Origin of the sequence: Oleiagrimonas sp. MCCC 1A03011 (assembly GCF_003267965.1) — a bacterium.
Classification (GTDB): Bacteria; Pseudomonadota; Gammaproteobacteria; order Xanthomonadales; family Rhodanobacteraceae; genus Oleiagrimonas; species Oleiagrimonas citrea.
Map to the genome: position 1 here is coordinate 168,804 of NZ_MSPY01000004.1, position 57,671 is coordinate 226,474.

At 66.3% G+C, this 57,671-nt stretch carries 47 protein-coding genes (1 of these 47 only partly in view); 28 read left to right on the top strand and 19 right to left on the bottom strand.

From position 1 onward, the window contains the following. The 15 genes from uppS to BTJ49_RS10185 all read left to right on the top strand — a co-directional run. A protein-coding gene (uppS, locus tag BTJ49_RS10115; protein ID WP_113065270.1) for a polyprenyl diphosphate synthase crosses the window boundary here: on the top strand, window positions 1–547 show its 3' portion. It extends 203 nt beyond the left edge of the window; 547 of the gene's 750 nt are visible here — the last part of the coding sequence; its start codon lies beyond the left edge, outside the window; its stop codon occupies window positions 545–547. 15 nt (window positions 548–562) lie between these two features. Next, window positions 563–1,384, top strand: a complete 822-nt coding sequence (locus tag BTJ49_RS10120; RefSeq protein WP_113065271.1) for a phosphatidate cytidylyltransferase — start codon at window positions 563–565, stop codon at window positions 1,382–1,384. 37 nt (window positions 1,385–1,421) lie between these two features. Beyond that, complete coding sequence (gene dxr, locus BTJ49_RS10125) at window positions 1,422–2,597, top strand: 1-deoxy-D-xylulose-5-phosphate reductoisomerase (protein WP_113065272.1); 1,176 nt, start codon at window positions 1,422–1,424, stop codon at window positions 2,595–2,597. Window positions 2,598–2,666: 69 nt separating this feature from the next. Then, a complete protein-coding gene (rseP, locus tag BTJ49_RS10130; RefSeq protein ID WP_113065273.1) occupies window positions 2,667–4,013 on the top strand; it encodes an RIP metalloprotease RseP in 1,347 nt (448 codons plus the stop codon). A gap of 64 nt (window positions 4,014–4,077) precedes the next feature. Further along, the gene (gene bamA / locus BTJ49_RS10135) at window positions 4,078–6,390 is read left to right on the top strand and encodes an outer membrane protein assembly factor BamA (protein WP_113065274.1); all 2,313 of its coding nucleotides are present in this window, start codon (window positions 4,078–4,080) and stop codon (window positions 6,388–6,390) included. Window positions 6,391–6,586: 196 nt separating this feature from the next. Further along, entirely contained in the window at window positions 6,587–7,606 is a 1,020-nt protein-coding gene (gene lpxD / locus BTJ49_RS10140; RefSeq protein ID WP_113065275.1) for a UDP-3-O-(3-hydroxymyristoyl)glucosamine N-acyltransferase, read from the top strand. Beyond that, entirely contained in the window at window positions 7,596–8,057 is a 462-nt protein-coding gene (gene fabZ, locus BTJ49_RS10145; RefSeq protein ID WP_206098400.1) for a 3-hydroxyacyl-ACP dehydratase FabZ, read from the top strand. The genes lpxD and fabZ overlap by 11 nt, the downstream gene beginning before the upstream one ends. 10 nt (window positions 8,058–8,067) lie before the next feature. Next, a complete protein-coding gene (lpxA, locus tag BTJ49_RS10150) occupies window positions 8,068–8,841 on the top strand; it encodes an acyl-ACP--UDP-N-acetylglucosamine O-acyltransferase (protein WP_113065277.1) in 774 nt (257 codons plus the stop codon). A 97-nt stretch (window positions 8,842–8,938) separates the two neighbouring features. Beyond that, complete coding sequence (lpxB, locus tag BTJ49_RS10155) at window positions 8,939–10,144, top strand: lipid-A-disaccharide synthase (RefSeq protein ID WP_113065278.1); 1,206 nt, start codon at window positions 8,939–8,941, stop codon at window positions 10,142–10,144. Between the two features lies 1 nt (window position 10,145). Then, complete coding sequence (gene rnhB / locus BTJ49_RS10160) at window positions 10,146–10,769, top strand: ribonuclease HII (protein WP_113065279.1); 624 nt, start codon at window positions 10,146–10,148, stop codon at window positions 10,767–10,769. 121 nt (window positions 10,770–10,890) lie between these two features. Beyond that, a complete protein-coding gene (locus tag BTJ49_RS10165) occupies window positions 10,891–11,298 on the top strand; it encodes a hypothetical protein (protein ID WP_146742319.1) in 408 nt (135 codons plus the stop codon). A gap of 166 nt (window positions 11,299–11,464) precedes the next feature. Further along, entirely contained in the window at window positions 11,465–15,010 is a 3,546-nt protein-coding gene (gene dnaE, locus BTJ49_RS10170; protein ID WP_113065281.1) for a DNA polymerase III subunit alpha, read from the top strand. An 85-nt stretch (window positions 15,011–15,095) separates the two neighbouring features. Then, window positions 15,096–16,055 (top strand): acetyl-CoA carboxylase carboxyltransferase subunit alpha, encoded by a 960-nt coding sequence (locus tag BTJ49_RS10175; RefSeq protein WP_113065282.1) that lies wholly within the window; start codon window positions 15,096–15,098, stop codon window positions 16,053–16,055. Next, complete coding sequence (locus BTJ49_RS10180; RefSeq protein ID WP_113065283.1) at window positions 16,052–16,468, top strand: VOC family protein; 417 nt, start codon at window positions 16,052–16,054, stop codon at window positions 16,466–16,468. Before BTJ49_RS10175 ends, BTJ49_RS10180 begins: the two co-directional genes overlap by 4 nt. Window positions 16,469–16,539: 71 nt before the next feature. Continuing rightward, window positions 16,540–17,280 (top strand): NYN domain-containing protein, encoded by a 741-nt coding sequence (locus tag BTJ49_RS10185; RefSeq protein WP_113065284.1) that lies wholly within the window; start codon window positions 16,540–16,542, stop codon window positions 17,278–17,280. 1 nt (window position 17,281) lies between these two features. Here BTJ49_RS10185 and BTJ49_RS10190 read toward each other — a convergent pair whose 3' ends face one another. Then, window positions 17,282–18,877 carry a multicopper oxidase domain-containing protein gene (locus tag BTJ49_RS10190; RefSeq protein ID WP_113065285.1) on the bottom strand — a complete coding sequence of 532 codons (1,596 nt, stop codon included), beginning with the start codon at window positions 18,875–18,877 and terminating at the stop codon, window positions 17,282–17,284. An 84-nt stretch (window positions 18,878–18,961) separates the two neighbouring features. Then, window positions 18,962–20,629, bottom strand: a complete 1,668-nt coding sequence (locus tag BTJ49_RS10195; protein ID WP_113065286.1) for an alkaline phosphatase family protein — start codon at window positions 20,627–20,629, stop codon at window positions 18,962–18,964. A gap of 177 nt (window positions 20,630–20,806) precedes the next feature. On the opposite strand from BTJ49_RS10195, the gene tilS reads away from it, so the two are divergent. From tilS to ispA, 4 genes are all read left to right on the top strand, one after another. Continuing rightward, window positions 20,807–22,108 carry a tRNA lysidine(34) synthetase TilS gene (tilS, locus tag BTJ49_RS10200; protein ID WP_113065287.1) on the top strand — a complete coding sequence of 434 codons (1,302 nt, stop codon included), beginning with the start codon at window positions 20,807–20,809 and terminating at the stop codon, window positions 22,106–22,108. Window positions 22,109–22,202: 94 nt separating this feature from the next. Further along, window positions 22,203–22,631 carry a hypothetical protein gene (locus BTJ49_RS10205; RefSeq protein WP_113065288.1) on the top strand — a complete coding sequence of 143 codons (429 nt, stop codon included), beginning with the start codon at window positions 22,203–22,205 and terminating at the stop codon, window positions 22,629–22,631. 90 nt (window positions 22,632–22,721) lie between these two features. After that, the gene (locus BTJ49_RS10210; protein ID WP_113065289.1) at window positions 22,722–22,982 is read left to right on the top strand and encodes an exodeoxyribonuclease VII small subunit; all 261 of its coding nucleotides are present in this window, start codon (window positions 22,722–22,724) and stop codon (window positions 22,980–22,982) included. Beyond that, window positions 22,963–23,865 (top strand): (2E,6E)-farnesyl diphosphate synthase, encoded by a 903-nt coding sequence (gene ispA / locus BTJ49_RS10215; protein ID WP_113065290.1) that lies wholly within the window; start codon window positions 22,963–22,965, stop codon window positions 23,863–23,865. Before BTJ49_RS10210 ends, ispA begins: the two co-directional genes overlap by 20 nt. 28 nt (window positions 23,866–23,893) lie before the next feature. Here ispA and BTJ49_RS10220 read toward each other — a convergent pair whose 3' ends face one another. Together BTJ49_RS10220 and pmbA are read right to left on the bottom strand one after the other, a co-directional pair. Continuing rightward, window positions 23,894–24,301, bottom strand: a complete 408-nt coding sequence (locus BTJ49_RS10220; protein ID WP_255420381.1) for a DUF4870 domain-containing protein — start codon at window positions 24,299–24,301, stop codon at window positions 23,894–23,896. A gap of 106 nt (window positions 24,302–24,407) precedes the next feature. Then, window positions 24,408–25,757, bottom strand: a complete 1,350-nt coding sequence (pmbA, locus tag BTJ49_RS10225; protein ID WP_113065292.1) for a metalloprotease PmbA — start codon at window positions 25,755–25,757, stop codon at window positions 24,408–24,410. Between the two features lie 115 nt (window positions 25,758–25,872). On the opposite strand from pmbA, the gene yjgA reads away from it, so the two are divergent. Further along, the gene (gene yjgA / locus BTJ49_RS10230; RefSeq protein ID WP_240601808.1) at window positions 25,873–26,409 is read left to right on the top strand and encodes a ribosome biogenesis factor YjgA; all 537 of its coding nucleotides are present in this window, start codon (window positions 25,873–25,875) and stop codon (window positions 26,407–26,409) included. Window positions 26,410–26,570: 161 nt separating this feature from the next. Here yjgA and BTJ49_RS10235 read toward each other — a convergent pair whose 3' ends face one another. From BTJ49_RS10235 to BTJ49_RS10255, 5 genes are all read right to left on the bottom strand, one after another. After that, window positions 26,571–28,151 (bottom strand): S53 family peptidase, encoded by a 1,581-nt coding sequence (locus BTJ49_RS10235; protein WP_113065294.1) that lies wholly within the window; start codon window positions 28,149–28,151, stop codon window positions 26,571–26,573. 367 nt (window positions 28,152–28,518) lie between these two features. Continuing rightward, the gene (gene tldD / locus BTJ49_RS10240) at window positions 28,519–29,961 is read right to left on the bottom strand and encodes a metalloprotease TldD (RefSeq protein ID WP_113065295.1); all 1,443 of its coding nucleotides are present in this window, start codon (window positions 29,959–29,961) and stop codon (window positions 28,519–28,521) included. A 98-nt stretch (window positions 29,962–30,059) separates the two neighbouring features. After that, window positions 30,060–34,034, bottom strand: a complete 3,975-nt coding sequence (locus tag BTJ49_RS10245) for a YhdP family protein (protein WP_168184712.1) — start codon at window positions 34,032–34,034, stop codon at window positions 30,060–30,062. Window positions 34,035–34,079: 45 nt separating this feature from the next. Continuing rightward, window positions 34,080–35,576 carry a ribonuclease G gene (gene rng / locus BTJ49_RS10250; RefSeq protein ID WP_113065297.1) on the bottom strand — a complete coding sequence of 499 codons (1,497 nt, stop codon included), beginning with the start codon at window positions 35,574–35,576 and terminating at the stop codon, window positions 34,080–34,082. Window positions 35,577–35,744: 168 nt separating this feature from the next. After that, entirely contained in the window at window positions 35,745–36,323 is a 579-nt protein-coding gene (locus BTJ49_RS10255) for a Maf family protein (RefSeq protein ID WP_113065298.1), read from the bottom strand. Window positions 36,324–36,407: 84 nt separating this feature from the next. On the opposite strand from BTJ49_RS10255, the gene BTJ49_RS10260 reads away from it, so the two are divergent. Next, window positions 36,408–36,659 carry a hypothetical protein gene (locus tag BTJ49_RS10260; RefSeq protein ID WP_113065299.1) on the top strand — a complete coding sequence of 84 codons (252 nt, stop codon included), beginning with the start codon at window positions 36,408–36,410 and terminating at the stop codon, window positions 36,657–36,659. Window positions 36,660–36,682: 23 nt separating this feature from the next. On the opposite strand, the gene rlmH is transcribed toward BTJ49_RS10260, so the two are convergent. The 10 genes from rlmH to BTJ49_RS10310 all read right to left on the bottom strand — a co-directional run bounded on the left by rlmH (window position 36,683) and on the right by BTJ49_RS10310 (window position 46,468). Then, on the bottom strand, window positions 36,683–37,153 hold the full coding sequence (gene rlmH / locus BTJ49_RS10265) for a 23S rRNA (pseudouridine(1915)-N(3))-methyltransferase RlmH (protein ID WP_113065300.1): 471 nt from the start codon (window positions 37,151–37,153) through the stop codon (window positions 36,683–36,685). Between the two features lie 125 nt (window positions 37,154–37,278). Then, entirely contained in the window at window positions 37,279–37,650 is a 372-nt protein-coding gene (gene rsfS / locus BTJ49_RS10270; protein WP_240601811.1) for a ribosome silencing factor, read from the bottom strand. Between the two features lie 133 nt (window positions 37,651–37,783). After that, window positions 37,784–38,419 carry a nicotinate-nucleotide adenylyltransferase gene (gene nadD, locus BTJ49_RS10275; RefSeq protein ID WP_113065302.1) on the bottom strand — a complete coding sequence of 212 codons (636 nt, stop codon included), beginning with the start codon at window positions 38,417–38,419 and terminating at the stop codon, window positions 37,784–37,786. After that, a complete protein-coding gene (gene holA / locus BTJ49_RS10280; protein ID WP_113065303.1) occupies window positions 38,416–39,432 on the bottom strand; it encodes a DNA polymerase III subunit delta in 1,017 nt (338 codons plus the stop codon). The genes nadD and holA overlap by 4 nt, the downstream gene beginning before the upstream one ends. Window positions 39,433–39,443: 11 nt before the next feature. After that, the gene (gene lptE, locus BTJ49_RS10285) at window positions 39,444–40,010 is read right to left on the bottom strand and encodes an LPS assembly lipoprotein LptE (protein ID WP_113065304.1); all 567 of its coding nucleotides are present in this window, start codon (window positions 40,008–40,010) and stop codon (window positions 39,444–39,446) included. 2 nt (window positions 40,011–40,012) lie between these two features. Then, on the bottom strand, window positions 40,013–42,733 hold the full coding sequence (leuS, locus tag BTJ49_RS10290; RefSeq protein ID WP_113065305.1) for a leucine--tRNA ligase: 2,721 nt from the start codon (window positions 42,731–42,733) through the stop codon (window positions 40,013–40,015). A gap of 184 nt (window positions 42,734–42,917) precedes the next feature. Continuing rightward, window positions 42,918–43,523, bottom strand: coding sequence for a PqiC family protein (locus BTJ49_RS10295; protein WP_113065306.1), 606 nt, complete (start codon window positions 43,521–43,523; stop codon window positions 42,918–42,920). Continuing rightward, window positions 43,520–45,211, bottom strand: coding sequence for an MlaD family protein (locus BTJ49_RS10300; RefSeq protein WP_113065307.1), 1,692 nt, complete (start codon window positions 45,209–45,211; stop codon window positions 43,520–43,522). The genes BTJ49_RS10295 and BTJ49_RS10300 overlap by 4 nt, the downstream gene beginning before the upstream one ends. Further along, window positions 45,198–45,857: a paraquat-inducible protein A gene (locus BTJ49_RS10305; protein ID WP_113065308.1), complete on the bottom strand. Its 660-nt coding sequence runs from the start codon at window positions 45,855–45,857 to the stop codon at window positions 45,198–45,200. Before BTJ49_RS10305 ends, BTJ49_RS10300 begins: the two co-directional genes overlap by 14 nt. Next, on the bottom strand, window positions 45,854–46,468 hold the full coding sequence (locus BTJ49_RS10310; protein ID WP_113065390.1) for a paraquat-inducible protein A: 615 nt from the start codon (window positions 46,466–46,468) through the stop codon (window positions 45,854–45,856). Before BTJ49_RS10310 ends, BTJ49_RS10305 begins: the two co-directional genes overlap by 4 nt. Window positions 46,469–46,603: 135 nt before the next feature. Here BTJ49_RS10310 and trxA point away from each other — a divergent pair, with 135 nt between their 5' ends. The 7 genes from trxA (at window position 46,604) to rapA (ending at window position 57,651) form a co-directional block, all read left to right on the top strand. Continuing rightward, a complete protein-coding gene (trxA, locus tag BTJ49_RS10315) occupies window positions 46,604–47,476 on the top strand; it encodes a thioredoxin (protein WP_113065309.1) in 873 nt (290 codons plus the stop codon). Between the two features lie 148 nt (window positions 47,477–47,624). Beyond that, the gene (locus BTJ49_RS10320) at window positions 47,625–48,113 is read left to right on the top strand and encodes a DUF4442 domain-containing protein (RefSeq protein WP_113065310.1); all 489 of its coding nucleotides are present in this window, start codon (window positions 47,625–47,627) and stop codon (window positions 48,111–48,113) included. A 109-nt stretch (window positions 48,114–48,222) separates the two neighbouring features. Next, window positions 48,223–48,909, top strand: coding sequence for a DUF502 domain-containing protein (locus tag BTJ49_RS10325; RefSeq protein ID WP_113065391.1), 687 nt, complete (start codon window positions 48,223–48,225; stop codon window positions 48,907–48,909). 168 nt (window positions 48,910–49,077) lie between these two features. Further along, entirely contained in the window at window positions 49,078–51,207 is a 2,130-nt protein-coding gene (locus tag BTJ49_RS10330; RefSeq protein ID WP_113065311.1) for a M13-type metalloendopeptidase, read from the top strand. A gap of 418 nt (window positions 51,208–51,625) precedes the next feature. Then, window positions 51,626–53,899 (top strand): catecholate siderophore receptor Fiu, encoded by a 2,274-nt coding sequence (locus BTJ49_RS10335; protein WP_343125528.1) that lies wholly within the window; start codon window positions 51,626–51,628, stop codon window positions 53,897–53,899. Window positions 53,900–53,914: 15 nt separating this feature from the next. Next, window positions 53,915–54,592 (top strand): Fe2+-dependent dioxygenase, encoded by a 678-nt coding sequence (locus BTJ49_RS10340; protein ID WP_113065313.1) that lies wholly within the window; start codon window positions 53,915–53,917, stop codon window positions 54,590–54,592. A gap of 215 nt (window positions 54,593–54,807) precedes the next feature. After that, window positions 54,808–57,651, top strand: a complete 2,844-nt coding sequence (gene rapA, locus BTJ49_RS10345; RefSeq protein WP_113065392.1) for an RNA polymerase-associated protein RapA — start codon at window positions 54,808–54,810, stop codon at window positions 57,649–57,651. Window positions 57,652–57,671: the final 20 nt, after the last annotated feature.

The following is a 57,671-nucleotide window of genomic DNA, read 5'->3' on the forward strand; positions in this document are numbered from 1 at the left end:
ACCGGAGACCGAGGTCTCTGCGTTGATGACGCTGTTCCTGAAGGCCCTCGACAAGGAAGTCGATCAACTGCACGCGAATGGCGTGTGCCTGCGCTTCATCGGCGATCTGTCGCGCTTCGACGCGCCCCTGCGCAAACGCATGCACGCCGCGCGTGAGCGCACGGCAGGCAACACCGCACTGCACGTCAACGTGGCCGTGAACTACGGCGGTCACTGGGACATCGCGCAGGCCGCGAGATCGCTCGCCGAAGCCGCTGCGCGCGGCGATCTGGACCCGGCCGGGATCGATGCCGAGATGCTCGGCGCGCACGTCTGTCTGGCCGACCTTCCCGCACCGGACCTGTTCATCCGCACCGGCGGCGAACACCGCATCAGCAATTTCCTGCTGTGGCAACTGGCCTATACGGAGCTGGTGTTCACGGATACGCTGTGGCCGGACTTCGATGCCGACTGTCTGGACGCGGCGCTCGACGACTTTGCCGGTCGCCAGCGCCGCTTCGGCCGTACCGGATCGCAAGTCGCCGAATCCACCGCGCCCCAACCCTAGGGACGACCGAAACGCATGCTTCTACAGCGCATCCTGACCGCTCTCATCCTCATTCCGCTCGCCCTCGCGGTGATGCTGCTGCCGCCGACCTGGCTGTTCGGCGTCATCGTCGGCGCCGTGTTCCTGGCCGCGCAGTGGGAATGGACGCGGCTGTGCGGCGTGCGCAAGGTTTCCGTGCGCCTGGCCTGGCTGACGCTGACGCTGATCGCGCTGATCGCGCTGTGGATATTGCGCGCACAGACCTGGATCTGGACGCTCGGCGTGGCCGTCGGCGTGCTGTGGTGGCTGACCAGCCTGCTGTGGCTGCGTCACTACAGTTTTGCGGCCTCACCGACGCACGAGCATGTCGCGCTGAAACTCACGGTCGGTCTGCTGATTTTCATACCGTCCTGGCTGGCCCTGATCGGCATGCACGGCGAGGCGCGAGGCCCCTGGTGGGTGCTGCTGGCGATCCTGCTGGTATGGGCCGCCGACACCGGCGCCTATTTTTCCGGCCGCCTGTTCGGCAAGCGCAAGCTGGCGCCACGCATCAGTCCGGGCAAGACCTGGGCCGGCGTCTATGGCGCGCTGATCCTGGGCGGCGCGGTCAGCGTCATCGGCGGCTGGCTGCTGGACATACGCCATCCGATCGCGCTACTGGGCATGCTGGTGCTGGGCGTGGTCACCGTCGCCGCTTCCATTCTGGGCGACCTGATCGAGAGCCTGTTCAAGCGCCAGGCCGACATCAAGGACTCCGGAACCCTGTTTCCCGGCCACGGCGGTCTGCTGGACCGACTCGACAGCGTGTTCGCCGCCCTGCCCGTGTTCGTGATCGCCAAGCTGCTGCTGGGCCTGTGATGGTCTCGTTCCGGGCGCGAAACGCGGAGAACCGCATATGAGAACGCTGGCCGTATTCGGCGCCACCGGCTCGATCGGCGGCAGTACCCTAGACGTGGTCGCGCGCCACCCCGACCGCTTCCGCGTCGGCGTGCTCGCCGCGCACCGCAACAGCGAGAAACTCGCGCAGCTGTGCGCGCGCTTCCGACCGCAGTGCGCCATCCTCGCCGACCCGACCATGGAGAACGACCTGCGCAGACGTCTGGCCAGCGCCGGCGTCGAGTGCGAGGTCCAGTCGGGCATGGCCGCCATCAGCGAGGCCGCCGCCGACGCACGCTACGACACAGTGGTCGCCGCCATCGTTGGCGCGGCCGGCCTCGACTCCACCCTGGCCGCCGCGCGCGCCGGCAAGCGTCTGCTGCTCGCCAACAAGGAATCCGTGGTCATGGCCGGGGCGCTGCTGATGCAGGCGCTGCACGAGGGCGGCGGCGAACTGATCCCGGTCGATTCCGAGCACAACGCCATCTTCCAGTGCCTGCCGGGGGAGCGTCCGCCGCTGGCCGCGGCGGGCGTGCGCAAGCTGATCCTGACCGCCTCGGGTGGCCCGTTCCGTGGACGCACACGCCGCGATCTGCACGACATCACGCCAGACCAGGCCTGCGCGCACCCGAACTGGAGCATGGGCCGCAAGATCTCGGTCGATTCGGCGACGCTGATGAACAAGGGCCTCGAAGTCATCGAGGCGCATCATCTGTTCGGCGCCGCGCCCGACATCATCGACGTGGTAGTGCACCGGCAGAGCCTGGTGCACTCGCTGGTCGAGTACGCGGACGGCTCAGTGCTGGCGCAGCTCGGCAACCCGGACATGCGCACGGCGCTGGCGCATGCGCTGGCCTGGCCCGAGCGCATCGAGGCCGGCGTGCCGCCGCTGGACCTGGCTGCCGTCGCACAACTCGATTTCGAGCCACCCGACACCACCACCTTCCGCTGCCTCGACCTGGCCTTCCAGGCCCTGCGCGAGGGCGGCGACGCGACCACGCTCCTCAATGCCGCCAACGAAGTCGCGGTCGCGGCGTTTCTCGAAGGAACGCTGCCGTTTCTCGGCATTGCCGACGTCATCGAGCAGGTCCTTGCGGAACTGCCTGCCGAAGCCGTGGTCGATATTCAGACACTCAGGGCGCGTGATCTCAAGGCTCGCGATACGGCTCGCCGTTGCATCGGCGGACGCTGCTAAGCTACACGGATCATGCCGCACTGCGGCGTGTGCCCACTTTCTGCTGCTGATTCAAGACCCAACGACTGCATGAGCACATTTTTCGGTTCCGTCTGGTGGCTGATCGTCACCCTCGGCCTGCTGGTGACCTTCCACGAATTCGGTCACTTCTGGGTGGCGCGCCGCTGTGGCGTGAAGGTGCTGCGTTTCTCGGTCGGCTTCGGGCGCGCCATCTGGAGCCGCGTCGGTCGCGACGGCACCGAATACCGCATCGCGATGATTCCCCTGGGCGGCTACGTGAAAATGCTCGACGCACGCGAGGGTGAGGTCCCCGAGGACCAGAAGGACCAGGAATTCACCGGCAAGAGCGTCTGGAAGCGCATCGCCATCGTCGCCGCCGGCCCGGGTTTCAATCTGATCTTCGCGGTGGCCGCTTTCTGGCTGATGTTCGTGATCGGCAAACCCGACGCCGTTCCGGTACTCGCCGCGCCACCGTCGCACACGCTTGCCGCGGAAGCCGGCATCCGCAGCGGCGACCGCATCGTGGCCGTGGACGGCAACAAGGTCGTGACCTGGAGCGGCGCGCTCGATGCCATCAGCGAGGATGCGCTGCTGCGCCAGCCCGTGCGACTGGATGTGCGGCATCAGGGCGAGGTGCGAACCGTCACGCTGGCGCTGAACGAGTTGCCCGCGGATACCGCCATGCAGACGGCCTTCGACCGCATCGGCCTGTTGCCGGGCGGCATCCCGCCCGTCGTCGGCAAACTGGTGCAGGACGGCGCGGCGGCGAAAGCAGGCATCCAGAGTGGCGACCGAATTCTCAGCATCGACGACACGCCGGTCCACTACTTCACCGACATCGGCACCATTCTCGACGAGCACATGAAACACGCGTCCAGCGTCGAGATCGCCATCCGTCGGCAGGACCGCACACTGAAGCTGGCCCTGACGCCGAAGCATGTGATCGATGACGGCAAGGACGTGTGGCGCCTGGGGGTCTACAATGCTCCGGCCAAGCAGGAAACCGCCATCCTCCGTTACGGCCCGATCGCCGCGCTGGGCCACGCCTTCGCCACCACCTGGGACAAGACCGCGACCACGTTCCAGATGATCGGCCGCATCCTCACCGGGCAGGCCTCGGCACGCAACCTTTCCGGCGTGATCACCATCGCCCGCGTGGCCAACGCCTCGGCACAACTCGGGCTGACCTGGTTCCTGGGCTTCCTCGGACTGGTGTCGCTGAGCCTCGCCGTGATCAACCTGTTGCCGATCCCCGTCTTGGACGGCGGGCATCTGCTGTATTACCTTATCGAGCTGGTCAAGGGCAGCCCGGTCAGCGAACGCACCATGATCGCCGGCCAGTTCATCGGTCTCGCCCTGCTCGCCTGCCTGGTCGGGCTGGCTCTGTACAACGATATTCTCGGACTCTCGTCTTGAACCGAGGCCCTTATTCGCTGCGGCCTGCTGCCGCGTACTCGCGCATCACCCACTGGAATCGACGATGAAGCGTATCGCCGCCCTGATCCTGCTTGCCTCCATGACCGCCAAGGCCATGGCCATGCAGCCGTTCACGATCTCCGACATCCGCGTCGACGGCCTGCAGCGCATTGCTGCGGGCACGGTCTACAGCTACCTGCCGGTCGCCAAGGGCGACACCCTGACCGAAGCCAATGCCAAGCAGTCCATCAAGGCACTGTTCAACACCGGCTTCTTCAGCGACGTCGAGCTGGAACGCCAGGGCGACATCCTGGTCATCAAGGTCGTCGAACGGCCGTCCATCGCCAAGCTCAACATCCGCGGCAACAAGGCCATCAAGACCGACGACCTGAAGAAGGGCCTGAAGCAGATCGGCCTGACCGAGGGCGACACCTTCGACCCGCTGGCGCTGAGCCGCGTGCAGGATGAACTGATCACGCAGTACTACAACCGCGGCAAGTACAACGTCTCGGTGAAGACCCACGTCACGCACCTGGACCGCAACCGCGTCTCGCTGGACATCGTCGTGCGCGAGGGCAAGACCGCGCGCATCAAGGCCATCAACATCGTCGGCAACACGACCTTCAGCGACAAGCAGATCCGCGACAATTTCGAATCCGACACCAGCAACTGGTTGTCCTGGTACACCAAGGACGACCAGTACTCGAAGGAAAAACTCTCCGGCGATCTCAAGAAGCTCGATTCGTACTACATGAATCGCGGCTACGCGGACTTCAACATCAACTCCACGCAGGTGATGATCAGTCCGAACAAGCGCAAGATGTACATCACCGCCAACATCAAGCAGGGCGAGGTGTACAAGATTTCCGACGTGCACCTGCTGGGCAATCTGGTGCTGCCCGAGAAGACCATCCGCCAGTTGGTCTTCATGAAGAAGGGCGACACCTTCAATCGCTTCCTGGTCGAGCAAAGCAAGAAGGCGATCAAGAACGTGCTGTCCAACATCGGCTACGCCTTCGCCGAAGTGCAGGTCGTGCCCAAGCTGGACAAGAAGAACCGCACCGCGGACATGACCTTCTACATCAAGCCGGGCAAGCGCGTGTATGTGCGCCGCATCAATTTCCAGGGCAACACCAAGACCCAGGATTCGGTGCTGCGCCGCGAGATGCGCCAGCCGGAAGGCGCCTGGTACTCGCAGGCCGCGATCGACGCCTCCAAGCGCCGCTTGCAGACCCTGGGCTACTTCAAGGACGACGTGAAGGTCGACACCCAGCGCGTGCCGGGCACCGACGACGAAGTGGATCTGAACGTCAAGGTCGAGGAGAAATCCTCCGGCAGCCTGATGTTCGGCGTCGGCTACTCGCAGTACTCGGGCGTGATCCTCAGCGCCTCGGTGTCGCAGAACAACTTCCTCGGCAGCGGCGACAAGTTCTCCGTGGCCGTGCAGCACAGCAGCTACTACTCGCAGATCCAGCTGGGCTACGTGAACCCGTATCTGACCGACGACGGCGTCAGCATCGGCTACAACGCCACCTACAGCAAACTGGACTACGGCAATACCGACTTCGCCAACTACACCAACAGCACCCGCTCGTTCTCGACGACCGTCGGCGTGCCGGTCAGCGAAGTCGACCGCCTGCAGTTCGGTCTGGGCCTGACCAGCAACAAGATCAATCTGTTCCCGGGCTTCTCGCCGCAGGAACTGGTCGATTACCAGAACCTGATCGGAAACAAGACCGTCCACTCCTGGACCGGAACCATCGGTTACTCGCGCGACACGCGCAATTACTACTGGGCGCCGACCACCGGCGGCGTGGAGTCCCTGTCCATCAACGCGGCCCTGCCCGGTTCCACCGTGCAGTTCTGGAAGGCCTTCTACCACGGCAACCATTACTGGCCCGTCGGCGGCGGTTTCGTGTTGCTGCTCGATGGCGAAGTCGGCTATGGCAAGACCTACGGCAAGGACAAGAAGTACGGCTTCCCGTTCTGGGAGAACTACTACGCCGGCGGCGTGCGTGACGTCCGCGGCTTCCAGGACAACACACTGGGTCCGCGCGCCTACGTCCCGGCCTACGGCTATTCGCAGCCGGTCGGCGGCGCCTTCAAGGTCAAGGGCACCGCGCAGGTGTTCCTGCCGATTCCCGCCCTGAAGGACGTCAGTACCGCCCGTGTCGCCGCCTTCGTCGACGTCGGCAACGTGTACAAGGACTACAACTCCTTCAACGCCAAGGATCTGCGCGCCTCCTACGGCCTGTCGCTGCAGTGGCAGGCGCCGATCGGTCCGCTGGTGATCAGCTTTGCGGTGCCGTTCCGCGACCAGCCGCAGGATCGCCGCTACGAGGAACGCCTGCAGTTCACCTTCGGCAACCAGTTCTGAGCGTTGCCGGCATGATCCCGTATGGCCGTCCCGGCGTTCCCGGAGCGGCCTCACGGGCAATCCGGGCCGCCAGGTCGTAGAATCCGACCGGATCGGATCCGTCGCGTTCGCGGTTTTCGCGCCCAACGCGGTCGTTCCGGCCACGTCATCGACCACTGGCCCATTGCATAGCCGCTCGGCGGCAGGGGAGCACCGTGTGAGCCGTTACACACTGGCCGAACTGGCCGAACGTTTCGACGTGCAGGTACAGGGCGACGCCGAGACTCTCATCGAAGGCGTCGGCACGCTGGCCTCGTCCGGGCCGGGCCAGCTGACTTTCCTGGCCAACAGCCGCTATACCGCGCAGATGCGCGAAACCGGCGCTTCCGCGGTGGTTCTCGACGCGGATTCGGCGGACGAATGCCCGACCCCCGCCCTGATCGCACGCGACCCGTACCTCGCCTTCGCCAAGATCGCCGCCCTGTTCGAGAAACGTGCCGCGGCCGAACCCGGCATCCACCCGACCGCCGTGGTTTCGCCCAGCGCCGAAGTGGCCGAGACCGCCTGCATCGGACCGTACTGCGTCATCGAGGACAACGCTCGCGTCGAGGACGGCGCGGTACTCGGTCCCTACTGCATGGTCGGCCCGGACTGCGTGATCGGCGCGCAGTCGCGACTGGTCGCCCGCGTGACCCTGGTCATTCGCGTGCGCCTCGGCCGACGCGTGCTGGTGCATCCGGGCGTGGTGATCGGCGCGGACGGCTTCGGCATCGCCGTCGATGCCGGGCACTGGACCAAGGTGCCGCAGCTCGGCGGCGTGCGCATCGGCGACGACTGCGAAATCGGCGCCAACACCACCATCGACCGCGGCGCCCTGGAAGACACCGTGCTGGCCGAAGACGTGCGTCTGGACAACCAGATCCAGATCGCCCACAACGTGCAGATCGGCGCACACACCGCCATGGCCGGTTGCAGCGCGGTGGCCGGCAGCGCGAAAATCGGCAGCTGGTGCCTGGTCGGCGGCGACGCCGGCATCCTCGGGCATCTGGAAGTGACCGATCGGGTTACCATTACCTCCAAGAGTCTGGTGACGCATTCGATTCGCGAACCAGGCGAATATTCATCCGGCGTGCCGCTGCAGGAAAACCGCCTGTGGCGACGCAACGCCGCACGTTTCAAGAAACTGGACGAGTACGCGCGCCGCCTCACGGCGCTGGAAAGGAAAGATCATGACTGACGCCATCAAGTTGCCGGTGAACGTGGAGCAGATCCAGGAGCTCCTACCGCACCGCTATCCCTTCCTTCTGGTCGATCGCGTGATCGAACTGGAGCCCGGCGAGCGCGTTGTCGCGATCAAGAACGTCTCCATGAACGAGCCGTTCTTCCAGGGCCACTTTCCCAACCATCCGGTCATGCCCGGCGTGCTGGTGATCGAAGCGATGGCCCAGGCCGCAGGCACCCTGATCATGCTCAGCAACCAGAGCAACTCGGACACCAATCCCCTTTTCTACCTGGCCAAGGTCGACAAGGCACGCTTCTCCGCCAAGGTGGTGCCGGGCGACCAGCTGCGTCTGGAAGTGCGCCTGAAGCGTATGCTGCGAGGCATGGGCCTGTTCGAGGCTCGCGCGGTAGTGGACGGCAACGAAGTGGCCAGTTGCGAACTGATGTGCGCCGGTCGCGCCGAGTGAGGTCAATGCGATGATTCACGCCAGTGCCCAGATCGACCCCAAGGCCCGCCTCGCCGACAATGTCCAGGTCGGTGCGTTCAGCGTCATCGGCGCGGACGTGGAAATCGGCGCAGGCACGGTCATCGGACCGCACGTGGTCATCGAAGGCCCCACCCGCATCGGCGAAGGCAACCACATCCACTCGTTCGCCTCGATCGGCGGCGACGCCCAGGACAAGAAGTACCACGGCGAGCGCACCGAACTGATCATCGGCGACAACAACGTCTTCCGCGAATTCGTCACCATTAATCGCGGCACGGGCGACGGCGGCGGCGCGACCCGCATCGGCAACGACAACTGGTTCCTGGCCTACGTGCATATTGCCCACGACTGCCAGGTCGGCAACCACACCGTGTTCTCCAACAACGCCTCGCTGGCGGGACACGTGGAAGTCGGCGACTGGGTCATCATGGCCGGCTTCAGCGGCGTGCATCAGTTCTGCAAGATCGGTGATCATGCCTTCGTCGGCATGGGCTGCCTGGTCGGTGCCGACGTGCCGCCCTTCGTCATCATGGGCAAGCAGGAGCACGGCCGGCCGCGCGGCATCAACAGCGAAGGTCTGAAGCGCCGCGGCTTCGAGCCGGAACGCATCGCCACCATCCGGCGCGCCTACCGCACGCTGTACATGGCGGGCCTGCCGCTGGCCGAAGCGCGCGAGCGATTGAACGAACAGGCCGGCTCCAGCGAGGATGTGCAAGCCATGCTCGACTTCATTGACAGCAGCGAACGCTCGCTGAAACGCTGAACTTCCCGCCGCACTCGGCGGCGGCTCGATGAACCCTTTCCAACATGCGCTTTCGTCGCGCGCGACGAAAGCGCCGATGTCCCGTATTCTCTGGCGGATGAGCGAAGCACTCCCCGAATCCCGAACCGAGGCGGCCGCACCGACCATCGCATTGATCGCCGGCGAAGCCTCGGGTGACCAGCTCGGCGGCGCATTGATCCAGGCCCTGCGGCAACGCTATCCGAACGCACGCATCGTCGGCGTCGGCGGTCCGCGCATGCACGACGCAGGCTTCGAGGCCTGGCGCGATATCCACGAGCTCTCGGTGATGGGCTTCCTGGAAGTGCTCAAGCACCTGCCGCGATTGCTGAAGCTGCGCCGCGACCTGATCCGGCGCATCGCTGCGCTGCGTCCGGACGTGGTCGTCGGTATCGACGCCCCGGATTTCAATCTGGGCCTCGAACGCGCGCTGAAGCGCCGCGGGCTGCGCACCGTGCACTATGTCAGCCCCTCGGTCTGGGCCTGGCGCGAGAAACGCGCGGAAAAGCTCGGACAGAGCGCCGATCGCGTGCTGTGCCTGTTCCCGATGGAACCGGAGATCTACGCGCGTCACGGCGTCGACGCCCGCTTCGTCGGCCACCCACTGGCCGACCGTTTCCCGCTGGTCGCCGATCGTCACGGCGCACGCGAAACACTCGATCTGGCACAGAACATCCCGGTTCTGGCCGTGCTTCCTGGCAGCCGTGCTTCCGAAGTGGAGCGGCTCGGGCAGGTCTTTCTCGACGCCGCCGCGCGCGTGGCGCAGTCCATCCCCGGCCTGCGCATCGTCGTGCCGGCCGCCAACGCGCGCTGTCGCGAGGTGCTGCAGCGTCTGATCTCGCTGGCACCCAATGCTCCCCTGACCCTGCTGGACGGCCAGGCGCACGAAGCCATGCTCGCCGCCGACGTGGTGCTGCTGGCCTCGGGTACGGCGACGCTGGAAGCCATGCTGGCCAAGCGACCGATGGTGGTCGGCTATCGCGTCGCGCCGATGACCTACCGTTTCGTGCAGGCGCTGAAACTGATCAAGACCGACACCTTCGCGCTGCCCAATATCCTGGCCGGCCAGCGTCTGGTGCCGGAACTGATGCAGGATGACTGCACCGTCGACAAGGTCACCGAGGCCGTTCTCGCGTTGTTCCGCGACAGCCAGCGCCGCGGCAATATCGTCGCCGCCTTCGAAGCGCTGCACCGCGAACTCAATGGCCACCATGACGGCAGCGCCGCGGAACAGGCGGCCGAGGCCATCGCCGAACTGCTGCCCGACACGGCGCACGCGCGCTGACATGCCACGCCGCCGCCCCGTCAGCGCGCGCCTGGATCGCGATTTGCGCATCGCCGGCGTCGACGAGGCCGGTCGCGGGCCGCTGGCTGGTCCGGTCGTCGTCGCGGCCGTGATTCTCGACCCGGCACGAACGATTCGCGGTCTCGACGATTCCAAGCAGCTCAGCGAGACGCGTCGCGAAACGCTCTACGAGCGCATCGTGGAACGCGCGCTGGCCTGGCGCATCGTGTTCGTCGAATGCCCGCAGATCGACCGCATCAACATCTACCAGGCCACCATGCAGGGCATGCGCGAGGCGGCCTGCGGCCTCGATCCGACCGCCGAATACGTGCTCGTGGACGGCAACAAGGTGCCTCCGGGACTGTCCTGCGAGGCACAGGCCATCGTCGGTGGCGATGGCCTCGAACCGAGCATCGGCGCCGCGTCGATCCTGGCCAAGGTCGCCCGCGACCGGCACATGCAGGCGCTGGACGAGCGCTATCCCGGCTACGGCTTCGCCCGCCACAAGGGCTACGGCGTTCCCGAGCACCTCGATGCGCTGCAGCGGCTGGGCCCCTGTCCCGAACACCGCCGCAGCTTCGCACCCGTGCGAAAACTACTGGAACCCGGCCTGTTCGACGCGTGACTTGCGCCCTATTCCATGGCGCCGCGATCGGAGTACAGTGGACCTACGGACCGAGGTTTACGCCGCACGCGGCACCTACGGGACCAGGAAGCCGCGGCGGCTCCACACGAGGAGCCTGGCCATGAATGTTTCCGATTCTCGCCAACCCGCATCCGCTGCATCCCACCCTTTGAATCTGCGTGAGCTCGCGCCGCAGCTGCGCGACATGCTCGCCGACGAAGACTGGCTGCCCGCCTGCCAGGATCTGACCAAGCTGGACGAACTGCTGTACCGCATCGACACCGATCCGCAATGCGGCGACGAAGCGCCCAACCCCGACGTCGCGCTGCTGATCGCGGCGCACCAGGATTTCTGCCATTTCCGCCGCGCCATGGCGGCTCGCCTCAACATCCCCGACGACAAGCCGCTGCACATTACCCCCGACGAATGGCTGCAGCTGCGTCTGCGACACGGAACCACGCCCGAAAGTCTGCGCCCGTACGCCAAATACCGGTCGGAAGGCGACGATCGCTTCCACATCGTCGACTGAAGCTCGCCTGCACGCCCCGCATCGGATGCTTGTCCACCATTCCGCGCATCGCTAGGGTACGATCTGCGGCGCGCCGGCCCCGAACTGGATGCGCTTTCGTCGAACGGAAGCGGTCAACGCGCCGCCGAAGCACTACACTGTCAGGAAGCTCCCAGCGCGCGTCGCGATGCCCAGCCGTTTCGTCCATCTGCATACCCACAGCGAATTCTCGCTGGTCGACTCGACCATCCGCGTCAAGGCGCTGGTCGAGTCCTGCGCGCGCGCGGACATGCCCGCCGTCGCCCTGACCGACGACAGCAATCTGTTCGCCCTGGTGAAGTTCTACCGCGCGGCCTACAACGCGGGCGTCAAACCGGTAGCCGGCTGCGACCTGTGGGTCACCGAGCCGGACGATCCGCGTCCCTGGCGCCTCACGCTGCTATGCCAGCACGAGAAGGGCTACCGCAATCTGTGCCGGCTGGTCTCGCGCGCCTGGCTGGAAGGCCAGCACGGCGGTCGCGCCATGATCGAATCGGGCTGGCTGCAGCAATCCGGTGAGGGCCTGATCGCCGTCGCCGGACGCGAGAGCCTGTTCGCGCGCAGCGTCGCCAGCGGCGGGCCGGAAGCGGCGCGCGCGCCGTTGGACCGCATGCGCGCGCTGTTCGACGAACGCCTGTACCTGGAACTGACCCGCACGCACCGCGACGACGAACCGGCCTGGAACCAGTCCGCGCTGCATCTGGCTGGCGAGCTGGACCTTCCGGTCATCGCCAGCAACGACGTGCGCTTCCTGCGCCGTGAGGACTTCGAGGCCCACGAGGCACGCGTGTGCATCCGCCAGGGACGCGTGCTGGCCGACCCGCGCCGTCCGCGCGACTACAGCGAAGAGCAGTTCCTGAAGCCGCCCGAGGCCATGGAAGCGCTGTTCGAGGACGTGCCCGAGGCGCTGGACAACACGCTGGAGCTGGCCAAACGCTGCAACCTCGAACTGAATTTCGGCACCTACTACCTGCCCGCCTTCCCGGTGCCCGAGGAGCACGACCTCGACAGCTTCATCCGCGCCGAGGCGCGCACCGGCCTGGATCAGCGCCTGGAGACGCATCCGCTGGCACCCGGCCACACGCGCGAAGACTACGACGCGCGCCTGGAGCGCGAGCTCGACGTCATCATCTCGATGGGCTTCCCCGGCTACTTCCTGATCGTGGCCGACTTCATCCAGTGGGCCAAGGACCACGACATCCCGGTCGGGCCGGGCCGCGGCTCGGGTGCCGGTTCGCTGGTGGCCTGGGCGCTGAAGATCACCGATCTCGACCCGCTGCCCTACGACCTGCTGTTCGAGCGCTTCCTCAATCCCGAACGCGTGTCGATGCCCGACTTCGACATCGACTTCTGCATGGACCGCCGCGACGAGGTCATCGACTACGTCGCGCGCAAGTACGGCCGCGACAAGGTCAGCCAGATCATCACCTACGGCACCATGGCCGCGAAGGCCGTGGTGCGCGATTCCGGCCGCGTGCTGGGCATGGGCTATGGCCATGTCGATGGCATCGCCAAGCTGATCCCCAACACGCTGGGCATCAGCCTGAACGACGCCTTGGGGCGCTCGGAAAAATCCAAGGCCAACTCGGACCTGATGTCCACCGAGTTGGTGCAGCGCTACGAGAACGAGGACGAAGTCCGCGAACTCATCGACCTGGCACTGAAGCTGGAGGATCTGACCCGCAACGCCGGCAAGCACGCCGGCGGCGTGGTCATTGCGCCCACCCCGCTGACCGACTTCTCGCCGCTGTACGCCGAAGAAGGCGGTGGCGGCGTGGTCACCCAGTTCGACAAGAACGACGTCGAGGACGTCGGCCTGGTGAAGTTCGACTTTCTCGGCCTGCGCACGCTGACCATCATCGATTGGGCAGTGAAGGCGATCAACGTGCGTCGCAAAGCGGCCGGCGAGGAACCGCTGGACCTGACCCAGCTGCCGCTGGACGACGCCGAAACCTATGCCCTGTTCGCACGCGGCGATACCGTGGCCGTGTTCCAGTTCGAATCGCGCGGCATGCGCGAACTGCTCAAGCGTGCGCAGCCGGACACCTTCGAGGACATCATCGCGCTGGCTGCGCTGTTCCGTCCCGGTCCGCTGGGTTCGGGGATGGACCGCGACTGGACCGACCGCAAGCACGGACTGGCCGAGGTCACCTACCCGCATCCGCTGCTGGAGCCGGTGCTCAAGCCCACCTACGGCGTCATCGTCTACCAGGAACAGGTGATGCAGATCGCCCAGGTCCTGGCCGGCTATTCGCTGGGCGGCGCCGATCTGCTGCGCCGCGCGATGGGCAAGAAGAAGCCCGAGGAGATGGCCAAGCAGCGCGCCATCTTCGAAGAGGGTGCGGCCAAGAACAACATCGACGCGCAGGTCGCGACCTCGATCTTCGACCTGATGGAGAAATTCGCCGAGTACGGCTTCAACAAGTCGCATTCGGCCGCCTACGCGCTGGTCGCCTACCAGACCGCCTGGCTGAAGCGACACTACCCCGCCGAGTTCATGGCCGCGACGCTGTCGTCGGATATGGACAACACCGACAAGGTGGTCAACTTCCTCGACGAGTGCAAGGCCATCGGCCTCACCGTCCTGCCGCCCGACGTCAACGCCTCGGTGTACAAGTTCGAGGCCGTCGAGCCGCGCGTGGTGCGCTACGGCATCGGCGCGATCAAGGGCGTCGGCGAAGGCATCTGCCAGGCCATCGTGGCCGAACGCGAACAGGGCGGCCGCTACACCGACCTGGCCGACTTCTGCCGCCGCGTCGCGCCGGGCAAGCTCAACAAGCGCGTGCTGGAAGCGCTGACCCTGTCCGGCGCGCTGGACACCCTGGCGCCCACCCGCGCCAGTCTGATGCTGCAGCTGCCGGAGGCAATGAAAGCCGCCGAGCAGCACCTGCGCAACCTCGACGCCGGCCAGCACGACATCTTCGGCGGCGGAGGCGGCGCAGCAGCGACCGTGCAGGTCGAACTGCGCGAAGCGCCCGAATGGCCGCTGGAACAGTTGCTCAGCGGCGAGCGCGATACCCTGGGGCACTATCTCTCGGGCCACCCCACGGACCCGTGGAAGAGCGTGCTGGCGCAACTCGCCACCTGCCCGCTGGAGGAGATTCCCGAACGCTACCAGCCACCGCAGTCGTTCGGCGGCGGCGAGGACGGCGGCAACCGCTTTCGTCGCGGCAAGGGCACCCCGTGGGTCGTGGCCGGCATCGTCACCGCCGTACGCCGACGCGGCGAAACCGCTGCCTTCGTACGCCTGGAGGACGCCGGCGGCGCGGTCGAATTGAGCTTCTTCCGCGAAGCGCTGAACGAATACGCGCCGCTGCTGGTGCGCGACGCGCTGCTGGTGGTCGAGGGCGACCTGTCCATCGACGACTTCTCCGGTGGTTACCAGGTCCGCGCACGCCAGGTGTGGGGCCTGAACGACGCCTGCGAACGGCTGGCGCGCCTCCTGCGCGTGCGCGTGAACGGCATCGACGCCGGCTTCATCGACGACCTGAAGAACGCACTGGGCGAGTACCGGGGCGGCCCCACGCCGCTGGTGCTGACCGGCTATCGCAACGGCGTCGGCCAGGCCGACATCGAACTGGGCCAGGCCTGGCGCGTGCGCGCCCAACCCGACCTGCTGCGCACGCTGCGCGGCCTGCCGGGCGTGCTGGATGCCGAACTGCGCCTGTCGCGGCCCAATCCAGGCGGGAACTGAGTCGCACTTGCGTGCTGCGACCTCCTGTCGCAGACCGGTCCGGTCCAGCTATACTTCGAGCTTTACACAGTCGAACATGCGCCGAATGAACGCGAACTTCCTCGATTTCGAACAACCGATCGCCGAACTGGATGCGAAGATCGAAGAGCTTCGCCACGCCAGCCATGGACAGGCGTTCGACATCGACGAGGAAGTCGCGCGCCTGCGCGGCAAGCTCAAGACCAAGACTGCGGAGATCTTCAAGAATCTCACGCCGTGGCAGGTCTGCCAGATCTCGCGCCATCCGATGCGTCCCTACACGCTCGACTACATCGATGTGATGTGCGAGGAGTTCCACGAACTGGCCGGCGACCGCACCTACGCCGACGATGGCGCCATCGTCGGCGGCCTGGGCCGTATCAACGGCCGCTCGGTGATGATCATCGGCCATCAGAAGGCCCGCGACACCAAGGGCAAGATCCGCCGCAACTTCGGCATGCCGCGTCCGGAGGGCTACCGCAAGGCGTTGCGCCTGATGCAGCTGGCCGAGCGCTTCGACATTCCGCTGCTGACCCTGATCGACACCATGGGTGCCTACCCCGGCGTCGGTGCCGAGGAACGCGGCCAGAGCGAAGCCATCGCTCGCAACCTGCTGGAAATGGCCGAACTGAAGGTGCCGGTCGTGTGCACCGTGATCGGCGAGGGCGGCTCCGGCGGCGCGCTGGCCATCGGCGTCGGCGACCGCATCAACATGCTGCAGTACTCGACCTACTCGGTCATCACGCCGGAAGGCTGCGCCTCGATCCTGTGGAAAAGCGCGGAGAAGGCCAAGATCGCCGCCGAGGCGCTGCAGATGACCGCACAGCAGCTGATGGAGCTGGGCCTGATCGACAAGATCCTGCGCGAACCGCTGGGCGGCGCACACCGCAACCCGCACGGCACCGGCATCCGTCTGAAGACCATGCTGCTCAACCAGCTGGACGAACTCGAGGGCCTGTCGACCCAGGACCTGCTCGAGAAGCGCTACCAGCGCCTGCGCAGCTTCGGCGCCTACAGCGGCGCGTGAGCGACACCAGAGTGGCCGTTGCCTGCATCGGCCATATCAACCTGCGCGCATCGGAAACCATGATCGAACGCCTGCGTGCGTTCTACCGCGAGGTCGTCGGCCTGCGCGAAGGCCCTCGCCCGCACTTCCGTTCCGGCTCCCGCGGCTACTGGCTGTACGCCGGAGACCGCGATGTGATGCATCTGACCATCGACCCTCACGACGCCGACGTCGCCCCGCCGCGTGACACGGCCTTCAACCATATCGCCTTTGCCTGCCGCGGCCTGTCCGACACCCTGCTTCGCCTGCGCGAAGCCGGCATCGACTTCGTCGTCGATCAGGTCGACGCGTTGCAGCAAGTCCAGCTGTTTCTGACAGACCCCGCCGGTACCGCGGTCGAACTGACCTTCACCGCCGAACCGCTGCCCGTCTGAGCCGACCCGCGTCGCCCCACGCGCCGCGGCAACGCGTTACCATCGCCCCAACGCCGTCACGGAACCGACCCATGGCTCAATCCCGACTGGCCGTCCTCATCGACGCCGACAATGCCCAACCGGCCATCGCCGAAGGTCTGCTGGCCGAAATCGCCAAGTACGGCACCGCACACGTCAAGCGCATCTACGGCGACTGGACCGGCACCCACCTGAAGGGCTGGAAGGACACGCTGCTGACGCACTCGATCCAGCCGATCCAGCAGTTCGGCTACACGCGCGGCAAGAACGCTACCGACTCGGCGATGATCATCGACGCCATGGACCTGCTCTACACCGAGCGCTTCGACGGTTTCTGCATCGTCTCCAGCGACAGCGACTTCACGCGTCTGGCCTCGCGCATCCGCGAATCGGGCCTGACCGTGTACGGGTTCGGCGAACGCAAGACGCCGAACCCGTTCGTGGCCGCCTGCGACAAATTCATCTACACCGAAGTGCTGGTGCCGGGGACGGAAGACGACTCGGATGGCCCGGTCAAGCGCATGACAGGGAGCGAGCTGCGCAAGGACAACCGGCTGGTCAATCTGGTGCGCAACGCCATCGAGGCCGCCTCCGACGACAGCGGCTGGGCCGGCCTCGGTCCGGTCGGCCAGATCATCAGCAAGCAGTCGCCCGAATTCGACGCGCGCAACTACGGCTACCCCAAGCTCAGCGAGCTGGTCGCGGGGATCGGCCTGTTCGAGACCGAGACACGGACGGTCGGCAACGGCAAGGCGCTCTACGTGCGCCGCAAGCCCGCGCGCAAGCGCGGGTAGCTCAGGCCTTGCGGGGCCGCACCTCGAACGGTCGCATCATCTCGTTGGCCGCGTGTTCGAGGATGTGGCAGTGCCACACGTAGCGCCCGGCATAGCCGTCGAACGGCACGATGATGCGCGTGACCATGCCACCGTGCGCCTGCGCCACGTCCTTCCAGCCGAGCTCGTTCGGCGCTGGCGCCTGCGGTGCACCGGTGTAGCGTAACGTGCCGCGGCTGCGGTAGGCGAAGCTGTCGAAACGGCGGCGTTCCAGGATCTGGAAACGCACCATGTGCAGATGGATCGGATGCGAGTCGTCGGTCAGATTGATGAGGTTCCAGATCTCGACGTCGCCCAGCCGCGGCGTCTCGGTCACCTTTTCGTGCCAGTACTTGCCGTCGAGCAGCATCTTCATCGGCAGTCCGGACAGATGCTCGTACTCGTTGAGCGTGAGGTTGCGTTCGCGCACGGCCTGCGATGCGGCGAGACGGGGCACATCGCGCAAGACATCCGGTACGACACTGTCGTCACGACGACCGCTGTCAGCCACGCGGAACTGCACAATGCCGTGCGGATCGCCATCGTTGGTCAGACGCACATCCTTGCCCGCCAGCGGCGCGAAATCGACAATCAGATCGGCGCGCTCGGCCGGCGCCAGCACCAGTTGCTCCACATCCACGGGCGCGTGCAACAGCCCCTGATCGCTACCGATCTGGACCAACGGACGGCCGTCCGACAGACGCAGCCGGAAGAACCGGCCGTTGGCCGCATTGACCACGCGAAGACGATAGCGGCGCGGCTCGACCTGCATGTAGGGAAGCAGCTTGCCATTGACCAGCACAGCATTGCCGAACACCTCCGGCACCCATGGCGACTTCGGGTTTTCCGACACGGGATAATGCAGCTGTCCTTTCGCGGTGATCAGTCGATCGCACAGCACCAGCGGCAGTTCGTGCTCGCCGCGTGGAAGCCGCAGAGCGTCCTCGTGGGCGTCGCGAACCAGGCACATGCCCATCATGCCGGCATAGTGGTTCAGGCGCGCCACACCCATGGCGTGATCGTGGTACCACAGCGTCGCGGCTTCCTGGTTCAGCGGATAGCGGTAGGTCTGCGACTGACCCGGCACACGGGTGTCCGTCGGCCAGCCGTCGCTGTCCGGCGGCGTGCGGCCGCCATGCACATGCGTCACGGTGCGCACGTCGGGCTGCCCCTTGTTCGAGCCCATCAGGGTGTGGTCGACCGGCAGGAAGTGCTTCGCCGGCAGCGCGTTGACCCACTCCACCGTCATGCCCTGCCCGGCACGCACGTCCAGCGTCGGCCCCGGCATGCTGTCGCCGTAGACCCACAGCCGCGCCGGCGGCAGGTCGCGATGCAACTTCGCATGCACCTGACGTTGCACGATGCGGTAATGCGGCACCGCTGCGTCGTCGATGCGCGCGATCCGTTCCGGGCGCGGCACCGGCGGAATCGGCAGCGGATCGACGAACGCGTGCAGCGTACGCGGATCGATCAGCGTCGGAGCGGACGCGGTGGCTGCAACCGCCGCACGAGCCCGCAGCCATGGTGCGGCGCCGGCCAACAGACCCGCTTGCAGGAAATGACGACGAGTCAGTGGCATCCCGGACTCCGTGCGAACTTGAAACGGTGGCCCGCGCGGCATGCGCAGCGCGGGCCTCTCTTCATGCGTTCTGTCTGACTCCGGTCAGCCGTGCCGATCGTGCATCGGCGGACGGCCCGCATCGGGACCGACCGGCTGGCCCGTCTGCGGATCAAGGAACAGACGACGCATGTGCGGATGACGGAAATCGAACAGCCCCATCATCGAACCGGCGCGCGCATCGAACGAACCCTGACCGATACGCTGGCCATGCAGCCAGTTGTCTTCGATGAAGCGCGTGATCGAGGTCTGGTCGAGTACGGCATGGTCGACATAGTTTTCGCGCGCCCACGGCGAGATCACCAGCAGCGGCAAACGCGGACCGTGACCGCAGCGCCCCATCGCGTGCCGGGTCGACGGATCGACGCCCGGCAGGATGTCGCCGCTGCCGCACACGCCCTGCCCGTCGAGCGCGTCCTGGTCGCCACGCGAGGCGTTGACGATCGGCGAACGCTGGTGGTCGTACCAACCGTCGGAATCGTCGTACGCGATCACCACGGCCGTGTCGCGCCACTCCGGACGGGCCTGCAGGAAGTTCAGCACCTTCACCAAGAAGGTCTGCTCGTCCAGCGGATCGGAATAGCCCGCATGACCGTCCTGGTACGCCGGTGCCTTCAGGAACGTCACCGCCGGGAAATTGCCTGCGCGCACTGCGGCGAAGAAGTCATGCGTGTCGTACTGGTGATTCGCTGCATCACCGGCACGGCCGATCATGCGCACGGACGTCGGTCGCACGTGCTCCGGATTGGCCGTGGAGGCGTAGTACTGGAAGGGCTCGTGGTGCGGAATGTAGTCGACCTGGGTGACGTGGGTGACGTCCGAGGTGGTCGTGCGCTGGCAGCCGGCGCTGCCGTCGGCGTTGGTGCTGGTCAGGTCGAAGCCGCCCTCGAACCAGCCCCAGCTGACATCGCCCATGCTGAGCAGGTCACCGATGTTGCGGCTGCCCATGCGCACCTGGTTGCGGGTCGGCGAGGAACAGACGTCGCCGATCGGATCGGCGTCGGCGATCAGGGTCAGGCCTCCGTTGCCGTCGTCGGTCTCGTCACCGGTGCCGTTGAGGTGTTCCACGACGCCGTTGGTCTGCCCCGAGACCAGGTTGATCGCGCCGGGCGTCGACGGGCCGAATGTGGTGCCGTACGCGTTGTCGCTCATCGCAAAGCGCTGGGCGTAGTTCCAAAGGGCGGTGACGGTATTGCCGTCGAAGTAGCCCATCACCAATCCCTTGGTGTTGTCCGGCGCATCGGTGCCGGGCGGCGGACCGCTGCGACCGGTGGCGAACGGGAAGCGATCCATCTTGCCGCCGTTGAAGGCGACCTGTTCGGCCAGGTAGTTGTGATCCTGGTCGGCCGTCGCCGCCTGGCTGCGGTCCAGCCGATACGGATTGACCGCGCCGTCGCCATTGACCGGGTTGGACGCGTTCGGGTTGTGATGCAGTAGCGCGTCATCCAGACCATTGATGGCCGGCGTGTCCGGTCGCGCATGGAACGTCGGCTCGCCCGCTGGGTTCTCCGCGTGGGGGTAGGTGCCGAAATAGTGATCGAAGGACACGTTCTCCTGGAAGATCACCACCAGATGCTTGATCGGCGTGGCGGTGCGCAGGTGGCGCGCGTCGGGACGATGCCGGTGCACGGCACCGTGGGACAGGGCGACCGTCAGCGACGACAACGCCGCCAGTCCGGCCGATACGCATCCCACGAGCAACTTGCTTGCCATGAGAGATAAACCTCCTTGGTTGGGAACGGGATCGTGCGATCCCGGATCGAGGTTTCCCGGATACCCCCTCATGGAAGCTTCTCCTTTGAACATGACATGCCGATGATGTGGACGACGGATCGCCGCCGCGAACGGTAAACTGTGCATCGAATCACAGCCGCGCACGAACCGCCAGCGATGCCGTCCACTCTGCCGCAACTGCTCGACGCCGCCTGGTCGCGGACCGGAGACACGCCGCTGTGCGTGGGCTTCAGCGGCGGTCGCGATTCGGTCGCGCTGCTGCACGCCCTGGCGGCCGTTCGACGCGCCGGACGCGCACTACGCGCCGTACATGTGAACCATGCCCTGCACCCGGAGAGCGACCGCTGGGCCGCGTCCTGCGCGCAGCAGTGCGCCCGCCTGGACGTTCCGCTGGAAACGTTCATTGTACAAGTACAGGCACGCGGCGAGGGCATCGAGGCGGCCGCGCGCGAAGCGCGCTATGCAGCCCTTGCCGAAACGCTGCGCGAGGGCGAGTGTCTGGTGACGGCGCACCACCGCGAGGATCAGGCTGAGACCGTGCTGCTGAAACTGCTGCGCGGAGCGGGTCCCCACGGCTTGGGCGGCATGCGCGAACAACGCCCGCTGGGGCGTGGCCGACTCTGGCGCCCGCTGCTGTCGACTCCGCGTGAACAGCTCCACGCCTATGCCCGCGCCCAGGGACTGACCGGCATCAACGACCCTGCGAACGACGACACCCGCTACGCGCGCAGCTATCTGCGCCACGACATCCTGCCGCGCCTGCACGCGCACTGGCCCGAAGCAGGCCGCGCGCTCGCGCTCGCGGCTGCGCTGCAACGCGAACAGGCCGATTTCCTCGATCACCACGCGACCGAGGCGCTGGCCGAACTGCAACGCACCGAGGACGGCACGCTGGACGCCCACGGCTGGGTTGCGCTGCATCCGGCGCTGCGCAACTGCGTGCTGGAAAGCTGGCTGCATACCCGATCCCTGCCCGCGCCGACCGGCGCGCAGCGGCACGAGCTGGAACGCCAGATCCGCGAAGCCGCGCCCGACCGGGTGCCGCGCGTGGCCTGGCCGGGCGCGGAGGTGCGCGTCTGGCGCGGCCGCCTGCATGCCCTGCAACCACAGCCTGAAGCGCCCGAAGGCTGGTCCGCCCTGTGGCATGGCGATACGGTCCGCCTGCCCGACGCGAGCACGCTGCACTGGCGCGGTTCGCTGGCAGACACACCTTCCGCACCGACGATCCGCGTCTCCGTGAATCGTCGCGGCCTGCGCATCAAGCCCCTGGGCGACCGCCATACCCGCGCCCTGCGCGACCTGTTCCAGCGCGCGGGCGTACCGCCCTGGGAACGCACGCGCTGCCCGATCCTGCACGACGAGCACGGCACGCTGCTCGCCGTCGCCGATCTGTGGAGCACGGAAGCCGGCGCCGCCCTGTTCAGGAAACACGGCATGTGGCCGCACTGGCAGCGTTGAAACTGAACATCCGCGCATTCCGGGCGCGCCGATTCAGCCTGCATACGATGTCGCCCCCGTTTCATGAATCCCGGACTCCCGCTGGAGAACGAGCATGAAGACCACCTCGCGCCTGTTGGCACTGATCGCCATCCCGGCGCTGCTACTCGGCACCGCGAGCCTGGCCATGGCCGACCCGCCGCCGTGGGCGCCGGCGCACGGCTACCGCGCCAAGCATCACTATGTGTACTACCCGAACGGCGAGATCTACTACGCGCCCGAACGCCGCATGTGGTTCTGGCTGTCCGGGGACGACTGGCAGGCCGGTGTCACCCTGCCCTCGGCGCTGCGCGCCTACGTCCGCGTCGGCGGCGTGAACATCGACCTCGACGCCACGCGTCCATACGAGCGCCACACGTATGTCGTCAACCGCTACGGCGGACACCAGGTGCGCTGGCACCACCGCGACCGGTACGAACGCCGCCATCGCTACGACCGCGATGACCAGGATCGCGACGATCGCCACGGACACCACCGATATTGATCGACCGGGACCTGTCCAACCGCGCCGGATCCGCGACTGCGGGGCCGGCGCAATTGATTCGGGGACGGAGCTGCGCTAGCGTTTGCGCCCATGGCAAAGCCCCCCGCAAGCGAAACCCCGCCCGACCAGATCGAACGCTTCGAGCATTCGCTCAACGAACTCGAACAACTAGTCGGCCGCATGGAAGACGGCGAACTCTCGCTGGACGAGTCGCTGCAGTCCTTCGAACGCGGCGTCGCGCTCTACCGTGACTGCGAAAGCGCCCTGAAGCAGGCTCAGCTGCGCGTCAGCAAACTGCTCGATCCCGAAGACCCCGACAGCGCCGAACCTCTTGAACCCGAATCCCCCTGAACACGCGGTCGAGCTGCAAACGCTCACCGCGCGCGCCAACCGGGCGCTGGAGCGACTGTTTCCCGCCCCCGAGACTGACGACGTACTGCAGGACGCCATGCGCTATGCCGTGCTCGGCGGCGGCAAGCGCCTGCGTCCACTGCTGACCTACGCGGCCGGCCAGGCGGTCGGCGACGATGGTCCGGCGCTGGACGCGCCCGCCTGCGCCGTCGAACTGATCCACGCCTATTCGCTGGTGCACGACGATCTTCCAGCGATGGACGACGACGATCTGCGCCGCGGCCAGCCCACCTGCCACATCGCCTATGGTGAAGCCATGGCGATCCTCGCGGGCGATGCGCTACAGGCGCTGGCATTCGAACTGCTGGCGCGCGACACACGGGAAATCGTCAGCGATGCCAAACGCGTGGAGATGCTGCGCGTGCTCGGCTCCGCCTGCGGTGCACAGGGCATGGCCGGCGGCCAGGCCGTCGACCTGACGGCGACTGGAAAACGTCTGGACCTAGCCGCGCTGGAACGTATGCATGCGCTGAAGACCGGCGCGCTGATACGCGCCTCGGTACGCCTCGGTGCACTGGCCGGCGGCTGCGACGATGCGGAGACGCTGCAAGCCCTGGACCGCTATGCGCACGCCGTCGGACTCGCCTTCCAGGTCCGCGACGACCTGCTGGATGTGGAGGCGGACACCGAGGCGCTGGGCAAGACCGCCGGCAAGGATGCTGCGCAGGAGAAATCCACCTTTCCCGCCCTGCTCGGCATGCAGGCCTCGCGGGAACGCCTGCGCGAACTGACCGCGCAGGCGGAAGAAGCCATCGCCTTCCTCGGCGAACCCGCCGCCCTGCTGGCGACGCTGGCGCGCTACGCCGCCGAGCGCGGGAACTGACCGCTCCCGCGCCGACAACCGCTCCATCTTACTTGACCAGGCGGAGCGTCCACGGATAGCGGTAGTACACGCCCTCGTTGGCCTTGATCGTGGCAATGATCACGAAGACCAGCGCGACAAGCGGGATGATCCAGACCAACAGGAAGCCGATCAGCACCAGCATCAGCAGGAAGCTGGCCAGCATAGCCAGCGCCACGGTGATCTGGAAGTTCAGTGCTTCTTTCCCCTGATCGTCGACGAACGGCATGGTGTCCTTCTTGATCAGCCAGATCACCAGTGGCCCGATGATGTTGCCGAACGGAATCACCAGCCCGACGAAGGCGGAAAGGTGCGCGAACATCGCCCATTGACGCTGTTCGGGACTGACCGCTGCCGTGTTGTCGCCGGAAGCGGGTTCCGCCGCAGGCGGCGGAGCCGGAGGCGGCGTCGGGGGCATCTGATCGGATGGGGTGTTCATGGCAGTCCTCTCCTCCTGAAGGGTATGCGCTCACTCTCCCCAGCGCTCGACCGGGTGTCAAGAGATGAAAGTCACACCGGTTGCGTCACTCGCCGGCGACCGTCATCCGGTCGACCAGGATCGATCCGGTCAGGATCGGCGCACGCGAATCCACATCTGCACCGACGGCGCGAATGCCTGCAAACATGTCGCGCAGATTCGCCGCAATGGTGATTTCCTGCACCGGATAGGCAATCTCGCCGTTCTCGACCCAGAAACCGGCCGCACCGCGCGAATAGTCTCCGGTGAGAAGCGAAACGCCCTGCCCCATGACCTCGGTCAGCAACAAGCCGGTCCCCAGACGGGCGAGCATGGCCTGGAAATCGTCTTCACCATGGCCTACGACAAGGTTGGTGGGACCGCCCGCGTTGCCGGTGCTGGACAGACCAAGCTTGCGCGCTGCATACGAGCCGAGCAGATAGCGTTGCAACACGCCTTCGCGAATCACGGCGGACGCCGTGGTCGCTACGCCCTCGGCGTCGAAATTCGACGATCCCTGACCGCGCAGCAGGTGCGGCTGTTCCTCGATGGAGAACCAGGACGGCAAGATCGCGCGGCCCACATGATCGAGAAGAAAGCTGGCGCGACGGTACAGCGGACCGCCGCTGGCTGCACTGATCAGGTGCCCGATCAGCCCGCGCGCGACATTCGGTGCGAACAGCACCGGGCATTGCCGGGTCGACAGAGTGCGCGCCCCGCAGCGTGCCAGCGTGCGCCGGGCCGCTTCGCGCCCCAGTGCCTCGACGTCCATCCACTGCTCGATGCTGCGCGCGCTGTCGTACCAGTAGTCGCGCTGCATGTCGCCGCCTGAACCGGCGATCAGCGAGCACGACATGGTGTGGCGCGTGGCCGATTCGCGTCCGACGAATCCGTGCGAGTTGGCGTATACGCCGAGACTGGAGCCCGTCGTCACCGAAGCCCCTTCGGAATTGGTGATGCCCGATACGGCACGACCGGCGTCCTCGATGCGCACGCCGATCGCGATGAGTTCGTCGACGGTCGGCTGCCAGGGATGCCACAGATCCAGGTCCGGGAATTCCGTCGCCATGCGATCGGCGTCGGCGAGACCGGCACAGGCATCCTCCTCGGTGTAGCGCGCGATGGCGCAGGCCTGGTCGATGGTCGCCTGGATCGACTCGGCGCGCAAATCGGCCGTGCTTGCCGATCCCTTCCGCTTGCCGAAATACACCGTCAGACCGAAACCTCGGTCCTGGGTGCGTTCGACCGTTTCGGCCTCACCCAGACGAACGTTGACGTTCAGTCCGGTATCGACGCTGGCCGAGACCTCGGCCTGGCTTGCGCCGGCCGCCTTGGCCCGGGTGATAACGTCCTCGGCCAGCGTGGACAGTCGATCGAGTTCAGCGGCAGCGTGGGACTGCAGGACGACGTCGTTCATGGGCACTCCTCGGGGTCCAAGTCGGGCATTGTCTCACGAAGCACCATCGCATCGCCTCGTGCACCGATGCGCACGATGCGGGACAATGGCACCCGACTCTCATCGAACTTTTTCCGTGAACACTGGCGAACACGATTCACTCGATTCCCAAGACGACCTCGGCCCCAGCCGCAGCCAACGGCGGCGGGATGCGCTGGCGGTGCTGGCGCTGGCCGAGCAACTGGTCGCCCTGACGCCCAACCGCCTCGGCCAGATCGAACTGCCCGACGACGTGCGCGCCGAGATCGCCCATGTGCGCGGCATCCGCGCGCATGGTGCACGCAAGCGGCAGATGGCCTACCTGGCCAAGCTGATGCGCCGCCATGACGAGGATGCCTTCGCAGCGGCACAGGCCGCGCTGGGCGAGAACCACGAGCGTCGCCGCCAGGAGCATGCCGCTCTGCAGCGTCTGGAAACCCTGCGCGAACGCCTGCTCGACCAGGGTGACGACGCCCTCGGCGAACTGATCGCGCAGTATCCTCAAATTGACCGTCAGCACTTGCGCTCTCTGATTCGCCAGGCCCGTATCGAACGTGACGCGAACAAGCCGCCGCGCGCCTACCGCGACCTCTTCCGCGCGTTGCGCGAGTGGACCGGCGAAGACCATTCCTGAACCACTGAAACAGCGTGCGAAAAAACTCCAGGCCCCACCTGGCGTTCCGACTCAGGCAGATCTCCGCACTCCATCGCTGCCGGTATCGCCTCTTAGCCAACCTGCAAAAAAGAAGGCGCGCGTCTCGCGACGCGCGCCTTCCATCTTAGCTGCGAACCGTATTACAGGCTCGAATTCAGCGCACTGACGTTGATGCTGCCGAAGCCGCTGGCAAAATCCCAGCCAGCCGTGGCCGTCTCGCCGCCGTTACTGCCCGACGTCACGTCGTGATAAACGCTGGTCGACACCGTGTACAGGTGCGGACCGGCGAAGCCCAGGCCCGGATGCGAGGCCAGCATGCGCGCCCACGTCGCCGCGAACAGCGGAGCGGCCAGGCTGGTGCCGCCGTACTGCGCGTTGCTGCCGTTGACGATGATGATCGAACCGGAGTTCGGATCGGCGTCGAAGGCCACGTCGGCCACGTCACGCATGCTGTCGCCCTGCGTCTGCCAGCTCGGCTTCGGCTCGACCGTGCTCGGGCTGCCGCCGGCGTCGGCCCACAGGGTCTCGTCGGCCCAGTTGCCCGAGGAGGTGGTGCCCAGCGTGGTGCCGCTGACCGCGATCACGTTCGGCGAACTGGCCGGGTAGCTCGGCGTGGTGCCCTTCGGGCCACCGCCAGAGCATTCGTTGGAACCGCTGTCGCCGGTGGAGATCGAGAACGTCTGGCCCTGGGCGACGCCCATCGCCAGAATCTGATCGTCGGCGGCCATCGAGCCGTCCTGATAAGCCGAGGTCTCGCACTCGCCCAGGGAAACGTTCACGACCTGAGCCTGATCGTCGCTGACGGCCTTGTTGAAGGCCGCGGTCAGATCGCTGTTGCTGAGCGAGGTGGCTGCGTAGAAGATCAGCTTGTTGACGCCACCCGACATCGCAAGGATGTCCTGGCTGTCCAGATCCCACTCCGCCGTACCGCTGGTGTCGGTGCCCTGCGCGCCCGGATACACGACCTGCACGCTCGGCGTGGCCAGACCGTTGGTGGTGACGAACTGGTTCAGATCCTGCAGGGTGGCGCTCATGTCGCCGTCGGAAATGATGCCGACATTGATCGAGGTCGCCGCCGGCGTGCTGCCGACGTTGTAGATGGTCGGGAACTCGGTCGGGTTGTGACCGGTCACCGTACCGGTGGTGCTACCGCCGCCACCCGGCTTGCCCTTGAACATCACGTGCGGACGCGCCGCCGTCTGCAGACCGATGACCGACAGCACGGAACCGGCGATGGACGACGGCACCTGCGCAGCACTGGTGTTGGCGATGGCGTTGCGACCATGCGGCGTGGTCACCGAAACCAGCGAAGTGTTGAACGCGGACTGCGCGCGCGCGGCATCGCCGTCGGCCGAGACCAGCATGCGGTTCGCCGAGACGCTGATGTTGGTGAAGCCCTGGCCCTTCAGATAATCGACCACCGACTGCACCTGCGCGCTGGTCGGGGCAAATTCATTGATGACATCCTGTGCGCTCATCGGCGCATGCGCGGTGGCGGCCAACTTCTGCAGCTCGGCCTGATTGCGCGCCTTCAGTGCGATGGTGACATGCACCGGGGTATCCAGCGCAGCGGCGCCGTGGACCTTGCTTCCCGTCGCCAATACATGGGCGTGCGTGTTCGTGGCGGCCCAATGTGCCGAACCGGCCCAGGCCGGCACCACCGCGGTGAGTGCCAGCGCAGCCCCCATGGCCAGATTCAACGAAGCTTTCTTCATACGCATGAAACATTCCTCCAGAATACTTTGCAGCAATACGAACGAATGACCCTTGCCAGATCACGGCAAGAGTTCGAATAGGCAGTCCCCGGGTCCTTTTGAAATAGTGCTCCTGGCATGGCAAAAACGCCGCATTGCGGCATCGGCCATGAACCGGAACCTCACCCTGAGTCCGAACCTAGCATGTACTCAGGACGAGGATAGGCACGTTTTCGGCAGAAAATCAGAAAGCGTGATGGGGGCATCCCCCGCCCTAAAAAATCCACGTGCATGGTGGTAAATCGCAGACGCGACCGCCCCTCCGGGAACAATCACACCGGATAAAATAATTATTACTTATCAGAACCTTATTGCTTGATTGTGCAACAAGTATTCAGGAAGCAGTGCCACCCACAGTCATCGCGTCCACGCGCAGCGTCGGCTGTCCAACACCGACCGGCACGCCCTGACCTTCCTTGCCGCACACGCCGATGCCCTCGTCGAGCGCGAGGTCGTTGCCGATCATGGACACCCGGTTCAACACCTCCGGCCCGGATCCGACCAACGTTGCTCCCTTGACCGGACGCGTGACCTTGCCGTCCTCGATCAGGTAGGCCTCGGCCGCGGAGAACACGAACTTGCCGCTGGTGATATCCACCTGCCCGCCGCCGAAATTGACCGCGTACAGCCCACGCTTCACCGAACGGATGATTTCTTCGGGATCGTGCGCGCCTGCGCGCATGTAGGTATTGGTCATGCGCGGCATCGGCAGATGGGCGAACGATTCGCGTCGTCCGTTCCCGGTCGGTTCCATCCCCATCAGACGCGCATTGAGCTTGTCCTGCATGTACCCGACCAGGATGCCGTCCTCGATCAGGGTGGTGCAGTTCGTCGGCGTCCCTTCGTCGTCGATACTGAGCGAGCCGCGACGACCCGCCAGCGTGCCATCGTCGACAACGGTCACACCGGGGGCCGCCACGCGCTCGCCGATGCGTCCGGAGAACGCGGAACTTCCTTTGCGATTGAAGTCGCCCTCCAGGCCGTGCCCGACGGCTTCATGCAGCAGGACTCCCGGCCAGCCCGGCCCCAACACCACCGGCATGCTGCCCGCGGGTGCATCGACCGCCTCCAGATTGACCAGCGCCTGACGCACAGCTTCAGAGGCCCAGCGCTGTGCGTTGCCGTTTTCCAGCAACTGCCTGTAGTCGTAGCGACCGCCGCCACCGGCCATGCCCTGCTCGCGGCGGCCATCCTGCTCGGCGATCACCTGCACGTTGAGGCGCACCAGCGGACGCACGTCCGCGGCCAGGGTGCCATCGGACGCCGCCACCAGCACGGTATCGAGCGTGCCGGCCAGGGATACCACCACCTGACGCACCCGCGTATCGATGCTGCGCGCATAGGCGTCGACCTCGCGCAGCACGCGGATCTTCTCCTCGTTGGGCAGACTGTCGACGGGATCCACGGCGGGGTACAGGGCCTTGGCCGTCTGCACGGCCAGCCGACGCCCCTGCCCGGAACCGCTGGACGCGATCGCGCGCGCAGCACCGGCGGCTTCCAGCAATTGCGGCATGACAATGTCATCGACGTAGGCGAAACCCGTCTTCTCGCCACTGATCGCACGCACGCCCACACCCTGCTCGATACTGTGGTTGCCGTCCCGGACAATGCCGTCCTCGAGCACCCACGATTCACTGCGGGCATGCTGGAAATACAGGTCCGCGGCATCCACCGACGGCGCCATCAGGCGTGCGAAGACTCGATCCAGATCGTTGACACTCAAGCCTCCGGGCGTCAGCAAACGATGTTCGGCGAGAGACAGCGAAGCCTGCGTCATGACGGATTCCGTGCGTAAAGGTACAGATCAGATGGGGGCGATGTTCGCCGCGCGAAAGACCATTGTAGTCCGCAAGACGGCGCTGGCCACCCTGCGGCTTAGCGCCGACCAGCGCTGGTTGCCGATGCAGGGACGGATGGAGAGGAGCCCGATGCTGCAGGCCGGGATGATGCACTCGCGCCATCCGAAACGGCCGGAGCAGCTGTGCCGGGCTCCGAAACAGCCGACGCAGAGGACGACCTGGCCGGAACCGCTCGTGCTGCGGTCTTCTCGAGCAAGGTGATCTTCGGCTTGTCCCAGCTCCCGGTGAGACTGTAGCGCGCACTGGCGGCCTTGTTCAGCCCTCGTCCCAGCAGCCCCTGCACGGCCAACCCCGCGGCTGCGCCGACGGGACCGCCGGCCAGCGCACCGACCACCGGCAGGCTGTTGCCAATATGCGGCACCACCAGAATGCGCTGGTCATAGGTCTTGTCGCGCAGGTTCGTCGCGCCGGTGATGCGGATGTCGGCGGCAGGTCCCTTCAGTTGCAGGTCGTCGGTTCGCGCGAAACCATCGGCCAGCCGGAAACGTCCCTTGATCGAATCGAAACCGAACCCCTTGCCGAAGACATCGCCGAAATCCAGCGAGAGGCGACGCGGCAACTCGGTCAGCGCCATCAGTCCGAACAAACGGCCGACCCCGGGCTGCACCTCCGGGATGCGCCCTTTGCTGACTTCCACATCGAGCGTGCCATCCATGCGCTGCAACGCCAGCGAGGATGGTTCACCCGGCCATGTCGCCTGCAGATGGGCGCGTGTGCGACCGCCCTCGAACAATCCGCCGAACCCCAGCGCGTTGAGCAGACTGCCCAGATTCTCGGCACCGAAATCGATGGTCATGTTCGTGTGGCTGTTCGTGGCGCTACCCACCCAGTCGCCGCTGCCCATGATCTGCACGTCGCTGTTATGCGTGCGCAACTGGTCGATGTGCATGCCCTTGGCCGTCGGCCAGCTCTCAAAGCGCGCGTCGCCCAGGTGCGCCTTGCCCAACCGCAGATCGCCGACCGAAACGTGCAGCGGCGGCACCTCGGCCGGCGCGATGCCGGTATCGGCGTAGTTCACACTCGGCGGGGCCACGCTGGCCGCCGAAGCCGGCGCGGCCGCCTGCGTCGAAGCCGCAGCGTTCGTCGCCGATTCGTCGGGCCAGTACAGGCGATCCAGCCGCGCCAGCACACCGCGCTTGGCCAGATCGCTCGTCGGCAATGTCAGGCTGCCCTTGGCCTGCGGACCGTCCACCTGCATCAGGATCTGCCCGGTCTGCGGCGTCAGGCGCAGACGCAGGTCGTCGAAAGTCGCGCCGAACACGCGCGCATGCGTGGCGGTGACATCCACACTGTCCAGCGAAGGACCGCCCTGCCCGTCCTGGCCGCGCGCAGCGAGCGCACGCTGCAGCCAGCCGGACACGTCCAGATCATCGCCATGCCCGCGCACCCGTATGCCGCTGCTCGGCAAGGTCGTCGGCTGCGTGGCGCCGAGCGCGACCGAGAGCGCGAGCGGGCCGCCGTCGTCGGTGGGCAACTTGGCCCAGGCCTGCGCCTTGTCGCCGAGCGACACGCGCAGATCGCCCCCGCTGAGCGGCAGGCGCAGATTCAAATCCAACGGCAGCGTCGCCTGCGCCGGCTTGTTCAACGGCGCCGGCAAGTCCAACGCCACGCCCTGCAGCGAGGACTCGACATGCAGCGTCTGGCGCATGTCCTGGGCATCCGTCCGGGCAATGTCGAAACCGATATCGAAGTCGGCGTCGCCCTTGGCCACGTCTGCCAGTTCCTGCAGGGACGGCCGCCCCTGCACCAGTGTGGCGATGTCGTAATGACCGTGCATAGTCACGCTGACCGGCCGCGACGGATCGCCCGTCGCACCACTGCCGAGCGCGAGATCCAGCCGCGAAGGCACACCGTTGAATTGTGCCTGCAGCCCACGCCCGCGAAGTCCGTGACCATCGAAACGCAACGCTCCGGTCAGCTTGCCCAGGCGCAGGCCCCAATCGGGGTTGTTCACATCCACACCGCGGATGCGCGCGGTGCCGGCGAGCGTGAAGTCCTTGGCGGTATCGAACGGCAGCACCAGGCTGAAATCGAAATCGCCGCGACCACCCAGCTTCAGCTGCTTGAGCGCCGAGGCCTGCTCGGACGCGATCGGACTGTTGCGGGCAAAGTCCAGCATGCTGGCTCCGCTACCCGACCCCTCGACGCTGAGCACCAGCTCGGCATCGCTGAACTGCGGAATCGAGGCCACGGCGACCCCGACCTTGTTGCCACGCGACTGGCCCGCATCCGCGCGCACCAGCATGCCGTCGTCGACGAAGCTGGCGATGGCGTGTACGCCCTCCGCACGCGGCCACTTGTCGTTGTAGCGCAGAACCAGATCGCGAATGTCGCCGCGCGCCTCGAAGCGCCCTTCGTGATGATGGAAGGGCCAGTCCTTCAGGTCGCCGCGAAGAACCGCCTCGGCATGCGTCAGCTGCCCGGAAACCAGCGAGCTATCCAGCCACTTCACGGTGCCCGCCGGCATCGCGTTGACCGGCCAGAACTGCTTGGCGGCCGGGATGGCGGTCTTGCCCAGCGCCACATACAGATCCACGAACGGTTTGCCGCCCGCATGCGGGATCTGCACCTCGCCGCGCGCCTGCCCCCCGAACCCCGGCCCAGCGAACGTGAACTTGCCCGTCCCCACGTGCCAGGCGCGTTCGCTGCGCCAGATCGCCACATCGCCCTGCAACCGCTGGAAATCGATCGGTTTGCGGAAGGTTCCCGGCATGCGCAGCGTGGCATGCTGCGCCGGAAGCTCGAGCAGCAGCGCCTCCGCGTCACCGAACAGCCGTCCGCGCAAGGGGCCGATGCCCGGCTTGCCGCTCCCCGGAGCCAGCGTCAATGCCGAGAAACCCGCATCGACGGCCTGGATCCCGCCACCGGCCGTCCAGCGCAGCGTCGCCGCGTCGACCATGCCGGCCGGGTGCGCGGCAAGCAACCACTTCGCCAGCGAGGGCGGCAAGGATGGCACTTGCGCGACCAGCGGCAGCAGGGTCGCCAACTCGAGCTTCTGCGCTCGCGCACGTACCGTGCGCGCCGAGCCGGTTCCGTCCACCAGAATGCGTGCTGCCGCACCATCCGCCCCGGCATAGCGGATGCGCATGCCGTCGGCGTCGCGGTCGAAGCCGAACAATCCCTGCACGTGCGCCAGCCGCGTGCGCCCCGCCGGACCGTGCATGTCCAGACCGCGCAGATTCACCCGCGCGGTCTGCGACACGACACGCGCATGCTTCCACTGCAACCAAAACTGCAAGCTGCCGCGACCGGCGCTCACACCGTAACCGCCGACCTCCACGCCGGACATCAGCGAGCCCAGATCGACCTTGTCACCGCCGACATAGACCGTGCCGCTGTCCGCATCGAGATCCATGCGCCCGACCACGCCCAGCCCGGACCCGACGCCGAGGCGCCGCACCCGTCCGGCGAAACGCAGCGACTGCCCGTTGTTGCTGACCCGCAGTGCGTCCGACCGCAGATGCCAGTCGCGCTGCGTACGCGCATCGTGGATTTTCATCTGCAGGCGATCCAGCGACAGACTGCCCGGCAGCTGCCCGAGATCGAGCTTCTGCTGCGCACCGGCGCCTTCGGCGGAGCCGAAACCCGCTACGCTCCAGACGCCATCCGCGCCGCGGTTCAGATCCAACCGCACATCGACCAGCCGCAGGTTGACCAGACGGCGACCGGGAATCAGCAAGGCGCCGAAATCCAGTTTCACATCGGCGACGGGCAGGCGCAGCGGCACGCCATGGCGACCGCCGATACGCACATCGTGCAGCACCAGAAGAGGGCCGGAGGCCTGCCAGTGCCCCTCCATCGAGGCGAACCGCACCGGCTGGTGCAGCCGTTCGCTCAGCATCGTGGCCACCCGGTCCGGGTACCTCGCCGCCAGCGGCAGCAGCACCTGCACCAACCCGATCAGCACAGCCAGTGCGATCAGCCCGATACAGATCAGACCTCCGATCACGAAACGCAGCCGGCGCAAGCGTTGCCGCCAGGTCTTGTTCACCGTGCACCTACCTGCCGTTTCGGGCACGGATGCACTGGCGAGCGCTCAGAGCAGAACCACATCGAACCGTTCCTGCGCGTAGTGATCCTCGGCCTGGAAAGTGATCGTCTTGCCGATGAACTCTTCCAGCTCGGCGACGCCGACCGACTCTTCTTCCAGAATGCGGTCGACCACGACCGGACTGGCCAGCACCATCAGTTTCTCGGCATCGAACTGGCGCACGGCGCGGGTGATCTCGCGGAAGATCTCGTAGGTCACCGTCTCCGGCGTCTTCAGCGTGCCACGGCCGCCGCAGGCAGGGCACGGCTCGCACAGCTGGTATTCCAGACTCTTGGTGGTGCGCTTGCGCGTCATCTCCACCAGCCCCAGCGCCGACATCGGATACACCGTGGTCTTGGCATGGTCGCGCGCCAGCGCCTTCTCCAGCGTGCGCAGTACCTGTCGCTTGTGCTCCTCGTCGACCATGTCGATGAAGTCGATGATGATGATGCCGCCAAGATTGCGCAGCCGCAGCTGGCGCGCCGCAGCCTGCGCGGCTTCCAGGTTGGTGCGGTAGACCGTCTCTTCCAGATTGCGCGAACCGAGGTAGGCACCGGTGTTGACGTCAATGGTGGTCATCGCCTCGGTCTGGTCGACCACCAGGTGACCGCCGGACTTCAGCGGCACCTCGCGACGCAGAGCGCGCTGGATCTCGTCCTCGGCACCGTACAGGTCGAAGATCGGCCGTTCGCCGTCGTAGTGTTCGATGCGCTCGTCCAGTTCGGGCATGAACTTGTGCACGAACTTGCAGACCTTGTCGTAGGTCTCGCGCGAATCCACGCGCACCTTCTCGATGCCCTCGTGCAGCAGGTCGCGCAACGCGCGCAGCGGCAGCGAGAGCTCCTCGTAGACGCGCTCACCAACCTTGCTGCTGGCGATGTTCTCCTGCACCACACGCCAGACCTTGCCCAGGTAGGTCACGTCAAAGGCCAACGCTGTCGCGGACTGGCCCTCGGCATTGGTGCGCACGATGTAGCCCAGCGGATCTTCGCCGATCAGGCTGCCGAGAGTCTCCTTCAGGCGCTGCCGTTCGTCCTCGTCCTCGATGCGCACCGACACGCCCAGGGTCTTGGCATAGGGCAGCAACACCAGATAGCGCGAGGGAATCGAAAGGTGCGCGGAAAGACGCGCACCCTTGCTGCTGATGGGATCGCGGATGACCTGCACCACGATCTCCTGGCCCTCGTGAACCAGACCGGAAATGGGCGGCGTGCCGCCGTTGCCGTTGCTCTGCGCAGGCGCGCCGTCACCGTTGCCATTTCCGGCAGAAACCGCCGGACGCACAATGTCCGAAGCGTGCAGGAATGCCGCCCGCTCCAGCCCGATGTCGACAAACGCCGCCTGCATGCCGGGCATGACGCGCTGCACGCGCCCCTTGTAGACATTGCCGACATACCCGCGGCGCGACGCGCGCTCCAGGTACACCTCCTGCATCATGCCGTTTTCGACCACCGCCACCCGGGTCTCCCGGGGCGTGACGTTGATCAGAATCTCTTCACTCACCGACTCAACTCCCTCCGTGATGCATCGTTATAGCCGGTGCATATGGAACCTGTCGACGCATGCGCGCCTTCGCCGGCCGAGAGCGCGAAACAACGCACGTCCCGCCTCCGATGATGCCTGCGATACCTATTCAGACCCCTTTCGCGGAATACGGTTCCGATGCTGCGCTCATGCACGTCCGGACGCCCACAGGCCCGCCGCACTCAACATCACCGCTGTTTCGTGCAGCGGTAGACCCATCACCGCCGAATAGCTTCCGGAGAGATATTCAACATAGGCCGCAGCACGCCCCTGAATGGCGTAACCACCTGCTTTACCGAAAGATTCACCAGTCTCGACGTAGGCATCGATCTCCTTTTCGGACATGCTCGCCAGTCGCACATGAGAGATACAGGTCGCCGATTCCTCGCGCTCGGCATGCACCAGCCAGACACTGGAAATCACGCGATGCGTGACGCCGGCCAGGCGCTTCAGCATGCCGCACGCCTGCGCAGGCGTCTCGGGCTTCCCGAACACCTCATCGCCGAGCACGACCTCGGTATCCGAACCCAGCACCCAGGCATCGTCCTCATCGAGTGCATCCCGCCCCGCGCAGGCTTTGTCGCGCGCCACACGGCGCACGTAGTCCTCGGGTGACTCATGATCGGCGCGCACTTCGGGCACATCGACCCGGACAACGCGGAACGTCGCGCCGATCTGTTCGAGCAGCTGCCGTCGACGCGGTGATTGGGAAGCCAGATAAAGCATCCGGTCAGCATACTGAGCGCGGCGCATGCACACCAGAAAGAACTGCTAATCTTCAGGCTGGGGAGTGAAAAGAGGTCATTGGGGATGCGCATTCCGGAAAAAACCGTCCTGGGAGTCAGCGGTGCACTGCTGATCCTGTCCACCGCCCAGAACCTTGTCGGCCTGCTCGACGGCGCCACCACGGCGAAGATCCACGCGCTGGCCGCGGCACAGACACACGATTCCGGCGCGTTCGTGTTCGGCTATGAGAGCGGCCTCGGACTGATTGTCCTGGTCAAGCTTCTGTGCGGCGCGGCATTGCTCGCCCTGTTGCTGCGACGCACTCGCGAGCACTGACGCCCACCCGACCGCCATATCGATCAGGCGCGATGATACGGGTGCCCTGCAGCGATCATCGCCGCCCGATAGAGCTGTTCAACCAGCACCAGCCGCACCAGCATGTGCGGCAACGTCAACGCTCCCAGCGACCAACGCTGGTCGGCACGCTCCAGCACCGCCGGGGCATGGCCGTCGGGGCCGCCGATCAGGAACGCCAGATCGCGTCCGCTCATGCGCCAGTCCGCCAGGCGCTCGGCCAGCTGCTCGCTGGACCAGACCTTTCCGCGCCCGTCGAGAGCCACCACATGCGTGTCGCGCGGCAACGCCGCCAGCACCGCCTTGGCCTCGTCCTCCATGGCCCGCTGCACGTCGCGCCCCTTGCCACGCGCGCCAGGCCGGATCTCGACCAGCTCCAGGGGCAGCTCGCGCGAGAGCCGCTTGGCGTATTCGGCAAATCCCTCGCTCACCCATGAGGGCATGCGCTCGCCGACGGAAATGATGCGTGTATGCATGGGCGCGTCCCGGAATGCGGGTCAAGACGGCAGAGCGGATGCCAGGCATCCGCTCCGGGACCGCGGCAGCGCGCGCCGCAGCCGTTCGCGCACGTGCGGCGCACCGCGCCGCCGTGCATCTTCGCTCAGTCGGCCTGGCGCTGCGCCTCGGGCGCTTCGGGCGCTTCGTCGTCATCCTCGAGGCCGTCACCGACCGTCCACAGGCGTTCCAGCCCGTAGAATTCGCGGATGCGCGGCAGCATGACGTGGATGATGATGTCGCCTAGATCGACCAGCACCCATTCGGCTTCGTCCTGTCCTTCCACGCCGAGCGGCAGCACGCCCGCCTGCTTGGCGAACTTGACCACTTCATCGGCGATGGACTTGACGTGCCGGCTGGACGTGCCGGAAGCGATGATCAGCAGGTCGGCGATGGAGGTCTTGCCGCGAACGTCGATCTCGACGACATCCTTGGCCTTGAGATCCTCCAGCGCGGCAACGACGCGGTTGCGCAGCAGCTGATCGGAGGGGTGGGCGGAAACGGTGGCTTGAGCGGATGGTTGGCTTGCAGACAAGTGGTTTACACCTCGGTCAGACGCGCCGGCCGGCGCGTTCGCCCGCAGTATACCGCCAGCCGCGGACAACCGTGTTTCAGTCGCGATAGACGTTCAGGAGCGCCGGATCGCGCAGCAGCGCTTCCGGCAGCAGATAGCGCGGCACGCGACCGGAGGCCAATTGCGCTCGAATGGCGCTGGCGGAGATGTCCAGCGCGGTCACGGGTACATCAATCACGAAGCCCTGTGGGGCGTCGCGCAGACGTTCGCGGTCCTGGATGCGTCGCGGCTCCACGGCTTCACGCAGCGCCGCGCTGTGCTCGGAACGCAGGCCCGGACGCGTCAGGACACCGATATGCGCCAGCTCGAACAGCTGCTTCCAGCGGTCCCAGCGGTCCAGTCCGGCGAAGGCATCGGCCCCCACCAGCAACACCAGCGACCGCTGCGCGCCCAGCTCGGCGCGCAGATCACGCAGGGTGTCGACACTGTAGGACGGCCCCTCGCGCTGCAATTCGCGCGTATCGATGCACAGCCGATCCTGGCCTTCCAGCGCGGCGCGCAGCAAAGCCTCGCGCTGTGCGGCGCTGGCGCGGGTCGGGGGACGATGCGGAGGTACCCGCGCCGGCATCATGCGCACGTCGGCATCCAGGTACTCGGCCGCTTCCCACGCCGCACGCAGGTGACCCAGATGCACCGGATCGAAGGTGCCGCCGAAGATCGCGACCGGCTTCATGCGCTCGCCAGCGCTCGCGCACCGCGCGGATCGGCGATGCGCGCGACCAGCCGCTGCATCTCGCGCCACGGGTCGCCACCCTCGCGCCCCTTGCTCATGCGGTCGATCCGGGCCGCCTGGGCCAGGCAAGCCTGCCAGTGCTCGCGTGGAGCACGCCGAAGCGCCTGTCGGAATAGCTGTTCGCGCGCCTGCCACAGACGCTCGGCGCGAGCCTGCGCGGCAAAATCCGGGGCTGTAGCCAACCGCAATGCGATCTGCAGCTGGCTGACCAGCCAGCCCAGCATCGGAATCAGCTCCTCGCCCTCGGCCTGCAGTCCGCGCATCACGCGCAGCGCTCGGGCCGCATCGCCGCCGAAGGCGGCATCGCTGAGCCGGAAGATATCGTAGCGCGCGCTGTCGGCAACCAGACTCTCCATGGTCGCGGCATCCATGCGCCCACCGCTGTGCAGCAGCGCCAGTTTGTCGACCTCCTGCGCCGCGGCAAGCAGATTGCCCTCGACGCGCTCGGCCAACAGGGACAGTGCCGCCGTTTCGGCCTGAATGCCGTACCGAGCCAGGCGCGCGCCGATCCAGGCCGGCATCTCGTGCGGCCGCGGCGGCCAGAACACGACCTGCACGCCAGCCTTGTCCAGCGCCTTGCTCCACGCACCCTCGTGCTTCTTCGACCAGGTCACGCAGGTCACCAGCAGCACCGTGTCCGGCGGAGGGTTTTCGCAATAGGCGGTCAGCGCCTTGCTGCCGTCGCGTCCGGGCTTGCCGGTGGGCAGACGCAGGTCGAGCATGCGTCGACTGGCAAACAGCGACATGCCGGCTCCGGCGCGTGCCAGATCGTCCCAGTCGAACCCGGACTCGACGCTCAGCACTTCCCGTTCCGTGTAGCCGAGTTCACGCGCCCGGGCGCGCAGCGCATCAGCCGCTTCCAGCACCAACATCTCTTCGCCCACCAGCAGGTAGACCGGCTGCAGGGTGTCGGCCTTGAGCTGTTGCGGCCAGCGGGCGGCGGGTACGGGCATGCGGTGCGGAATCAGTTCACGGCGGACGCCGCGCCGGCCGGCATGGCCGACGCCGACGCGGCAGGGACGGCAGCGGTCGCGCGCTCAGCCGCGGCGCGCAGATGGAACTGCACGGCCTGCACGGCGTCGCTGACCAGACTGCTGCGTATCTCCTCGGTCTGCGCCTCGGTCCCGATCGGCTGTCTCGCATCGTAGGTGAACTCGCGCGAGAGCCGGATCGTCTGCAGCGGCACCAGCACCCTGCCCTGGCTGTCAGTTACATTGAAACGCACCTCGTAGCGCACGGCGTACTCGCCCACGCGCGCTCGGCCCGTGAACGTCAGCGCATTGCGGCGAAAACGCGCGACCGGCACCCGGAATTCGGCCACGCCGGGGCCGGACTCGTCGACCAGCGTCGCCCCCGCGCTCTCCAGTGTGCGCGCCAGTTCGCGCTGCAGGTCACCGCTGCCGTTCACGGTCAAGTGGATCTTGCCCATGCCCGGCGGCAGCTGCGCGCCGCGGCGCAGATGGAAACCGCACGCACTCAGCAGGAGCAATACTCCGGCACACAGGGAAACACGCAACCAGCGCTTGTCCATCTTCAGCCCACCACGATGTTGACGATCTTGCCGGGCACGACGATCACCTTGCGCACGGTCTTGCCCTCAGTGAAGGCTTGCACACCCGGCAGGTCCTGCGCCAGTCGCTCGATGTCTTCGCGCGACGCATCCACCGCCACGTCGATCGTGCCGCGCAGCTTGCCGTTGACCTGCACCGCCATCGTCACGGCATCACGCTTGAGCGCGTCCTCGTCGACCTGCGGCCAGGGCTGATCCTCGATCAGCGATTCCGGCTGCCCCAGCAACTGCCACAGCGCGTGGCTGGTATGCGGCGTAATCGGATTGAGCAGCAGCACCATCGCCTGTAGCGCCTCGCCGCGCACGGCGCGTCCCTGCTCGCTGTCGTCGTCGAACTTGTTGACGTGGTTGAGCAGTTCCATCAGCGCGGCGATGGCCGTGTTGAAGCTCTGGCGGCGACCGTAGTCGTCGCCGACCTTGCGGATGGTCTCGTGCGTCAGGCGGCGGAGTTCCTTCTGCGCGCGATCCAGCGATGCCGGATCAACGGCCACCGTGGCGCCCTGCCCGGCATGCGCCGCGACCTCGCGCCAGAACCGGCGCAGGAAGCGTGCCATGCCCTCGACGCCGGCCTCGTTCCATTCCAGCGACTGCTCTGGCGGCGCGGCGAACATCGAGAACAGGCGCACGGTGTCGGCGCCGTACTTGTCGATCATCACCTGCGGATCGACGCCGTTGTTCTTCGACTTCGACATCTTCTCGATGCCGCCGATGGTCACCGGCTCGCCGTCGCTTTTCAGCACCGCGCCACTGACGTGGCCCTTCTCGTCGCGCTGCACCTCGACCTCGGCCGGGTTGAACCACAGCTTCGAACCGTCGTCCTGCTCGCGATAGAACGTCTCGGCGACAACCATGCCCTGGCACAGCAACCGCTTGGCCGGCTCGTCCGAATGCACCAGCCCGGTGTCGCGCATCAGCTTGTGATAGAAGCGGAAGTACAGCAGATGCAGAATGGCGTGCTCGATGCCGCCGATGTACTGATCCACCGGCAGCCAGTAATCGGCGCGCTCGTCGACCTGGGTGGCAGCGCCTGGACTGGTGTAGCGCGCGTAGTACCAGCTCGATTCCATGAAGGTGTCGAACGTGTCGGTCTCGCGCTCGGCCGGACCACCGCACTTCGGGCACGTCGTCTTGCGCCAGTCCGGATCGGACTTGATCGGCGACTTCACGCCGGTGAAGGCGACATCTTCCGGCAACCGCACCGGCAACTGGTCTTCGGGCACCGGGACCACGTCGCAAGTTGGGCAGTACACGATAGGAATCGGGCAGCCCCAGTAGCGCTGGCGACTGACGCCCCAATCGCGCAGACGCCAGTTGACCTTGCGCGCACCGCGGCCGTCGGCTTCCAGTTTCGCCGCGATGGCGTCGAAGGCGCCCTGGAAATTCAGTCCATCGAAATCGCCGGAGTTGACCAGCGTGCCGTGCTCGGTGAACGCCTCGACCTCGAGCACGCGATGCTCGAACGCTTCCACCACGCGCACGGCAGTGCTGGCGTCGTAGGCATCGGTGTGGGTGCCGCGCAGGGCATTGCGCAACGGATCGGCGCCGACGCCGGCGGCCAGATCGTGCTGGAGTTCCTTCAGGGCGTCGACCACGCCGCCGTCGACCACCACCATCTTGATCGGCAGCCCGTACTGCTGCGCGAACTCGTGATCGCGTTCGTCATGACCGGGCACCGCCATCACCGCGCCGGTGCCGTAGCCCATCAGCACGAAGTTGGCGACCCAGATCGGCAGCTTCTCGCCGGTCAGCGGATGCACGACCTCCAGGCCGGTATCCATGCCGCGCTTTTCCTGCGTCTCCAGCTCGGCCTCGGAGGTGCCGCCCTGGCGGCAGATCTCGATGAATTCGGCCAACTTGGCGTTGTCCTTTGCCGCCTGCATCGCCAGCGGATGCTCGGCGGCGACGGCGACGTAGGTCGCGCCCATCAAGGTGTCGGGGCGCGTGGTGAAAACAGTCAGGGAGTCGTCGCCGCCGGCCACGTCGAAACGGATCTCCAGCCCCTCGGAGCGGCCAATCCAGTTGCGCTGCATGGTCTTGACCGCATCCGGCCAGCCTTCCAGCGTGTCCAGGCCGTCCAGCAACTCCTGCGCGTAGTCGGTGATCTTCAGGAACCACTGCGGAATCTCGCGCTTCTCGACCAGCGCGCCGGTGCGCCAGCCGCGGCCGTCGATGACCTGCTCGTTGGCCAGCACGGTCTGATCGACCGGGTCCCAGTTCACCACCGAATTCTTGCGGTAGGCCAGACCCTTCTCGAACAGGCGCACGAACATGCGCTGCTCGTGCACGTAGTAGTCCGGATCGCAGGTGGCGAACTCGCGCGACCAGTCGTAGGCAAAGCCCATGCGTGCGAACTGCCCCTTCATGTGGGCAATGTTGGAACGGGTCCATTTCGCCGGCGCGGTCTTGTGCTTGATCGCGGCGTTCTCGGCCGGCAGTCCGAACGCGTCCCAGCCCATCGGCTGCAGCACGTTGCGGCCCTGCATGCGCTGGAAGCGACTGATGACGTCGCCGATGGTGTAGTTGCGCACATGCCCCATGTGCAGCGCACCGGACGGATACGGCAGCATCGAGAGGCAGTAGAACTTCTCTTTCGAGGCGTCCTCGCTCACCTCGAAGGCGTGCGTGCGGTTCCAGAAGTCCTGAGCGGCGGTTTCCACCGCCTGCGGTTCGTAGGTGTCGGACATACCGTTGATCTTCGAAAAAGGCGGCGCGCAGCGGACTGCGACAGGACCGTGCAGCGTACCGCAGCGCCCTGGGAGCGCCAAGCCTGTCGGTGCGTGCAGCGCCTCGCCATGCGCTTTTCGGCACGCCCTCGGAACCCGGAATCAGGTGCGCGGTTCGCGTCCCGGGATCACGGCGGCAAGCGCGTTACTGCGGACAATCCGGCACGCCGCCCGCGGCCAGTGCGCGCACGGCACCGGCGATGCGGTCGGACAGGGCCGCCAAGGCCTGCTGGTGGCCATGCACCAGCGCGGCGTAGCCGTCGGCGACCGGCTCCTTCAGCGAGCTGCTGCAGCTGAGCGTTTCGCCGTGCCCACCGCGTTCGCGCACGCTCCAGGCAGCGTCGATCTGGGCGTACCGCCCGACCACGGACTCGAAACGGCGCACATCCACCTTGATGCGGTAGACCTTGCCGGTATCCGCCTGCGGCAGACCGTGGACGTCCACAGCATCGAGATCGCGCGCCAACCGATCGGAAACCGCCGCGCGAATCTGATCGCCCAGCGGACCGATCCACTGCTCACCCTCGAGCAGGGCTACCCGATCATCGCTCTGCCGCACCACCATCTGCGGCTGGTCGATCTGGGCCGGAATGGTGACCGGCAGCACGGCGACCCGGTAGTCCGCAGGCGTAACGACGGACTTCGCCGTCGTCTGCGGCACCAGCGTGTAGAACTGCGTCGGCGCCGAGGCGCATGCCGTCAGAAGCAGCAGCACGGCGACACCGGGCAAATGGCGCATGCGCAGACTCATGGCTGTTTCTCCTTGTTCGTCGGCGCCAGATTCGTCGGCGCGGGCGGCGCTTCCGGCGGCGGCGCGTTATTGCGCTTGCCGCGCAGCAGCGCCTCGGGGTGACGCCCCAGGTAGTCGGTCAGCACGCGCAGCGAGCGCGCCGCGCGCTGCACCTGCAGCAGGGTCTGGCCCAGGTTCTGCTGCAGCGGCGAATCGCCGGACAAGCTTCCATCCAGCGAACGCAGTGTGGTCTGCGCCTGCTTCAGCGTCTCGCTCGCCTGCGGCGCCAGCTTGCCGTTGAACTGCTTCAGCAGCGCATCGATGCCCTGCAGGCTCTGATCCAGATGCTGACCGATGCGATCGAACGGCACCTTGTCCAGGCGATCGGCGATGTGCGCGACCTGCTCCTGGATGCGGTCGAAGCTGCCCGGCACCGTGGGCACGCGCAGCGGCCGCTGCTTCGGATCGAGCACCTTGCGCGCCTCGTTGGGGAAGAAGTCCAGCGCCACGTAGAGCTGCCCGGTGAGCAGATTGCCGCTGCGCAGCTGCGCGCGCAGTCCGTGCTTGACCAACACCGCCAGCCCCAGCCCGGGATTCTTCTCGTACGCATCGCCGATGCGCTTGGCGAACTGCTCGTGGGCGCGGCCCAGACGCTGCGGATAGATCACCGCCGTGACATCGACCGGGAAGCGCTTCTTCACCGGATCGTATTCGACGCTGATGCGCTTGACCTCACCGAGCGAAATCCCCTCGAAATCGACCGGCGCTCCCTTGGACAGGCCGCGCACCGACTGGTGGAAGCGCATGTGCAGCCACAGCGGAGGTCCGTCCGGCGGCTGCATCGCCTTGTCACGCGTGTCGAACAATTCGAAGCGGGTTCCCGCCACGGCACGTTCGCTGTGGCGGATGTACCCCGGCGCCTGGAAGGCGATGCCGCCGGCGACCACCGTGGCCAGGGACTCGGTGTTGACCTTCAGCCCGCCCGCGTCGACGGCGACGTTGACGCCGCTGGCGTTCCAGAAACGGCTCTCTTTGCTCACGTAGCGATCGTACGGCGCATCGATGAACACCTGCAGCTGCACACCCTTGCCGTCCTCGTCGAGGCGGTAGCTGACCACCCGTCCGACCTGGATGCGTCGGAAGTACACCGGCGAACCGATGTCCAGCGACCCCAGATCGTCGCTGTTCAGCGTGAACGTGCTGCCCGGCTCGCCGTGCGTCAGCGGCGGCGGCGTCTCCAGCCCCTTGAATCTCCGGCGATCGTCGTGCCGCTTGCCATTTTCGGTGTCGGCGCCGATGTAGGCACCGGACAGCAGCGTGCTCAATCCAGACACGCCGCCCAGCCCGACCCGCGGCCGGACCACCCAGAAGCGGCTGCCTTCGCTGGCGAAATAGTCGTAGCGCTTTTCCAGATCCACGTGCACCAGGACGGTGCTGCGGTCCTGGCTTAGCGTCACGGTGTGGACCTTGCCGATCACCACATTCTTGAACTTGACCTCGGTCTTGCCGGGTTCGATGCCCTCGGCGGTCTTGAAGCTGATGGTGATCGCCGGACCTTCCGACAAGTAGGCGTGCACCACCAGCGACAGACCGATCACCGCGGCCACCACCGGCACCAGCCAGATCAGCGGCAGCTGCCAGCGCCGACGCCGGGCGATTTCCGGGGACGGCAGATGCTCGGAGTCCCCGTACGGCTCACGCTCGGTCATGCTCGGCTTCCTGTGATTTCTTTTCGTCTTCGGTCACGGCGTGGTCCCAGATCAACCGCGGGTCGAAACTCATCGAGGCCAGCATGGTAAGCACAACCACCAAGCCGAAGTACACCACGCCCGGCCCCGGGTCGACCTGGGTCAGCTGGAAGCGCACCAGCGCCACCAGCAGCGTGACCACGAACACGTCCAGCATCGACCAGTATCCGATGCCCTCGACCAGCCGGAACAGATGCGCCCGCCCGCGCGTGCGCCAGGCCTTGCGGCGCTGCACGCTGATCAGCAACACCAGCAGTGCGGCGAACTTCAGCAGCGGCACCATGATCGAGGCCACGAACACGATCACCGCCAGATCCCACGACCCGGCACGCCACAGTTCGGCCACACCGCTGAGAATGGTGTTGCTCTCTTTCCCGAACAGCGAGCCGGTGAGCATGATCGGCAGCACGTTGGCCGGAATGTAGAGGATCATCGCCGCGATCAGTAGCGCCCAGCAGCGCGCCAGGCTGTTCGGCTTGCGCCGATGCAGGCGCGCGCCGCACCGCGCGCAGCAGATGTCTCCATGCACGTGCTGGCAGAGCTGCCCGCAACAGTGGCAGGCGATGATGCCCAGCTCGCCGGCCGTGGGAATGTGCGCCTCGCTCATCCGCAGCACTCCCGTTTCAGCACCCAGATGCGGCGCACGTCGAACGACGCGACCAGCGCCAGGAGCACCGTCAGGGCCGCGAATGCCCAGATACCCGGCTGCAGGACCACCTCGAAGATGTCGCCCACTTTCACCACGGCGACCAGCGTTCCCAGCATGAACACCTCGATCATGCTCCACGGGCGAATCGCATGCAGCATGCGCATGATGTGGATGAAACCCGGCGGACGCCGTCCCACACGGAGGAAGCCCAGCACCCAGGCGAACAGCAGCACCTGCATCATCGGAAAGAAGAACAGCATCAGCGCGGCCAGCACCGACACCACGCCGATGCCGTCGTGCCAGGTCGTGATGATGGCCTTCCACAGCGTGGCCGAACTGGTATGCCCGTTCAGCTCCAGGGTCACGATCGGCCAGATGTTGGCGATCAGGAACGTGATCGCCGCCGCCAGCGCCAGCGCGAACATGCTGTCCAGACTCAGCCATGGCCGGCGATACAGCACCGCCTGGCAGCGCACGCAGCGCGCGACCTCGCCCCGCTCGAGATCGTGCTTGCGGTGCACGGCATCGCAATGCTCGCAGATCACCAGTGTGTGAACGGCCGAATCCATGCCGCGATTATCCAACAAGCGCATGCGCGCTGCGCTGAACACATGGCGTATGCATCGCCATCCGCCGATGCGTTACCTTGATGTAGGCCATTTTCGCCCCGATCTGTTGGCTCATCCCATTCTCCCGGAGCTCCCGTGAGCACGAACGCACACGTTTTCGACGTCACCCCAGACAATTTCGAGACCGAAGTCCTGCAGGCATCCTCGCAGACACCGATCCTGATCGACTTCTGGGCCACCTGGTGCGGCCCGTGCAAGGCGCTGGGGCCGTTGCTGGAGAAACTCGCCGCCGAATACAACGGCGCCTTCCGGCTGGCCAAGATCGACGTCGACGCCAACCAGGAACTGGCGGCCATGTTCGGCATCCGCAGCGTGCCGACCGTGGCGTTGATCCAGGACGGCCGCCCGGTCGACGGTTTCGCCGGCGCGCTGCCGGAAGGCCAGCTGCGCGAATTCCTGTCCAAGCATGTCGAGCCGGCCTCGCTGATCGAGACCCCGGATGACTTGGATAGCGACGCGCCGGAGGGCACAACCGAATCCGCCGCCGACGCCGTGCAGCGCATCCGTGCCGAGATGGCCGCGCGTCCCGACGACGAGAGCCTGAAGCTCGATCTCGCCCTGGCGCAGCTGCGCGCCGGCGATTTCGACGCGGCGCGTGCCGCGCTCGACGCCCTGCCCGCCAACCTCGCCACCGACGACCGCACTGCCAGGCTTCGTGGCCAGTTGCAGTTGGCCGAGGCTCTCGACGACGCCCCGGATGCCGACGCCCTGCGCCAGCGCATCGAAGCCGATCCCGAGGACTGGTCGGCACGCGACCTGCTGGGCGTACGCCTGACGCTGGGCGACGCGCCGGCCGAAGGCCTCGACCAGTTTCTGCACATCCTTCGACATCAGCGCGACTGGAACGAGGGTCTGGCACGCCAGCGTCTGCTGGCCGCGTTCCAGATTCTCGAGGACAGCGCACTGGTCGGCGACTATCGCCGGCGCATGGCTTCGATCCTGTTCTGAAGCCTCACGCCCGCACGCGCCGCGCACAGGCACGGCGCGTGATGACTCCATGCCATCCAGCCAGCCCCTTCGCACAGATCGAAGCCAAGGTGACAAGAAACCATACGCAAGGGTATGGTGAGCATTCCTTTACGCCTGATCGATCCGCATGCGCGCCCGCACTCTTCGTCACCTGCTCAACTTCTGGCCCCCGTTCCTGTTCAACGGCATCCGCGTGCGCGAAGTGAGCGAAGACTGGAGCGAGGCGCGGGTCACGCTGAAACTGCGTCCGTGGAACCGCAACTATGTCGGCACCCAGTTCGGCGGCAACCTGTTCGCCATGACCGATCCGTTCTGGATGCTGCTGACGATGCACCGCCTGGGCCGCGACTACTACGTGTGGGACAAGGCCGGCGCCATCGACTTCGTCGCACCCGGACGCAGCGACGTGCATGCCCACTTCCGGCTGCACCCGGACACCGTCGAGGCATTGCGTACCGAAGCCGCGGACGGCAGCAAGGTGCTGCGATGGTTCGAAGTGGATGTCACGGACAACGACGGCGAACTGGTGGCGCGGGTGCGCAAGCAACTGTACGTTCGCCGCAAACCGCACGCGCGCCGAGCCGCATCGGACGCGACGACACCCGACCAGCCTTGAAGTACGCCGCATGCGACCGCTTCGCGCACACTGTCCGGGCACTCAGGCATGCTCCTGCAAGCGTCGCTGATATGCCTACAATGGACCACCCTCGCGCCGAGTGCCGAAGATGCGTCCGCTGCGCTTCAAACGCTACCTGCTGACCGGTCTGCTGACCTTCCTGCCGCTGTGGGTGACCTGGCTGGTGTTCTCGTTCGTACTGGGCCTGCTGGCCAGCCTCGGCACGCCGCTGGTCAATGCCGTACTCAATGCGGTGGGCCTGGTCGCACCGCATCTCGCGCAGGCGCTGAACGTGCGCTGGATACTGAACATCCTCGCTCTGCTGCTCACGGTCGTCTCCCTGTATCTACTCGGCTTGCTGGCCAGCCGCGTGATCGGCCAGCGCATGCTCAGCGCCTTCGACACCCTGCTCGAACGCATTCCCCTGGTGCAGACCATCTACGGCGGCACCAAGAAGCTCATGAACGTGCTACAGACGCGCCCGGACCAGGTGCAGCGCGTGGTGCTGGTGGATTTCCCGCGCGAAGGCATGAAAGTGGTGGGTTTCGTCACCCGAGTCATGCGCGAGGAAGGCAGCAATCGCGAAATGGCGGCGGTATACATCCCGACCACGCCCAATCCCACCGGCGGCTACCTCGAAGTCGTGCCCGTCGACCAGCTCACGCCGACCGACTGGACCATGGATCAGGCCATGGCCTTCATCATCTCCGGCGGCGCCGTCGCGCCGGACACGCTGCCGGGTCTCTCGGATGCACAGAAGAAGGCCCGAAGCACCGTTCCGCCAAGCGTTTCCTGAGGCCTGAAACGACGGCCGCGCGCCGTGCACCCCTGACCTTCGACACTGTATGCTCACGTGACTTTTGCCCTAGTCTGGACAACAGGAATGCGTGCCACTGCGGGGGCATTGCGCACCGCATTCACCCTCGACTGTCCTACCCGCATTGATCCGGAGGAGAACCCCTAGATGAACAAGCACATGCTGAAACCGCTGGCGCTGGCCGTGAGCCTGACGCTGGCCGCCACCGCCTGCAGCAAGGGCGGCGACGACAGCGCCAAGAACGCCGCGCCCGCCAAGGCCTCGACCGCTGCGATGACGTCCAACGCGCCCGCCAGCGCCTCCACCGCCCCGGTATTCAACATCGCGGACCTGGACAAGAACATCAACGCCTGCACCGATTTCAACGGCTTCGTCAACGCGAAGTGGGTGAAGGCCAACCCGATCCCGGCCGACCAGACCTCCTGGGGTTCGTTCAACGAACTGCGCGAGAAGAGCCTGAAAGACCAGCACCAGCTGGTCGACGACGCCGCCAAGAATGCCGACAGCGCGCCGGCCGGTTCCATCGAGCAGAAGATCGGCTGGCTGTACAGCTCGGCCATGAACATGGACGCGCGCAACAAGGCCGGCTTCGATCCGATCAAGCCAGACCTGGCCTCGATCGACGCCATCCAGTCGCGCAAGGATCTTCAGCCGTGGCTGGACAAGGCCTTCGCCAAGGGTGACGGCCGCGTGTTCAGCTTCGGCTCCGACGCCGACTTCAAGAACGCCAAGCAGCAGATCGCATACACCTTCCAGAGCGGACTGGGCCTGCCGACACCGGCCTACTACACCAAGTCCGAGCACAAGGACGTCCGCGAAGCCTACGTCAAGTACCTGGGCAAGCTGTTCGAACTGACCGGCGACAAGCCGGCCGAGGCGAAGAAGCAGGCCGAACTGGCGATGAAGTTCGAGACCGACCTGGCCAAGCATTCGGTGCCGCGCGTCGAACTGCGCAACCCGAAGAACCAGTACCACTTCGTGTCCGTGGCCGAAGCCAACAAGGTCACGCCGCACTTCAACTGGAACACCTTCTTCAGCTCGCAGGGCGTGACCGTCGACAAGGGCTTCTCCCTGTCCCAGCCGAAGTTCTTCAAGGAATTCGATCACCTGCTGGCCACCGCCCCGATGAATGAGTGGAAGGCCTACCTGAAGGCGCACGCCATCTCCGGTGCCGCCAGCGCGCTGTCCGAACCGTTCGTCGACGCCCGTTTCGACTTCTACGGCAAGACCCTCAGCGGCCAGCCGCAGCAGCGTCCGCAGTGGAAGCGCTCGCTGAGCGCGGTCAACGGTTCCATGGGTCAGGCCCTGGGTCAGCTGTACGTGAAGAAGTACTTCCCGCCGGAAGCCAAGGAGCGCGCTGACCAGCTGGTGCACAACGTGCTGGCTGCCCTGAAGCACCGCATCCAGAACCTGGACTGGATGAGTCCTGAGACCAAGCAGAAAGCGCTGCAGAAACTGTCCATGATCCTGCCCAAGATCGGCTACCCCGAGAACTGGCGCAGCTGGGACGGCCTGAAAATCTCCAAGGACAACTACTACGCCAACCTCGAGGCGGCGCAGAAGTTCAACTACGACTACGACATCGCCAAGATCGGCAAGCCCACGGACCGCAAGGAATGGGGCATGACCCCGCAGACGGTCAACGCCTACTACAACCCGACCGACAACACGATCAACTTCCCGGCCGCGATCCTGCAGCCGCCGTTCTTCTACGCACACGGTGACGACGCGATCAACTATGGCGGCATCGGCGCGGTGATCGGTCACGAGTCCAGCCACGGCTTCGACGACCAGGGCAGCCAGTTCGATGGCAGCGGCAACCTGCACAACTGGTGGACCAAGGCCGACCGCAAAGCCTTCGACGCGCGTACCCACAAGCTGGTCCAGCAGTTCGATGGCTACGTGCCGCTGAAGGACCACCCGAAACTGCACGTCAACGGCAAGCTGACCCTGGGCGAGAACATCGCCGATCTGGGTGGCCTGAACATCGCCTACGACGCCCTGCAGATGGCGATGAAGAACCATCCGAAGGAAGCCAGCGAGAAGATCGACGGCTACACCGAAGACCAGCGCTTCTTCCTGAACTGGGCCCGCGTGTGGCGTGGCGAGATTCGTCCGAAGCGCCAGATGGTGCTGCTGAACGCCGATCCGCATGCGCCGATGAAGTTCCGTGCCATCGGTGCGCCGTCCAACATGCCGGCCTTCGCCAAGGCGTTCCAGTGCAAGCCCGGCGACAAGATGGTGCGTCCGGCCGACAAGCGCGTGAAGATCTGGTAAGACCCGCGTTCCGTGGCACTCCGCCACGGAATGCACTCAGGGCGCCGCATTCGTGCGGCGCCCTTTTTTGTGTCCAGACATGCGCCGTAGCCGCAGCCATCCGAGCGCAATCGCGCACAGCGCAGCCTGCGTCCTATCGCACAACCACATATTAATGTTGCGAATCATTCTCATTGCTACTATATTTTGCTTACGCAGGCGACGGCCCCACCGCTGCCCTGCCCCGAAACCAATCACCTGCCTGCTTCAGCCGGATGCGCTTGTGCGCATGCATGCCAACGTGCGGGCGCGGCGATCTCCTGCGCGAGTCGCCACGACAACAAGGATTTTCCGCATGGCTGTCATCAAGAGCCGTAAACACGCACGTTCCCAGTTCCACCCTGCCGCGCCCCGAAATACGCCGAACGGCATGACCTGCATGCTTGGCGCCCTCGCGCTCGGCCTGCCCGCCCTCAGCGTCGGCGCACACGCCGCGACGCCGAAAAAGACACACGCCGACGATGCCGCCGCCATCGCGCAGGCCAAGAAGCTCCCGGGCGTCTCGGTCCGGGCCTCGCTGCTGCCCGACTATCTGGTCGACAAATCCGCTTCGGACAAGTACACGCAGCCGCTCGTGGACACCACGCAGACGCTGCAGGTCATCTCCAGCGACCTGTTCAACCAGCAGGGCGCGACCACGCTCACCGACGTGCTGCGCAACAGCCCCGGCGTGGGCACGTTCTACGTCGGCGAGAACGGCAGCACGCAGACCGGCGATGCCATCTACATGCGCGGCTTCGACAGCTCCGGCAGCATCTTCGTCGATGGCGTGCGCGATCTCGGCGCGATCTCGCGGGATGTCTTCAACATCGACCAGGTCGAAGTGCTGAAAGGCCCGGCCGGCGCCGACAACGGCCGTACCGCGCCGACCGGCGCCATCAACATGATCACCAAGCAGCCGATGGCCGCCAACGCGACCGCTGCCTCGCTGAGCTACGGCAGCGGCGACCGCAAGCGCGCCACCGTGGACTGGAACCGCCAGACCGGCGAGCACAGCGCCTTCCGCCTGAACCTGATGGGCCAACGCAGCGGCGTGCCCGGCCGCGACCGCGTCGAGAACAACCGCTGGGGCTTCGCACCGTCGCTGGCCTTCGGCCTGGACACGCCGACCCGCGTCTACATCGACTACCTGCACGTGAAGCAGGACAACGTGCCCGACGGCGGCGTGTCGACCATCGGTCTGCCCGGCTACAGCAGCCCCGATCCGGCGCGCCCCGAACTGGCGAACGCGCCCAAGGTGGACCCGAGCAATTTCTACGGCACCACTGCCGATCATGACGACGTGCGGGCGGACATGTTCACCGTGCGTGTCGAGCACGACTTCGGCGACCGCGCGACGCTGCGCAACACCACGCGCTGGGGCCGCACACGCCAGGACTATCTGCTGTCCTCGTTCATGAGCCGTGCCGAGTACCTGGACACGCCCGATCTCGCCGCCCCGTCAACCTGGACCATGCGCCGATTGCCGAACTTCCAGCATCAGGAAAACGCCATCGCGACCAACCAGACGCACCTGACCTGGACGCTGCATACCGGCGCGATCGAGCACGACTTCAGCGCGGGCATCGAATTCACGCGCGAGGAACTGAGCACGGTGGCGCTGGGCGCGCTCGGCGACGGCAGCTGGCCCGCGGTCAGCGTGTACGATCCGAGTCCGTATGTCGGCACGCTCGACTACGGCGAAACCGGCGGCTGGAGCAAGGGTCGCACGGACACCGTGTCGGCCTATCTGTTCGACACCATGAAGTTCGGCCCGCGCTGGCAGCTCAACCTCGGCGCGCGTCTGGACCACTACACCACCGACTTCCACAGCGTCGCGCCCTGCGGCGGCCGGCGTGGCCCGGATTGTGGCGGATTGGCCGATGGCACGCCGACCACCGAACTCGATACGCGCCTGCAGGGCAACCTGCCGAACTGGAAGGTCGGCCTGCTGTACAAGCCGGCCGAGAACGGAAGCGTGTACGCCAACGTCGCCGTCTCGCAGCAGCCGCCGGGCGGCGATACCCTTGCACTCAGTTCGCGCCCGAACAATGCCGCCAACCCCGATTTCGATCCGCAGAAGGCGCATACCGTCGAACTGGGCACGAAATGGAACCTCATCGATGACCGCCTGCTGCTGACCGCAGCCGTCTACCGCACCGTGGTCACCAACCAGGTCGAACAGGACCCGGTCGACCTCCAGTACGTGCAGACCGGCCGCAAGCGCGTGCAGGGTGTGGAGCTGAGCGCGGTCGGCAAGCTCACCGAGAACTGGGCGATCAGCGCCGGCTTCACCACCATGGACGCCACCGTGACCCGCGGCGACGCCGTCGCCAACGACGGTTCCGACGATCTGGCCTACACGCCGACGCGCGCCTTCACCGCATGGACCACCTATCACCTGCCGTTCAATCTCACCCTCGGCGGCGGCGCACGCTACGCGGGTGCGCTCAAGCGCGGTCATGACGGCGCAGTCGGCACTCCGGAGTTCACCCGTTCCTACTGGGTGTTCGACGCCGTGGCCAGCTATCCGCTCAACCGGCACACGGACCTTCGCCTGAACGTGAACAATCTGCTCGACAAGCACTACGTCGCCGCCATCAACAAGAGCGGCTACCGCTACACGCCCGGCACGCCGCGCGCGGCGATGCTGACCGTCAACGTCCGCTTCTGACAGGAAGGCCGCGCCATGCTCATTCACATCCCCGGCCTTCTCACTCCCGACCAGGCGGTGTCTATGCGCCGTCGCCTGGAAGCCGCGGACTGGGCCGACGGTCGCGAGACCGTCGGCACGCAGGGCGCACAGGTCAAACGCAACCAGCAGCTGGCCGAGCATTCGCCACTGCGTCAGGAACTGGCGACCGAAGTCCTTCAGGCGCTCGGCCGCAGCCCACTGTTCCACGCCGCGGCCCTGCCGCATCGCATCCTGCCTCCGCGCTTCAACCGCTATGCCGGCGGCGGAACCTACGGCAACCACGTCGATGGCGCGGTGATGCGTCTGGACGACGGCACGCAGCTGCGCAGCGACATCGCCTGCACCCTGTTCCTAGACGAACCGGACCGCTACGACGGCGGCGAACTGATCGTCGGCGACACCTACGGCGAGCACGAAGTGAAACTGCCGGCCGGCGACATGATCGTGTACCCGGCCAGCAGCATTCACCGGGTCGCGCCGGTCACGCGCGGCGCCCGGCTGGCGGCGTTCTTCTGGGTACAGAGCCTGATCCGCGACGATCAGCGACGGCGCACGCTGCTGGAACTCGATACCGCCATCCAGACCCTCACGCACGAACAGGCCGACCGCGGCGCACTGGTACAGCTGACCGCCGTCTACCACAACCTGCTCCGCGCCTGGTCGGAGACCTGAGCGGAACGATTCACTGTATGCCGGAACAAACGGCAGATGGCTCACTCTCCCTGCGGTGCGTCGGACCTGGTTTCCGAAACTCCGGCCGCAAGGGCGGATCGTGACACTGTTTCAGGCCGCGGAAGTCGGCCCGTCCCCGACGCAATGCAAACGCATGCTTTCATCCATGCGCCCAAGCGCGGATAATTGCGGGTTTGACGAACTTGCATGTGCTGATGTTCAAACCCGGTCAACGTTGGATCTCCACCGCCGAACCCGAATTGGGGCTCGGCACCGTTCTGCGCGTCGAGGGACGCGGCGTGCAGATGCTGTTCACCAAGGCCGGTGTGTTGCGCCCCTACGCTCAGGACTCCGCGCCGCTGGTGCGCGCCGAATTCCGCGTCGGCCAGCGCGTCGCCGGCAAGGGCATCGCGTTCGTGGTCGAGCGCATCGAGGAAGAGGACGGCCTGCTGGTCTACCGCGGCGAAGGCCGCCAGCTGCATGAAGGCCAGCTGGACGACGAGCAGAGCATCTCGCAGGCCGATGAACGGCTGACTGGCGGCCGTGTCGACCCGATCACGCAGTTCGAACTGCGCCTCGAGGCGCTGCAACGCCGCGCGGCCGCGCGCCGCTCGCCGGCCTGGGGCCTGAAGTCGGCACGCATCGACCTGATCCCGCATCAGCTTCGCGTGGCCGGCATGGCCGCCTCTCGTCCCGCGCCGCGCGTGCTGCTGGCCGACGAAGTCGGCCTGGGCAAGACCATCGAAGCCGGCATGATCGTGGCCCGTCAGATTGCCTCCGGACGCGCGACGCGCGTACTGGTGCTGCTGCCCGACGCGCTCATCAACCAGTGGTTTGTCGAACTGCTGCGCCGTTTCAATCTGGCCTTCGCCATCTTCGACGAAGAACGCTGTGAGGCCATCGAGCAGGCCGGCGACGGTCGCAATCCGTTCGAGGACGAGCAGTGCGTGATCGCCGGCTTCGGTCTGTTCGACGACGCTCCCAACCGCCAGGAACAACTGCTGGCGGCCGGCTGGGATCTGCTGGTCGTCGACGAGGCGCATCATCTGGAGTGGTCGCCCGAGCGCGCCAGTCCGCGCTACGCCATGGTCGAACAGCTGGCCGCGACCAGCGCCGGCGTCGTGCTGCTGACCGCCACGCCGGAACAGCTCGGCCGCAGCGGCCACTTCGCCCGTCTGCGCCTGCTCGATCCGGCCCGCTATCACGACCTGGACACCTATCTGCGCGAATCCGACGGATTCGTCGCCCTGTCGCACACCGCCGACAAGCTGGCCACGGGCGAAGCGCTGGAAGACGCGGAGCGCGAACTGCTCGCACAGTCGCTGCAGGACGATGACGACGCGCGCGCACTGCTGGCCGACTACCCCGACGCGGAAGGCAGCGGCGACGCCTTGCTGGACGCCCTGATCGACCGCCACGGCACCGGCCGCGTGATGTTCCGCAACCGTCGCGCCAGCGTCGGCGGCTTTCCCAAGCGCCTGCCCGACGTGCGTGTCCTGGATGCCGATACGCTGGACGAAACCGCGCGTCAGGCGCTGCTGACCGAGTTCCATGCCGACATTCAGCAGCCGCCGGCCGAGCTGGAACCCGACTATGCGCTCGACCCGCGCATCGACGACCTGCTGACCCTGCTGGAAGAGTACCCGCAGGAGAAATTCCTGCTGATCTGCCGCACGCGCGCCAAGGTGCTCGCCATCGAAGAAGCCCTGCGCACACGCAGCGGCGTCGGCGTGGCGCGCTTCCACGAAGGACTCAGTCTGCTGCAGCGCGACCGCAACGCGGCCTGGTTCGCCCAGGCCGAGGGCGCGCGGCTGCTGCTGTGCTCGGAGATCGGTTCGGAAGGGCGTAACTTCCAGTTCGCCCATCATCTGGTGCTGTGGGATCTGCCGCTGGACCCAGACCTGCTGGAACAGCGCATCGGTCGTCTGGACCGCATCGGTCAGAGCCGCGACATCGTGCTGCACGTGCCGGTCGTCGCCGACAGCGCACAGCATATGCTGGCGCGCTGGCACGACGAAGCCGTGAACGGTCTGCAAGAGAGCCCGGCCGACGGCCGCGAGCTGCTGCGCCGCTTCGGCGACACCCTGGTGCAACTGGCCGAATCGCATGCCCGCGACGGCGGCGGCCGCGACCAGGAACTGGACGTGCTGATCGACGAAACCCGTGCCGCGCACCAGGAACTGGCTGCCGTGATGCAGGACGGCCGCGACCGCCTGCTGGAGCTGGCCGCGCAACGTGCGCCGCAGGCCGACGCACTGGAACAGGCGCTGAGCGATGCCGACGGCGACGCCGTGCGCGATACCTTCATCCAGCGCCTGCTGGAGCACTTCGGCGTGCATATCGACGAACTCGACGCCGACAGCGTGCTGCTCGATCCCGAATATCTGGCCACCGACGCCTTCCCGGGCCTCGGCGACGGGCCGCAGTCGGCGACCTTCAGCCGTCGCGCCGCGCTGTCGCGCGAGGACCTGACGCTACTGCGTCCGGACCACCCCATGGTCGCCGGCGCCATCGATCTGCTGCTGTCCTCGGAAAGCGGCAACGCGGCCTTCCTGATCGACGGCAAGCTGCCGCCGCGCAGCGTGCTGCTGCAGGCGGTCTTCGTGCTCGAATGCATCGCCGATCGCCACCTCGACGCCGAGCGCTTCCTGCCGCCGACGCCGCTGATCGCCACCGTCGACACCCGCCTGCAGGCGCGCAACGGCTTCGAGCCGTCGGACGAAGCCCTGCAGCGCGCCGCCGAACGCAAATCGGACCTCGGCCGCTACCGCAAATTCATCGCCCAGCTGGTGCCGCCGATGCTCGAACGCGCAGAGGAAATCGCTCGGACCGAAGCCGACACGCTGGCGCAACAGGCCGCGGCCGACGCTCGCGGGACGCTGGGCGAGGAACTGCAACGTCTGCGCGCACTCAAGCGGGTCAACCCCGGCGTGCGCGACGAGGAAATCGCCCAGCTTGCCGGCGAACTGGCGGCACTGGAACAGGCCTTGCCGCAGGCGCGCCTGCGCCTGGACGCCGTGCGCCTCGTGGCCAGCCCCGACTTCCTGGCCCTGCGCTAAGCACAAGCCCCCTCGCACGA

Bases quoted from the DNA above. Each gene is read 5' to 3' on its own strand.
- BTJ49_RS10120 (WP_113065271.1), top strand. From the start codon at position 563: ATGCTTCTACAGCGCATCCTGACCGCTCTCATCCTCATTCCGCTCGCC.
- dxr (WP_113065272.1), top strand. From the start codon at position 1,422: ATGAGAACGCTGGCCGTATTCGGCGCCACCGGCTCGATCGGCGGCAGT.
- rseP (WP_113065273.1), top strand. From the start codon at position 2,667: ATGAGCACATTTTTCGGTTCCGTCTGGTGGCTGATCGTCACCCTCGGC.
- bamA (WP_113065274.1), top strand. From the start codon at position 4,078: ATGAAGCGTATCGCCGCCCTGATCCTGCTTGCCTCCATGACCGCCAAG.
- lpxA (WP_113065277.1), top strand. From the start codon at position 8,068: ATGATTCACGCCAGTGCCCAGATCGACCCCAAGGCCCGCCTCGCCGAC.
- lpxB (WP_113065278.1), top strand. From the start codon at position 8,939: ATGAGCGAAGCACTCCCCGAATCCCGAACCGAGGCGGCCGCACCGACC.
- rnhB (WP_113065279.1), top strand. From the start codon at position 10,146: ATGCCACGCCGCCGCCCCGTCAGCGCGCGCCTGGATCGCGATTTGCGC.
- BTJ49_RS10165 (WP_146742319.1), top strand. From the start codon at position 10,891: ATGAATGTTTCCGATTCTCGCCAACCCGCATCCGCTGCATCCCACCCT.
- dnaE (WP_113065281.1), top strand. From the start codon at position 11,465: ATGCCCAGCCGTTTCGTCCATCTGCATACCCACAGCGAATTCTCGCTG.
- BTJ49_RS10175 (WP_113065282.1), top strand. From the start codon at position 15,096: ATGAACGCGAACTTCCTCGATTTCGAACAACCGATCGCCGAACTGGAT.
- BTJ49_RS10185 (WP_113065284.1), top strand. From the start codon at position 16,540: ATGGCTCAATCCCGACTGGCCGTCCTCATCGACGCCGACAATGCCCAA.
- BTJ49_RS10190 (WP_113065285.1), bottom strand. From the start codon at position 18,877: ATGCCACTGACTCGTCGTCATTTCCTGCAAGCGGGTCTGTTGGCCGGC.
- BTJ49_RS10195 (WP_113065286.1), bottom strand. From the start codon at position 20,629: ATGGCAAGCAAGTTGCTCGTGGGATGCGTATCGGCCGGACTGGCGGCG.
- tilS (WP_113065287.1), top strand. From the start codon at position 20,807: ATGCCGTCCACTCTGCCGCAACTGCTCGACGCCGCCTGGTCGCGGACC.
- BTJ49_RS10205 (WP_113065288.1), top strand. From the start codon at position 22,203: ATGAAGACCACCTCGCGCCTGTTGGCACTGATCGCCATCCCGGCGCTG.
- BTJ49_RS10210 (WP_113065289.1), top strand. From the start codon at position 22,722: ATGGCAAAGCCCCCCGCAAGCGAAACCCCGCCCGACCAGATCGAACGC.
- BTJ49_RS10220 (WP_255420381.1), bottom strand. From the start codon at position 24,301: ATGCCCCCGACGCCGCCTCCGGCTCCGCCGCCTGCGGCGGAACCCGCT.
- pmbA (WP_113065292.1), bottom strand. From the start codon at position 25,757: ATGAACGACGTCGTCCTGCAGTCCCACGCTGCCGCTGAACTCGATCGA.
- BTJ49_RS10235 (WP_113065294.1), bottom strand. From the start codon at position 28,151: ATGCGTATGAAGAAAGCTTCGTTGAATCTGGCCATGGGGGCTGCGCTG.
- tldD (WP_113065295.1), bottom strand. From the start codon at position 29,961: ATGACGCAGGCTTCGCTGTCTCTCGCCGAACATCGTTTGCTGACGCCC.
- BTJ49_RS10255 (WP_113065298.1), bottom strand. From the start codon at position 36,323: ATGCTTTATCTGGCTTCCCAATCACCGCGTCGACGGCAGCTGCTCGAA.
- BTJ49_RS10260 (WP_113065299.1), top strand. From the start codon at position 36,408: ATGCGCATTCCGGAAAAAACCGTCCTGGGAGTCAGCGGTGCACTGCTG.
- rlmH (WP_113065300.1), bottom strand. From the start codon at position 37,153: ATGCATACACGCATCATTTCCGTCGGCGAGCGCATGCCCTCATGGGTG.
- nadD (WP_113065302.1), bottom strand. From the start codon at position 38,419: ATGAAGCCGGTCGCGATCTTCGGCGGCACCTTCGATCCGGTGCATCTG.
- holA (WP_113065303.1), bottom strand. From the start codon at position 39,432: ATGCCCGTACCCGCCGCCCGCTGGCCGCAACAGCTCAAGGCCGACACC.
- lptE (WP_113065304.1), bottom strand. From the start codon at position 40,010: ATGGACAAGCGCTGGTTGCGTGTTTCCCTGTGTGCCGGAGTATTGCTC.
- leuS (WP_113065305.1), bottom strand. From the start codon at position 42,733: ATGTCCGACACCTACGAACCGCAGGCGGTGGAAACCGCCGCTCAGGAC.
- BTJ49_RS10295 (WP_113065306.1), bottom strand. From the start codon at position 43,523: ATGAGTCTGCGCATGCGCCATTTGCCCGGTGTCGCCGTGCTGCTGCTT.
- BTJ49_RS10300 (WP_113065307.1), bottom strand. From the start codon at position 45,211: ATGACCGAGCGTGAGCCGTACGGGGACTCCGAGCATCTGCCGTCCCCG.
- BTJ49_RS10305 (WP_113065308.1), bottom strand. From the start codon at position 45,857: ATGAGCGAGGCGCACATTCCCACGGCCGGCGAGCTGGGCATCATCGCC.
- BTJ49_RS10310 (WP_113065390.1), bottom strand. From the start codon at position 46,468: ATGGATTCGGCCGTTCACACACTGGTGATCTGCGAGCATTGCGATGCC.
- BTJ49_RS10320 (WP_113065310.1), top strand. From the start codon at position 47,625: ATGCGCGCCCGCACTCTTCGTCACCTGCTCAACTTCTGGCCCCCGTTC.
- BTJ49_RS10325 (WP_113065391.1), top strand. From the start codon at position 48,223: ATGCGTCCGCTGCGCTTCAAACGCTACCTGCTGACCGGTCTGCTGACC.
- BTJ49_RS10330 (WP_113065311.1), top strand. From the start codon at position 49,078: ATGAACAAGCACATGCTGAAACCGCTGGCGCTGGCCGTGAGCCTGACG.
- BTJ49_RS10335 (WP_343125528.1), top strand. From the start codon at position 51,626: ATGCTTGGCGCCCTCGCGCTCGGCCTGCCCGCCCTCAGCGTCGGCGCA.
- BTJ49_RS10340 (WP_113065313.1), top strand. From the start codon at position 53,915: ATGCTCATTCACATCCCCGGCCTTCTCACTCCCGACCAGGCGGTGTCT.
- rapA (WP_113065392.1), top strand. From the start codon at position 54,808: ATGTTCAAACCCGGTCAACGTTGGATCTCCACCGCCGAACCCGAATTG.